General features: G+C 71.6%; 50 protein-coding genes and 1 pseudogene (1 of these 51 only partly in view). 31 read left to right on the forward strand and 20 right to left on the reverse strand.

The window, feature by feature from the left end; translation table 11 throughout:
- Positions 1-125 precede the first annotated feature (125 nt).
- Both ETD83_RS04900 and ETD83_RS04905 read right to left on the reverse strand, forming a co-directional pair.
- Positions 126-1,172 carry a peptidoglycan-binding protein gene (locus ETD83_RS04900; RefSeq protein ID WP_230420683.1) on the reverse strand — a complete coding sequence of 349 codons (1,047 nt, stop codon included), beginning with the start codon at positions 1,170-1,172 and terminating at the stop codon, positions 126-128.
- Positions 1,169-1,687: a hypothetical protein gene (locus ETD83_RS04905; protein WP_138643837.1), complete on the reverse strand. Its 519-nt coding sequence runs from the start codon at positions 1,685-1,687 to the stop codon at positions 1,169-1,171. Before ETD83_RS04905 ends, ETD83_RS04900 begins: the two co-directional genes overlap by 4 nt.
- Before the next feature lie 255 nt (positions 1,688-1,942).
- Between ETD83_RS04905 and ETD83_RS04910 the strand changes: the two genes are divergently transcribed.
- The 3 genes from ETD83_RS04910 to ETD83_RS04920 all read left to right on the forward strand — a co-directional run bounded on the left by ETD83_RS04910 (position 1,943) and on the right by ETD83_RS04920 (position 4,866).
- Positions 1,943-2,818 carry an SMP-30/gluconolactonase/LRE family protein gene (locus ETD83_RS04910; protein ID WP_230420684.1) on the forward strand — a complete coding sequence of 292 codons (876 nt, stop codon included), beginning with the start codon at positions 1,943-1,945 and terminating at the stop codon, positions 2,816-2,818.
- A 138-nt stretch (positions 2,819-2,956) separates the two neighbouring features.
- Positions 2,957-3,619, forward strand: coding sequence for a response regulator transcription factor (locus ETD83_RS04915; protein ID WP_138643839.1), 663 nt, complete (start codon positions 2,957-2,959; stop codon positions 3,617-3,619).
- Entirely contained in the window at positions 3,616-4,866 is a 1,251-nt protein-coding gene (locus tag ETD83_RS04920) for a sensor histidine kinase (protein ID WP_230420685.1), read from the forward strand. The genes ETD83_RS04915 and ETD83_RS04920 overlap by 4 nt, the downstream gene beginning before the upstream one ends.
- Here the strand turns inward: ETD83_RS04920 and ETD83_RS04925 are convergent.
- Positions 4,863-6,602: an AMP-binding protein gene (locus ETD83_RS04925; RefSeq protein WP_230420686.1), complete on the reverse strand. Its 1,740-nt coding sequence runs from the start codon at positions 6,600-6,602 to the stop codon at positions 4,863-4,865. The two genes, ETD83_RS04920 and ETD83_RS04925, sit on opposite strands and share 4 nt — an antisense overlap.
- 176 nt (positions 6,603-6,778) lie before the next feature.
- Here ETD83_RS04925 and ETD83_RS04930 point away from each other — a divergent pair, with 176 nt between their 5' ends.
- From ETD83_RS04930 to ETD83_RS04940, 3 genes are all read left to right on the forward strand, one after another.
- Complete coding sequence (locus tag ETD83_RS04930) at positions 6,779-7,957, forward strand: thiolase family protein (protein ID WP_230420692.1); 1,179 nt, start codon at positions 6,779-6,781, stop codon at positions 7,955-7,957.
- Positions 7,954-10,047: a 3-hydroxyacyl-CoA dehydrogenase NAD-binding domain-containing protein gene (locus ETD83_RS04935; protein ID WP_138643841.1), complete on the forward strand. Its 2,094-nt coding sequence runs from the start codon at positions 7,954-7,956 to the stop codon at positions 10,045-10,047. Before ETD83_RS04930 ends, ETD83_RS04935 begins: the two co-directional genes overlap by 4 nt.
- Before the next feature lie 261 nt (positions 10,048-10,308).
- A complete protein-coding gene (locus ETD83_RS04940; RefSeq protein WP_230420687.1) occupies positions 10,309-10,830 on the forward strand; it encodes a hypothetical protein in 522 nt (173 codons plus the stop codon).
- A gap of 102 nt (positions 10,831-10,932) precedes the next feature.
- On the opposite strand, the gene ETD83_RS04945 is transcribed toward ETD83_RS04940, so the two are convergent.
- On the reverse strand, positions 10,933-11,748 hold the full coding sequence (locus ETD83_RS04945; RefSeq protein ID WP_205717501.1) for a hypothetical protein: 816 nt from the start codon (positions 11,746-11,748) through the stop codon (positions 10,933-10,935).
- An 82-nt stretch (positions 11,749-11,830) separates the two neighbouring features.
- On the reverse strand, positions 11,831-12,823 hold the full coding sequence (locus ETD83_RS04950) for an RICIN domain-containing protein (RefSeq protein WP_138643843.1): 993 nt from the start codon (positions 12,821-12,823) through the stop codon (positions 11,831-11,833).
- Between the two features lie 406 nt (positions 12,824-13,229).
- On the opposite strand from ETD83_RS04950, the gene ETD83_RS04955 reads away from it, so the two are divergent.
- The 4 genes and pseudogenes from ETD83_RS04955 to ETD83_RS04970 all read left to right on the forward strand — a co-directional run.
- Complete coding sequence (locus tag ETD83_RS04955; protein WP_138643844.1) at positions 13,230-14,714, forward strand: amino acid permease; 1,485 nt, start codon at positions 13,230-13,232, stop codon at positions 14,712-14,714.
- Positions 14,715-14,774: 60 nt separating this feature from the next.
- Positions 14,775-16,136, forward strand: a complete 1,362-nt coding sequence (locus ETD83_RS04960; protein WP_138643845.1) for an FAD-dependent oxidoreductase — start codon at positions 14,775-14,777, stop codon at positions 16,134-16,136.
- 71 nt (positions 16,137-16,207) lie between these two features.
- The gene (locus ETD83_RS04965) at positions 16,208-16,573 is read left to right on the forward strand and encodes a hypothetical protein (RefSeq protein ID WP_131965692.1); all 366 of its coding nucleotides are present in this window, start codon (positions 16,208-16,210) and stop codon (positions 16,571-16,573) included.
- A gap of 63 nt (positions 16,574-16,636) precedes the next feature.
- Positions 16,637-17,761 (forward strand): annotated as a pseudogene (locus tag ETD83_RS04970) (IS701 family transposase); the annotation flags it as partial.
- A gap of 184 nt (positions 17,762-17,945) precedes the next feature.
- On the opposite strand, the gene dxs reads toward ETD83_RS04970, so the two are convergent.
- On the reverse strand, positions 17,946-19,883 hold the full coding sequence (gene dxs, locus ETD83_RS04975; RefSeq protein WP_138643847.1) for a 1-deoxy-D-xylulose-5-phosphate synthase: 1,938 nt from the start codon (positions 19,881-19,883) through the stop codon (positions 17,946-17,948).
- Between the two features lie 150 nt (positions 19,884-20,033).
- Between dxs and idi the strand changes: the two genes are divergently transcribed.
- The 5 genes from idi to ETD83_RS05000 all read left to right on the forward strand — a co-directional run bounded on the left by idi (position 20,034) and on the right by ETD83_RS05000 (position 24,476).
- The gene (gene idi / locus ETD83_RS04980) at positions 20,034-20,612 is read left to right on the forward strand and encodes an isopentenyl-diphosphate Delta-isomerase (RefSeq protein ID WP_138643848.1); all 579 of its coding nucleotides are present in this window, start codon (positions 20,034-20,036) and stop codon (positions 20,610-20,612) included.
- A 134-nt stretch (positions 20,613-20,746) separates the two neighbouring features.
- Entirely contained in the window at positions 20,747-22,051 is a 1,305-nt protein-coding gene (locus ETD83_RS04985) for an ABC transporter substrate-binding protein (RefSeq protein ID WP_230420688.1), read from the forward strand.
- Positions 22,052-22,055: 4 nt separating this feature from the next.
- Positions 22,056-22,949: a carbohydrate ABC transporter permease gene (locus tag ETD83_RS04990; RefSeq protein ID WP_230420689.1), complete on the forward strand. Its 894-nt coding sequence runs from the start codon at positions 22,056-22,058 to the stop codon at positions 22,947-22,949.
- Entirely contained in the window at positions 22,946-23,788 is an 843-nt protein-coding gene (locus tag ETD83_RS04995; RefSeq protein WP_407921471.1) for a carbohydrate ABC transporter permease, read from the forward strand. The genes ETD83_RS04990 and ETD83_RS04995 overlap by 4 nt, the downstream gene beginning before the upstream one ends.
- 247 nt (positions 23,789-24,035) lie before the next feature.
- Entirely contained in the window at positions 24,036-24,476 is a 441-nt protein-coding gene (locus tag ETD83_RS05000) for an ASCH domain-containing protein (RefSeq protein WP_138643850.1), read from the forward strand.
- A gap of 4 nt (positions 24,477-24,480) precedes the next feature.
- On the opposite strand, the gene mug is transcribed toward ETD83_RS05000, so the two are convergent.
- The gene (mug, locus tag ETD83_RS05005) at positions 24,481-25,044 is read right to left on the reverse strand and encodes a G/U mismatch-specific DNA glycosylase (protein WP_138643851.1); all 564 of its coding nucleotides are present in this window, start codon (positions 25,042-25,044) and stop codon (positions 24,481-24,483) included.
- Between the two features lie 163 nt (positions 25,045-25,207).
- Between mug and ETD83_RS05010 the strand changes: the two genes are divergently transcribed.
- Entirely contained in the window at positions 25,208-25,834 is a 627-nt protein-coding gene (locus tag ETD83_RS05010) for a Uma2 family endonuclease (RefSeq protein ID WP_171064019.1), read from the forward strand.
- Between the two features lie 22 nt (positions 25,835-25,856).
- Here ETD83_RS05010 and ETD83_RS05015 read toward each other — a convergent pair whose 3' ends face one another.
- Positions 25,857-26,795, reverse strand: a complete 939-nt coding sequence (locus ETD83_RS05015) for an aldo/keto reductase (RefSeq protein ID WP_138643853.1) — start codon at positions 26,793-26,795, stop codon at positions 25,857-25,859.
- A gap of 72 nt (positions 26,796-26,867) precedes the next feature.
- On the opposite strand from ETD83_RS05015, the gene ETD83_RS05020 reads away from it, so the two are divergent.
- Positions 26,868-27,488, forward strand: coding sequence for a LysE family translocator (locus ETD83_RS05020; RefSeq protein WP_138643854.1), 621 nt, complete (start codon positions 26,868-26,870; stop codon positions 27,486-27,488).
- Positions 27,489-27,531: 43 nt separating this feature from the next.
- Here the strand turns inward: ETD83_RS05020 and acnA are convergent, their stop codons facing one another.
- Together acnA and ETD83_RS05030 are read right to left on the reverse strand one after the other, a co-directional pair.
- On the reverse strand, positions 27,532-30,297 hold the full coding sequence (acnA, locus tag ETD83_RS05025) for an aconitate hydratase AcnA (protein ID WP_138643855.1): 2,766 nt from the start codon (positions 30,295-30,297) through the stop codon (positions 27,532-27,534).
- A 212-nt stretch (positions 30,298-30,509) separates the two neighbouring features.
- Entirely contained in the window at positions 30,510-31,847 is a 1,338-nt protein-coding gene (locus tag ETD83_RS05030) for an HNH endonuclease signature motif containing protein (RefSeq protein ID WP_138643856.1), read from the reverse strand.
- 393 nt (positions 31,848-32,240) lie between these two features.
- Between ETD83_RS05030 and ETD83_RS05035 the strand changes: the two genes are divergently transcribed.
- The 3 genes from ETD83_RS05035 to ETD83_RS05045 all read left to right on the forward strand — a co-directional run bounded on the left by ETD83_RS05035 (position 32,241) and on the right by ETD83_RS05045 (position 34,052).
- Positions 32,241-32,726, forward strand: coding sequence for a PPOX class F420-dependent oxidoreductase (locus ETD83_RS05035; RefSeq protein WP_138643857.1), 486 nt, complete (start codon positions 32,241-32,243; stop codon positions 32,724-32,726).
- A 63-nt stretch (positions 32,727-32,789) separates the two neighbouring features.
- Positions 32,790-33,095, forward strand: coding sequence for a DUF1905 domain-containing protein (locus tag ETD83_RS05040; protein ID WP_138643858.1), 306 nt, complete (start codon positions 32,790-32,792; stop codon positions 33,093-33,095).
- A gap of 21 nt (positions 33,096-33,116) precedes the next feature.
- Entirely contained in the window at positions 33,117-34,052 is a 936-nt protein-coding gene (locus tag ETD83_RS05045) for an aminoglycoside phosphotransferase family protein (RefSeq protein WP_138643859.1), read from the forward strand.
- 5 nt (positions 34,053-34,057) lie between these two features.
- On the opposite strand, the gene ETD83_RS05050 is transcribed toward ETD83_RS05045, so the two are convergent.
- Together ETD83_RS05050 and ETD83_RS05055 are read right to left on the reverse strand one after the other, a co-directional pair.
- Positions 34,058-35,509, reverse strand: a complete 1,452-nt coding sequence (locus ETD83_RS05050; protein ID WP_138643860.1) for a carotenoid oxygenase family protein — start codon at positions 35,507-35,509, stop codon at positions 34,058-34,060.
- A 38-nt stretch (positions 35,510-35,547) separates the two neighbouring features.
- On the reverse strand, positions 35,548-36,180 hold the full coding sequence (locus ETD83_RS05055; RefSeq protein ID WP_138643861.1) for a TetR/AcrR family transcriptional regulator: 633 nt from the start codon (positions 36,178-36,180) through the stop codon (positions 35,548-35,550).
- 178 nt (positions 36,181-36,358) lie between these two features.
- On the opposite strand from ETD83_RS05055, the gene hpnC reads away from it, so the two are divergent.
- From hpnC to hpnH, 6 genes are read left to right on the forward strand one after another with little or no spacing between them, the layout of a single operon-like run.
- Complete coding sequence (hpnC, locus tag ETD83_RS05060; RefSeq protein ID WP_230420690.1) at positions 36,359-37,288, forward strand: squalene synthase HpnC; 930 nt, start codon at positions 36,359-36,361, stop codon at positions 37,286-37,288.
- Positions 37,285-38,202: a phytoene/squalene synthase family protein gene (locus ETD83_RS05065; RefSeq protein WP_138643862.1), complete on the forward strand. Its 918-nt coding sequence runs from the start codon at positions 37,285-37,287 to the stop codon at positions 38,200-38,202. Before hpnC ends, ETD83_RS05065 begins: the two co-directional genes overlap by 4 nt.
- Entirely contained in the window at positions 38,199-39,542 is a 1,344-nt protein-coding gene (gene hpnE / locus ETD83_RS05070) for a hydroxysqualene dehydroxylase HpnE (RefSeq protein WP_138643863.1), read from the forward strand. The genes ETD83_RS05065 and hpnE overlap by 4 nt, the downstream gene beginning before the upstream one ends.
- Positions 39,539-40,549: a polyprenyl synthetase family protein gene (locus tag ETD83_RS05075; protein WP_138643864.1), complete on the forward strand. Its 1,011-nt coding sequence runs from the start codon at positions 39,539-39,541 to the stop codon at positions 40,547-40,549. Before hpnE ends, ETD83_RS05075 begins: the two co-directional genes overlap by 4 nt.
- A complete protein-coding gene (shc, locus tag ETD83_RS05080; RefSeq protein ID WP_138643865.1) occupies positions 40,549-42,420 on the forward strand; it encodes a squalene--hopene cyclase in 1,872 nt (623 codons plus the stop codon). The genes ETD83_RS05075 and shc overlap by 1 nt, the downstream gene beginning before the upstream one ends.
- Before the next feature lie 2 nt (positions 42,421-42,422).
- A complete protein-coding gene (hpnH, locus tag ETD83_RS05085) occupies positions 42,423-43,427 on the forward strand; it encodes an adenosyl-hopene transferase HpnH (protein WP_138643866.1) in 1,005 nt (334 codons plus the stop codon).
- Here the strand turns inward: hpnH and ETD83_RS05090 are convergent, their stop codons facing one another.
- Positions 43,428-45,410, reverse strand: a complete 1,983-nt coding sequence (locus ETD83_RS05090) for a bifunctional phosphatase PAP2/O-acyltransferase family protein (RefSeq protein WP_171064021.1) — start codon at positions 45,408-45,410, stop codon at positions 43,428-43,430.
- 146 nt (positions 45,411-45,556) lie between these two features.
- Between ETD83_RS05090 and ETD83_RS05095 the strand changes: the two genes are divergently transcribed.
- Together ETD83_RS05095 and ETD83_RS05100 are read left to right on the forward strand one after the other, a co-directional pair.
- The gene (locus ETD83_RS05095) at positions 45,557-46,219 is read left to right on the forward strand and encodes a PadR family transcriptional regulator (RefSeq protein ID WP_138643868.1); all 663 of its coding nucleotides are present in this window, start codon (positions 45,557-45,559) and stop codon (positions 46,217-46,219) included.
- Between the two features lies 1 nt (position 46,220).
- Entirely contained in the window at positions 46,221-46,709 is a 489-nt protein-coding gene (locus ETD83_RS05100) for a DUF1707 SHOCT-like domain-containing protein (protein WP_138643869.1), read from the forward strand.
- An 8-nt stretch (positions 46,710-46,717) separates the two neighbouring features.
- Here ETD83_RS05100 and ETD83_RS05105 read toward each other — a convergent pair whose 3' ends face one another.
- Together ETD83_RS05105 and ETD83_RS05110 are read right to left on the reverse strand one after the other, a co-directional pair.
- Positions 46,718-47,362 carry a response regulator gene (locus ETD83_RS05105; RefSeq protein ID WP_138643870.1) on the reverse strand — a complete coding sequence of 215 codons (645 nt, stop codon included), beginning with the start codon at positions 47,360-47,362 and terminating at the stop codon, positions 46,718-46,720.
- On the reverse strand, positions 47,359-48,651 hold the full coding sequence (locus ETD83_RS05110; protein ID WP_230420694.1) for a sensor histidine kinase: 1,293 nt from the start codon (positions 48,649-48,651) through the stop codon (positions 47,359-47,361). The genes ETD83_RS05105 and ETD83_RS05110 overlap by 4 nt, the downstream gene beginning before the upstream one ends.
- Positions 48,652-48,796: 145 nt before the next feature.
- Between ETD83_RS05110 and ETD83_RS05115 the strand changes: the two genes are divergently transcribed.
- Positions 48,797-51,337, forward strand: coding sequence for an ABC transporter permease (locus ETD83_RS05115; RefSeq protein ID WP_171064022.1), 2,541 nt, complete (start codon positions 48,797-48,799; stop codon positions 51,335-51,337).
- A 13-nt stretch (positions 51,338-51,350) separates the two neighbouring features.
- On the opposite strand, the gene ETD83_RS05120 is transcribed toward ETD83_RS05115, so the two are convergent.
- On the reverse strand, positions 51,351-52,277 hold the full coding sequence (locus tag ETD83_RS05120) for a LysR family transcriptional regulator (RefSeq protein WP_230420691.1): 927 nt from the start codon (positions 52,275-52,277) through the stop codon (positions 51,351-51,353).
- Between the two features lie 73 nt (positions 52,278-52,350).
- Between ETD83_RS05120 and ETD83_RS42245 the strand changes: the two genes are divergently transcribed.
- The gene (locus tag ETD83_RS42245) at positions 52,351-52,524 is read left to right on the forward strand and encodes a hypothetical protein (protein ID WP_171064023.1); all 174 of its coding nucleotides are present in this window, start codon (positions 52,351-52,353) and stop codon (positions 52,522-52,524) included.
- On the opposite strand, the gene ETD83_RS05125 is transcribed toward ETD83_RS42245, so the two are convergent.
- The 4 genes from ETD83_RS05125 to edd are packed head-to-tail and all read right to left on the reverse strand — an operon-like array spanning position 52,505 to position 56,360.
- Positions 52,505-52,894 (reverse strand): PPOX class F420-dependent oxidoreductase, encoded by a 390-nt coding sequence (locus tag ETD83_RS05125; protein ID WP_138643872.1) that lies wholly within the window; start codon positions 52,892-52,894, stop codon positions 52,505-52,507. The two genes, ETD83_RS42245 and ETD83_RS05125, sit on opposite strands and share 20 nt — an antisense overlap.
- Positions 52,895-52,930: 36 nt before the next feature.
- On the reverse strand, positions 52,931-53,557 hold the full coding sequence (eda, locus tag ETD83_RS05130; protein WP_138643873.1) for a bifunctional 4-hydroxy-2-oxoglutarate aldolase/2-dehydro-3-deoxy-phosphogluconate aldolase: 627 nt from the start codon (positions 53,555-53,557) through the stop codon (positions 52,931-52,933).
- A complete protein-coding gene (gene glk, locus ETD83_RS05135) occupies positions 53,554-54,552 on the reverse strand; it encodes a glucokinase (RefSeq protein ID WP_138643874.1) in 999 nt (332 codons plus the stop codon). Before glk ends, eda begins: the two co-directional genes overlap by 4 nt.
- Positions 54,549-56,360, reverse strand: coding sequence for a phosphogluconate dehydratase (gene edd / locus ETD83_RS05140; protein WP_138643875.1), 1,812 nt, complete (start codon positions 56,358-56,360; stop codon positions 54,549-54,551). The genes glk and edd overlap by 4 nt, the downstream gene beginning before the upstream one ends.
- Positions 56,361-56,510: 150 nt before the next feature.
- On the opposite strand from edd, the gene ETD83_RS05145 reads away from it, so the two are divergent.
- On the forward strand, positions 56,511-56,673 hold part of the coding region annotated (locus ETD83_RS05145; RefSeq protein ID WP_138643876.1) for a winged helix-turn-helix transcriptional regulator (this coding region is incomplete at its 3' end). Its footprint extends 178 nt past the window's final position; 163 of 341 annotated nt are visible.

Here is a 56,673-nt window from a genome sequence, read left to right on the forward strand (position 1 = left end):
CCCGGACCCCGAGGGCCCGACGATCGCGGCCAGCTCCCCCGCCTCGATCACCAGGTCCACGCCCCGCAGCGCCGCGACGCCGCCCCCGTACTCCTTGGCCACCCCGGCCAGCTCCACGATGTTCGTCATTCGGCGGGCACCCCGACCCGCACGCCTTCGGCGATCCCGGCCCCGGCGACCTCGACCCGCCCGCCGCCGAACGCCCCGATGTCCACGGCGACAAGGCGCCTGCGCCCACCGTCCACGACCTCGACGCCGAAGCCGCCCTCGCGCAGCGCCAGCAGCGCCTCCACCGGCACCGACAGGACGCCCTTCCGCCGCTCGCTCTCCAGCTCGACGCTGACGGGGGCCTCGTCGAACCGTCCCGTCCCGGCGCCGCCGAGGGAGATGTCGACGCCGATCGTGGTCTTCTTCTCCTGCCCCTCCCCCGTGCTCTCCGCGACCTCGCTGACGCCGCTGATCGTCCCCTCGACCTTCTTGCCGCCCGGCAATTCCACGGAGACCCTGGCGCCTTTCCGTGCGAGGTCCTGCTTGTCGGCAGCCAAATCAACATGGACGACCCGCCGAGTGCCGGCCACGGTCAGAACGGGCTGCCCCTTGGCCGTCTGCTTTCCCTCCGGCGCCTTGAGCTCCCTTATCTGCACGGGCCCGTCCAGGAAGACGACCTGCGCGCCGTCGACCATTCCGCTCTGCGCAAGGCCGCGATCGCCCTGCCATTCCTTGACGGCGATTTCAGTGGCCTCGGTGAACTCCTCGTCCACGGTCATCCCTCGGTACCCGAGTGCCCGCAGATTCTGTTCGAGCTGCCGCACGTCCTTTCCCGAGTCGCCGTTCTTGAGCACCCGGTGCATGGGACTGCCGCCGTACATGAGCGTCACAGGATCACCCGCGACTTTCAGAAGCGTCCCGCCCCGCTTGACCGTTGCCCCCTGCTTCGGAGCCCACGTCACCACACCGGACGCGCCCGCCCACACCTCCCGGATGTCGTCGTGGGTGAGCTTCCCGTCGACCGTCTCGGTGTCCACGAGATCACCTCGGCCGACCGCGGCGGTCCGCAGCTTCGCCGTGTTCCCGGCCTTCGCCTCACCGCCGTCGACCGTCCAGGCCAGCGCGCCTCCCCCGCCGACCACCACCACGACGGCCACACCGCCCGCGACCGCTCCGCGCCTCACTTCCGAGCTCCCGGCAGGCTGCCCCTGCACGCCGCGCGCGCCTTCTCGACCGCGTCCATGCCGGCGCCCGCCGACGGAATCGTGATCTGCCCGTCCGGCCCCGGATCGGGAATGTCCACACCGTGCTCGCGCATGCACTGCGCGAACTTGGCGTACTGGTCGCGGGTCTTCGGGTCTTTGAGATCGGGGAGTTTCCCCCCGGCCTTCAGCCACGACTTGCACTTCTCCAGCGCGGCCTCAAGCTTCTTCCGGTCGGTCCCCTTGCCCAGCCGCATCGCCTTCTGGTCGACGCTGCCCGGGTCGGGGACGTCCACCCCGTTCTCCCGCATGCACTGCGCGAACCTGAGCTGCGCGTCCTCCGGCGAAAGCGACGCCCCGGACGGGGGCGACGCCGACGCCTTGGCCGCCGCCGACCCGCCGACACTCGCCACCCCGCTCCCCTCGTCACTCCCGCACCCGGCGACCCCGAACACGACCGACACAGCGATGACCACGGCGCACATCCGACCCCTCATGACGTCCTCTCCACCGAGGCCGCACACCCCGGACGAAGCGCCATAACACCCCCCAAGGGGTTAAACCCGCATTAGCGGTTTGGGGGACTTGGGGGCGGGGCGTATTGGCTGAGCGTGCCGATAATGCGTGCCATGACGGCGCTGAGCAGGCATTTGATGTGGTCATGGAGGGGGGCGCGGGTAATGGGTCTGGCTCGGTTGGGCTGGGTGCGGGACGTTGATGCCATGTGGTCTCGAATTCTCAGCACTGCACTGATGGTCGGGCTTCTGGTTCCCGTCGGGGCGTCCGCCCGGGGGGACGCCGCGGCGCCGCCCGATCGAATCGCGTTGCCCGCCGGGTTCCAGCCCGAGGGGATCGCGGCCGGGCCCGGGAAGGTGGCGTTCCTCGGCTCGCGGGCCACGGGGGCGATCTACCGGGCCGATCTGCGCACCGGAGAGGGAGAGGTGATCAACCCGGGGCCGGGCACGCCCTCGCTCGGCATGAAGACCCAGGGGCACCGGTTGTACGTGGCCGGCGGGCGGGGCGGGGACGCGCGCATCGTGGACACCCGGACCGGCGCCGTCCTGCGGTCGTTCAAGCTCACGACGAAGACGGCGTTCGTCAACGACGTCACCGTCGGCGCGGACGGGGCCTACCTCACGGACTCGACCAATCCCCAGCTCTACCGGATCCCGCTCGACGAGGACGACGCCGCGGACGTGAAGACCATTCCGCTGAGCGGCGACCTCGTCTACCAGCAGGGCTTCAACGCCAACGGGATCGCCGCGCTCCCGGACGGGAAGTCGCTGATCCTCATCCAGTCCAACACCGGAAAGCTGTTCAAGGTCGACTCGCAGACCGGCGTCGCGAAGGTCATCGACCTCGGTGGCGAGATCCTGACCGCGGGGGACGGGATCCTGCTCGACGGCCGGACCCTGTACGCCGTGCAGAACGCGCTCAACACCGTGGCCGTCATCGAGCTGACCGAGGACGCCACCGCGGGAAAGATCGTCAAGAAGCTGACCGACCCGCGGTTCGACGTCCCCACGACCGTGGCGAAGTCCGGGCAGACGCTGTACCTCCCGAACGCGCGGTTCAGCACTCCGCCGACCCCGGACACCCCGTACGACATCATCGCCGTCCAGTCGTGAGGCGATGATCCGTGCACGGGCCGGGTCTCTGACCATTGTCCGGCGTCCCCGGGGCGGCGCCGGCGGCGGGCGACCGCCGCCGGGGTCGCCGCCGGTTCCTTATCGGCGTTTAACCTCCCGCCGGTCATGCTCGGCGGCATGCGTGTTCTGATCGTCGAGGACGAGCGGGTGCTCGCGGACGCGATCGCCGAAGGGCTCCGCGAAGAGGCGATGGCCGTCGACGTGGTGTACGACGGCGACGACGCGCTGGAGCGGGCGTCCTACAACGAGTACGACGTGGTGGTCCTCGACCGCGACCTGCCGACCGTCAGCGGCGACGACGTGTGCCGCGGCCTGGTGGAGCGGCGGAGCCCCGTCCGGATCCTGATGCTGACCGCGGCCGGCGACGTCGACGACCGGGTGGACGGGCTGTCCCTCGGCGCCGACGACTACCTCCCGAAACCGTTCGTGTTCGGCGAGCTGGTGGCGCGGGTGCGGGCGCTGGCGCGCAGGTCCGGGCCGCCGGTGCCGCCGGTGCTGGAGCGGCGCGGCATCCGGCTCGACCCCCACCGGCGGAAGGTGGCGCGGGAGGGCCGGGAGCTGCGGCTGACGAAGAAGGAGTTCGCCGTGCTGGAGGAGCTGATGCGGGCGGAGGGCGGCGTGGTCAGCGCGGAGCGGCTGCTGGAGCGCGCGTGGGACGAGAACATCGACCCGTTCAGCAACATCGTCCGGGTCACGATGGCGACGCTGCGCCGCAAGCTCGGCCAGCCGCCGGTGATCGAGACGGTGACGGGCTCCGGGTACCGGCTGGAGACCCGGTGAGGACCGCGCTGCCGGTGCCCCGGCTGAGCGTCCGGACGCGGCTGACGCTGGTGTACGGGTCGCTGTACCTCGTCAGCTCGGCGGTCCTGGTCGCGGTGACGTACCTGCTGACCGTCCACACCATGGACCAGCGCCTCAACTTGGCCGGCTCCGATGTCAGCCCGGCGGCCTTCACGCGGCTGCGCGACCTGGCGTCCCAGGGCGACGTCACCGCGCTGGTGGAGCTGAAGGCGGAGGCGAACCGGCAGGTCGCCGAGCAGAAGCGCGACGTGCTGGAGCAGCTGCTGCAGAGCTCGCTGATCACGATGCTGGTGCTCGGCGTCCTCGCCGTGGTGATCGGGTACGTGGTGGCGGGGCGGATGCTGCGCCCGCTGCACGCGGTCACCGCGACGGCGCGGCGGCTGTCGGAGAGCAACCTGCACGAGCGGATCCCGCTGGACGGCCCACAGGACGAGATCAAGGACCTGGCGGACACGTTCAACCGGATGCTGGACCGACTGAACCGCGCGTTCGACGTCCAGCGCCGCTTCGTCGCGAACGCCTCGCACGAGCTGCGCACGCCGCTGACCATCAACCGGACGGTCCTGGAGGTCGCCCTCGCCAGCCGGAAGAGCCCGCCGGAGACGAAGGCGCTCGCGGACGTGCTGCTCGGCAACACGGCCCGGCACGAGCGGCTCATCGAGGGGCTGCTGACGCTCGCCCGGTCCGAACGGCACCTGGCCGCCCGGACCGCGACGCCGCTGCCGGACGTGGTGCACGGCGCGCTCGGCCATCTCGACGACCTGGCCGGCGAGACGGGCGTGGACGTGGAGGCGCGGCTCTCGCCCGCCGTCGTGACCGGCGATCCCGTCCTGCTGGAGCGCTGCGCGGTGAACCTGCTGGAGAACGCGGTGAAGTACAACGTGAAGGACGGGCGGGTGTGGGTCCGCACCGGGGTGCGGGACGGCGCGGCGTTCCTGCAGGTCGTCAACACGGGGCGGCCCGTCCCGTCGTACGAGGTCGAGGCGATCTTCGAGCCGTTCCGGCGGCTGCGGCCCGACCGCAGCGCCGCGCGCGACCGGAACGCCGCACGCGAGCGGACGGGGTCGGCGGACGGCACGGGACTCGGCCTGTCGATCGTCCGGGCGGTGGTCGACGCGCACGGCGGCACGATCGAGACGGTCCCCCGGGACGGCGGCGGGCTGTCGATCACCGTGCGGCTGCCCGTCTCCGAACAGCCTGTCCTCGCACCTGCCGCGGTCCCCTAGCTCGCCGGTTCGGCGGCGGGCGGCCGCCGCTGCGGGCTCGGCCGCGGGCCCGGGCTCGGCCATTCGACGCGTCCCTCCGGCGCGGGACGGCCGGGACGCGCCGCCAGCCAGCGGTGCACGACCTTGCCGGTCGCGTTGCGGGGCAGCTCGGCGATGAAGTGCACGTCGCGGGGCACCGCGTACCGGGCGACATGGGCGCGCACGTGCTCGCGGACGGCGTCCGCCTCCAGCCGCGCGCCAGGCCGCAGGACGATGTACGCCGCGAGCCGCTGCCCCCACTCGTCGTCGGGGACGCCAACGACGGCGGCCTCGTGGATCTCCGGGATCCGCAGCAGCGCGTCCTCCACGTCGCGAGGGACGACGTTCTCGCCGCCCGACACGACCATGCCGTCGCCGCGCCCGTCCACGAACAGGAGCCCGCGGTGGTCGATGTGCCCGAGGTCGCCGGTGGCGAGGAGCCCGTCGCGGACCTCCATCGGCTCGCCGCCGGTGTACCCCTCGAACAGCAGCTCGTTCGCGGCGAAGATCTGCCCGATGGCGGCGCGGCCGAGCCTGCCGCCCTGCGCGTCGAGGATCGCCAGCGCGGTGTTGCGGGGCGGCCGCCCGGCGGTGCGCGGGTCGAGCCGCAGGTCGCGCGGGGTGGCGATGGACACCCAGGACGCCTCCGTCGAGCCGTACACGTTGTAGAGCCGGTCGCCGAACTCGTCCATGACGCGGGTGGCGAGGTCGCCGGGCAGCGCGGCGCCGCTGAGCGCGACGATCCGCAGCGAGGACGTGTCGTAGAGCGCGCGGACCTCGGGCGCGAGGTCCAGGATCCGCTGGAACATCACCGGGACGGCGAACACGGTCGTCTCGCGGTGGGAGGCGACGGCCCGCAGCGTCCGCTCGGGGTCGAACCTGCGGTGCAGGACGACCGGCGCCCGCAGCGCCCACGCCATCTGCAGCGCGGCGTACCCCCAGGTGTGGAACAGCGGCGCCTCGATGATCATCGTCTGGCGGGCGCGGAGCGGGATCCGGGACGTCATCGAGGCGAGCGGCCACGGCCCGGGGCGGGGCGGGCGGCGGGCGCCCTTCGGGCGTCCGGTGGTGCCGGAGCTGAGCATGATGGTGCGGCTCTGGATCTGCGGCGGCCTCGCGGCGGCACTGGACGCCGGGACGGACCGGACGATGTCGTCCAGCACGGGTCCGCGCCCCGGGCCGGGGGCCCGGTCGGACCACAGCACGGTCCGGCGCAGCGCGATGGGGACGCCGGCGAGCAGCGGCGCGAACTCGGCGTCGGCGACGATCAGGTCGGGCCGCAGCTCGCCGAGCACGGCGCGCATCTGGCCGGTGCCGAAGCCGGTGTTGAGCAGGACGACCTCGGCGCCGCGACGGCTGCACGCGACGAGCGTCTCGACCGTCCCGCGGTGGTTGCGGCAGAGCACCCCGACGCGCGGGCGCGGGCCGCTCAGCGGCAGCCCGGCGGCGAGCCGCGCGGCGCGCTCGTCCAGCTCGGCGAACGTGACGGCGCCCTCGTCGTCGATCAGTGCGAGCCTGGCCGGGGAGCGGGCGGCGGACGCGGCGACCAGCCCGGCGAGGGTGGTGCCCCAGCGCCGCAGCGCGCCGAGCTGCCGGCCGATCCGGCGGGGGCCGCCGGAGAACAGCAGCCCGGTCTTCAGCAGGAGGGCGGCGAGGTCGCGGATGTGCCCGATCCGCCGGCGCATCCCCGGCCGGTAAGCGGGCCTCGCGTGCGTCACCGCGGCCTCCTCCTCCGGCGACTGCCAGCCACGTTATCCAGGGGTTCACCTGCCGGACAAGGCCGGGTGCGGGGCGATCCCGGCGTCAGTGGTTACTGACGAGTAGCATGGCGGTCAGGAGCACACCGGACCCATCGCAGGGAGGACGACCCGTGCCTCGCACCGCACGCGACGTCGTGTTCGTCGACGGCGTACGCACACCGTTCGGCAAGGCGGGCCCCAAGGGCCTGTACGCGGAGACACGCGCCGACGACATGGTCGTCCGCGCGATCCGCGAGCTGCTGCGCCGCAACCCGTCCCTGCCGCCCGAGCGGGTGGACGAGGTCGCCGTCGCAGCCACCACCCAGACCGGCGACCAGGGCCTCACCATCGGGCGGTCCGCCGCCGTGCTGGCCGGGCTGCCGAAGAGCGTCCCCGGCTACGCGATCGACCGGATGTGCGCGGGCGCGATGACGGCGGTGACCACGACCGGCGCCGGCATCGCGTTCGGCTCGTACGACGTCGTCATCGCGGGCGGCGTCGAGCACATGGGACGGCACCCGATGGGCGAGGGCGTCGACCCGAACCCGCGGTTCCTCGCCGAGAGGCTCGTCGACCCGTCCGCCCTCGTGATGGGCTCGACCGCGGAGAACCTGCACGACCGGTTCCCCGGCATCACCAGGGAGCGCGCGGACGCCTACGCCGTCCGGAGCCAGCGGAAGGTCGCCGCCGCCTACGCCGCCGGGAAGATCCAGCCCGACCTCGTCCCGACCGCGATCCGCTCCGCGGAGAAGGGCTGGGGGCTCGCGACGGAGGACGAGCCGCCGCGCCCCGGCACCACGCCGGACGACCTGGCCGGGCTGAAGACGCCGTTCCGCGTGCACGGCAACGTCACGGCCGGCAACGCCGCCGGGCTCAACGACGGCGCCACCGCCTGCCTGCTGGCCGCCGAGGACGTCGCCCGCGAGCTCGGCCTCACCCCGAGGATGCGCCTCGCCGACTTCGCGTTCGCCGGTGTGGAGCCGGAGGTGATGGGCGTCGGGCCCGTCCCCGCCACCGAGAGGCTCCTCGCCCGCAACGCCCTGACCATGGACGACATCGGCCTCATCGAGATCAACGAGGCGTTCGCGGTGCAGGTGCTGGCGTTCCTGGAGCACTTCAAGATCGCCGACGACGACGCGCGGGTGAACCCGTGGGGCGGCGCGATCGCCCTCGGGCACCCGCTCGCCTCGTCCGGCGTCCGGCTGATGAACCAGCTGGCCCGCCTGTTCGAGGAACGTCCGGACGTCCGGTTCGGACTGACCACGATGTGTGTGGGCATGGGCATGGGCGGAACGGTCCTCTGGGAGAACGTGAACTGGGAGGGGTCCAAGTGAGCGACGCAGCCGTTGGAGAACTCTTCGCGGACGAAGTCGTCACGCACGCTGTCGTCCGCGACGTGGCGCTGCCCAACGAGGCGGGCACGCTAGCGCTCATCACGCTCGACAACGGGCACGACCACACCAAGCCCAACACGTTCGGGCCGAACAGCCTCGCCGAACTGGACGCCGCCCTCGACACGATCGCCGTCCGCGACGACATCGCGGCCGTCGGCGTCACCGGCAAGCCGTTCATCTTCGCCGTCGGCGCCGACCTCAACGGCGTCCCGCTGATCCAGAGGCGGGAGGACGCGGTGGCCATCGCCAGGCTGGGGCACGACGTGTTCCGGCGGCTCGGCGAGCTGCACGTCCCGTCGTTCGCCTACTACAACGGCGCGGCGATGGGCGGCGGCGTCGAGATCGGCCTGCACTGCTCGTACCGGACGATCTCGTCCGGCGTCCCGGCGTTCGCGCTGCCCGAGACGTTCCTCGGCCTCGTGCCCGGCTGGGGCGGGACGTACCTGCTCCCGAACCTGATCGGCGCGGAGAAGGCGCTCAAGGTCGTCATCGAGAACCCGCTGTCCCAGAACCGGATGCTGAAGGGCCCGCAGGCGTACGAGCTGGGCATCGCGGACGCGATCTTCGAGCCGGCCGACTTCCTGGAGGAGTCGCTCGCCTGGACGGCCCGCGTCCTGAACGGCGAGATCACCGTCCGCCGGGCCGAGGTCGACACGGGCAAGGCGTGGGACGACGCCGTCGCCATGGCCCGCTGGAACGTGGACGGCAAGCTCCACGGCGCGGCCCCGTCCTATCCGAAGGCGCTCGACCTCGTCGCCGCCGCGAAGGACCGCACCCGCGACGAGGGCTTCGCCGCCGAGGACGAGGCACTCGCCGACCTCATCATGAGCGACGAGCTGCGCGCCGGGCTGTACGCGTTCGACCTCACGCAGAAGCGCGCGAAGAAGCCCGCCGGGGCGCCCGACGCCTCGCTCGCCCGGCCGGTCACCAAGGTCGGCGTCGTCGGCGCGGGCCTGATGGCGTCCCAGCTCGCGCTGCTGTTCGCGCGCCGCATGGAGGTCCCGGTCGTGCTGACCGACCTCGACCAGGAGCGGCTCGACAAGGGCGTCGGCTACGCACGCGGCGAGATCGACAAGCTGCTCGCCAAGGGCCGCGTGTCCCCGGACAAGGCGAACCGGCTCAAGTCGCTGATCACCGGCTCGCTCGGCAAGGACGCCTTCGCGGACGCCGACTTCGTCATCGAGGCCGTCTTCGAGGAGATGTCGGTCAAGCGGAAGGTGTTCGCGGAGGTCGAGGAGCACGTGTCCGCCGAGTGCGTCCTCGCGACCAACACCTCGTCGCTGTCGGTCAGCGAGATGGCGGCCGGGCTCGAGCACCCGGAGCGCGTGGTCGGCTTCCACTTCTTCAACCCGGTCGCGGTGCTGCCGCTGCTGGAGATCGTCCGGGGTGAGGCGACGGACGACGCCGCGCTCGCCACCGCGTTCGCGGCCGGCAAGGCGCTGAAGAAGTCGTGCGTGCTGGTCAAGGACGCCCCGGCGTTCGTGGTCAACCGCGTCCTGCTGCGGCTGCTCGCCGAGATCGTCCGGGCGGTGGACGAGGGCACGCCCATCGAGACCGCCGAGCGCGCCGCGCAGCCGCTCGGCCTGCCGATGCCGCCGTTCGTGCTGATGGGGCTCGTCGGCCCGGCGATCGCGCTGCACGTGAACGAGACCCTGCACGCCGCGTTCCCGGACCGGTTCCCGCTGTCGGACAACCTGGCGAAGCTGGTCGCGTCCGGCAAGCCCGGCGTGTACCTGCCCGACTTCTCCCTCGACCCCGAGGCCGTGGAGATCTTCGGCGGCGGGGACCGCCCGTCCACGCAGGAGCAGGTCCTCGACCGGGCGCTGGCCGCGCTCGCCGACGAGATCCGCATCATGCTGGACGAGGGCGTCGTCGCGGCCCCGCAGGACATCGACCTCTGCATGATCCTCGGTGCGGGCTGGCCGTTCCATCTCGGCGGCATCACCCCGTACCTGGACAGGTCCGGCGTCTCCGAGAAGGCGACGGGACGCCGCTTCCTGGCCCCGGGGGTCGCCTCCCTAAACGGCTAGCCCGCGGCGCACGAAGGCGGGGCACAGCGCACTCACCGGAAGAGGCGCTCCGGGCACGCTCCGGAGCGCCTCTTTCGCGTTCCGCGTCGACGGGGCCGTTCAAGACCGTCCCGAACGGCCGCTGACCTGCACGGACGAACCCGAACGAACTCGATCGGCGCACCCGGTTGCCGGGACGGCGGCGGGGCTGGAGTGTCGGTTGCGCCATCCAGACCGGCCCGGTCCTCGACGAGACGACCGGCCACCACCACAGGAGATTCCATGAGTCCCAGGCTCGCCCGCCGTGCCGTGCTGTTCGCGTCCGGTCTCGCCACCGCCGGCGCCATGACGCTGACCGGCCTGCCGGCCGCCTCCGCCGCCGCGCCCTCCCCGTCGCCAGGAGCCGCGTCCCAGCTCAGCGCGGGGACGGCGACCGCCGCCGCACGCCCGGCCATCAAGTGCCTGCTCCGGGTGCACTTACCGCACTACTCGCACCACTCCGACGCGCAGGACAAGCACCGCGTCAACGTGACCGCCGACGTCAAGTGCAACCGGAAGGTCGCGGCGCTGAAGATCAAGGTCCGGCTCTACAAGAACGGCCGGGTCTACAAGACCACCGGGTGGCGCTCGAACGTCGCCAAGTCCAAGATCGCGCACAACGCGGCCCGCCGGTGCGTCAAGAACCAGAAGTACCAGGGCGAGGCATGGGCGGTCGTGAAGTTCCCGCCCGGATACCGGCCGCCGGTGCTGAACGGCCACGTCAAGAGCAGGGTCGTGGTGATCCGCAAGTGCAAGCGCTCCTGACGGAGGCGCCACGCTCGGCCGGCCCCGCCGCCCCTCGTCCCACCGGCATCGAGCCGGCGGGACCGGGCGGCGGGGCCCGTCCCCGTCCGGCGCGGCCCGGCGTCAGCGTGCGGAAGGCCCGTTGATCTGGTCGCTGTCCTCGTCGATCGGGTCGGTCGGCTCCACCCGGACCGACTCCAGGACCGGGTCGCCGAGCAGGTCGCCGATCAGCCGGGGCGGGCCGCCGACATAGGTCGAGTCGAAGTCGATGTCGGTCGCGACGCACCACGAGCGGTCGGCGGGCCAGAACAGGTTGGGCGACTGCGGGCAGAAGAACCCGGCCGTGCGCTCCCCCAGTTCCGTGGCGGCGTCGAGCGGCCCCTCGAACAGCACGTAGTCGCGCCAGGGCAGCCGGACCCGCGGCATGTCGTCGAACGCGGGCGCCACCGCCGCCTCCGCCTCCTGACCCGGCCGCTGCGGCCCTGACGCGTCCGGCATGGCCTCCAGCAGGACCATCGAGGACGTGGTGTCCGCGATCCAGGCCCAGCCGTCCCACAGGCAGAACCAGCACCGTTCCGCGGTGCCGGTATGGCGGGCCAGCACCGCGCACAGGGCGCTCAGCATCGGCTGGGGCAGCTCGCCGCGCTCGGGCGGTTCGTCCCATGGCGGAGGGCCGTCCCCCGCCCCGGACGCCGGACGGGCCAGCGCCTTGAACTGGACGCGCGGATGCATCGAGCGCCCCGTCCACCTGGCCACCTCATGCCAGGGAACCGGCTCCCCCCGGGGCGAGTCGGCGGGATGCAGGATGCGTGCGTAGGCGTCGAAACGGCCGGGCAGCAAGGCTCGGACGTCGGCGTCGAAATCGCCCATCTCTTCCTCCAGCCAGGAAGCGGGCGATGTGTCGGTCACCAGGCGGAGCCGGGAAGGAACGTCGGTCACGCGGGTCACCCCCATGAAAGTCCTGCGGCCCGGCATGTGCGCGCGAGCCTCGGCGTCGGCAGGCCGAGCCTCGGGAGGCGGCCTACCCGGGACCTGTGCTCTCCCCCCTCCACGTGGGGCTCAGCGGTTCGGTGAGGTAGAACTCCTGCGTTCCCCGCCGGACCTCGCGCGGCCGGTTCCCGCCCGGTGCCGGACGGCCCACCTGCACATTCTTACCCGGGTCCGCGACGGCGGCGAGCTTCAATTGCGCGGACAGCAGTTCCCCGCCGTCGGCGAGGGTCCGCACGAGAATCTTCTGACTCAGATTCGAGCGAAGGCACGGCCGGAGGCCGACATTGTCGCCGGCGGTCAACGTGTCCACGGTCAGGCAGAAATCCGCATTCCCGATTTCGACCTTGACCTCATAGGCGTCCTCCGCGGAACGTTGAAAGTGAAAATACTGGCGATGGTGATCCTGGCAATTCTGCTGGGCCAGGTCACCGGCGCCCCTGCCGCGGGCCACGATCGCCATGCATCGCTGCCCCGGAACGATGTGTATCTGGTACCAGCCGTCGGCCGGCCCCGAGGCGGAGACGAGTGCCGGAACCGCCGCTCGCGGGGGCCTAGGCGCCCGCGCCTTCGCGGCGGCCCCGTCCTCCTGGACGAAGGCGTCGTGCCCGGTGGTCAGCAGCGCGACCAGACCGAGCAGAAGGACCTTGACCGGACTGCCGCGACCGCGCCGCGCCGCCTGACGCGCCCGCGCAGCGGCCGAGACGGCCGGGACAGCGCCCGTGAAAGCGCCCATGGGCGGCCACGTCGCGGCCTCCTCGGACGGAAACCGGCGCCCCGTCTCCGCCACGGCCAGGCGGCGGCGCGTGTCGGTCCAGCGCCGGACCATGTCCTCACCGCCGCCGCAGGCCCGCACGAAGGCCACGAGCATGGGCTCGGACGGGAGGGACGCGCGGCTCAGCGCGGTGGCCAGGCTGCTCGGCGGGAGCCGGTCCCCGAGCGCGGCCGAGCGCTTCTCCAATTGCCGGTAAGAGAGCCCGGACCACGCCTTCAACTTCCGGGCGACTTCGACGAACTCCGCAGTCATGCGCACATTGCATGGATCCGGAGGCGATCCGGCCATGACATCACCCCGTAAAGAGTCCCCGTTCAGTCGAGCAGCCTACCATTCATGATCTGCCGCACCCACTCGAATATCCGGCCCGATGCCCTCGAATGGTGCCGCTCACCGGCGAAAGGTCACCGACCGGGTTCGACTCGGCACTGACCTGATCCGGACAGTTATTGAAAAGTGCATAATCAGAACCGCCCCGGCGCGGAACGGAGACCGAAAGGCGGGCCGGGCGGGGGCCCGGGCGCCGCCGCGTCGATCATGGCGGCGCTTCCCGTCCAACCCGACACCGCCCCATACATCGCGACATAAGGCGCCCGCGATCGGGCATAGGGCTGACGGCCGTGACGATCAAGCAACCGGGCCGGAAAGGGCGGGGAGGATGACTCTGCTGCGCACGAAGTCGGTCGAACAGTCGATACGCGACACCGAGGAACCCGGGCACCGGCTCCGGCGCGCCCTGTCGGCGCTGGACCTGACCGTGTTCGGCGTCGGCGTGATCATCGGGACGGGCATCTTCGTGCTGACCGGCCAGGTCGCCCGGGAGAAGGCCGGGCCCGCGGTCGCGCTGTCGTTCATCCTCGCCGCCGTGGTGTGCGGGCTCGCGGCGCTGTGCTACGCCGAGTTCGCCTCGACCGTCCCGGTGGCCGGCTCGGCGTACACCTTCTCCTACGCCACGCTCGGCGAGTTCCCGGCGTGGATCATCGGCTGGGACCTCATCCTGGAGATGGGGCTGGCCGCGGCGGTCGTCTCGGTCGGCTGGTCCGGCTACTTCGCCGCGCTGCTGGACGACGTCGGCGTGACGATACCGGCGTCCATCTCCGCACCGCCGGGCGACGGCGGGACGGTCAACGTCCCGGCGATCGGGCTCGTACTGGCGGTGACGGCGCTGCTCGTGTTCGGCATCAAGATCTCCTCGCGGGTCAACGCGGTTGTCGTGGCCATCAAGGTGTTCGTGGTGCTGCTGGTGATCGTCGCCGGGCTGTTCTTCGTCAAGGGCGCCAACTACGACCCGTTCATCCCGCCGTCGAAGCCGACCGAGGAGGCGGGCGGCCTCGCCGCGCCGCTCATGCAGGTGCTGTTCGGGATCACGCCCGCGACCTACGGCTGGCTCGGGATCTTCTCCGCCGTCGCGCTCGTGTTCTTCGCCTACATCGGCTTCGACATCGTCGCCACCGCCGCCGAGGAGGCCCGCCGCCCGCAGCGGGACCTGCCGATCGGGCTCATCGGCTCCCTCGCGATCACCGCCGTCCTGTACGCGGCCGTGTCGATCGTCGTCGTGGGCATGCAGCACTACTCGGAACTGAGCACCGAGGCGCCGCTCGCGGACGCGTTCAAGGCGAACGGGCATCCCGCGTACGCCACGATCATCGACGTCGGCGCCGTCGCCGGGCTCATCACCGTCGTGATGATCCTGCTGCTCGGGATGAGCCGGATCCTCTTCGCGATGGGCCGGGACAAGCTCCTGCCCGCCTGGCTGTCGGCCGTCCACCCGCGGTTCGGCACCCCGTACCGCTCCACGATCATCATGGGCGTGATCGCCGCGGTGCTCGCCGGGTTCATCCCGCTCGCCGAGCTCGCGGAGCTGGTCAACATCGGCACGCTGTTCGCGTTCCTCGTCGTGTCGGTCGCCGTCGTCATCCTGCGCCGCACCCGCCCGGAGCTGCCGCGCGCGTTCCGGACGCCGTGGGTGCCGGTCATCCCGATCCTGTCCGTGCTGGCCTGCCTGTTCGTGATGATCAACCTGCCGGTGGAGACATGGCTGCGGTTCCTGGCGTGGCTCGCCATCGGCATCGTCGTCTACGCCCTGTACGGCTACCGGAACAGCCGGGTGCAGCGGTCCAGCGAACCGGCCGCGAAACGCTGACTCGCTCCGTGGCCGGGGTCACGGTGTCGTTTTCCGCGCCGGCTGGGCAGAATGGCGCGCATGGCTCATCCTGTGGTCGTCGCGGTGATCGGCTCAGGCCCGGCGGGGATCTACGCCGCCGAGGCGCTCGTCAAGCAGACGGACGGGGACGTCCGGGTGGACGTGTTCGACCGGCTGCCGTCGCCGTACGGGCTGGTCCGCTACGGCGTCGCGCCGGACCACAAGTCGATCAAGTCGATCGCCCGGTACCTGCAGAAGGTGCTGGAGACCCCGGGCGTCCGGTTCTTCGGCTGCGTGGAGCTGGGCCGCGACCTCAGCCGCGCCGACCTGCTGGACTGCTACGACGCCGTGATCTACTCCACCGGCGCGATGGTCGACCGGCACATGCGCGTCCCGGGTGAGGACCTGCCCGGCAGCATCGCCGCGACCGACTTCGTCAACTGGTACTGCGGGCACCCCGACGCCGCCGACCACGAGTTCGACCTGTCCGTCGAGGAGGTCGCGGTGATCGGCGTCGGGAACGTGGCCGTCGACGTCGTCCGGATCCTCGCCAAGACGGCGGACGAGCTGCGCGAGACCGACGTCCCCGAGCAGGTCATCGAGGCGCTGTCGCGCAGCCGGGTCAAGCGCGTCCACATGATCGGGCGGCGCGGCCCGGCGCAGGCGAAGTTCACCACCAAGGAGGCCCGGGAGCTGGGCGAGCTGCCGAACGCGGGCATCCACGTCAGCCCCGAGGACATGGACCTCGACCCGGCGAGCGCCGAGCTGGCCGAGAGCGACCGGCACGTCCGCGGCAACGTCAAGGTCCTGAACACCTGGACCGGCGAGCCGCCCGCCGACCGCCTCCGCCGGATCGACGTGCGGTTCTGGCGCGCCCCCGCCGAGATCGTCGGCACCGACCGCGTGGAGGGGCTCCGGCTGGAGAAGACCCGCCTGGACGACACGGGCCGCGTCACCGGCACCGGCGAGTTCGAGACGCTGCCCGTCGGGATGGTGCTGCGGTCGGTCGGCTACCAGAGCGTCCCGCTGGACGGCGTCCCGTTCGACGAGCGCACCTCCACGGTCCCGAACGACGGCGGCCGCGTCCTCGGCCCGGACGGGAGCCCGATGCCGCGCGAGTACGTCGCCGGCTGGATCAAGCGCGGGCCGACCGGCGTCGTCGGGACCAACAAGTCCGACGCCGCCGAGACCGTCCGCAACCTCCTGGAGGACGTGCTGGGCGACGGCTCCGGGTCGCGGACGCCGCCGAAGCTCACCATCGAGGAGCTGCTGGAGTCGCGGGGCCTCCGCGTCGTCACCTACGACGACTGGCTCCATCTCGACGCCGCGGAGATCGCCCTCGCCCGCGCGCTCGACCGGGGCGAACGCGTCAAGCTCGCCCGCTGGGAGGCGATGACGTCCGCGTGCCGCGGAAGGGAATAATTCACCTTCCGGGTAATATCTCGCCGGGAAGGTAGTGACGGATATGTCACGCTACCGCTACGGTGCGGCCTGTGACCGGCGGTCCAGAACTGTACGGGTTCCCCCCACCCGAGACGGTGCCCGACCTCAGGTGGCTCGGCCCCGACTACGTTTCCGTACTCGTGTACGACCTGACGCAGGGGCTCCTGCGCCAGGATCCGCGCACGTCCGTCATGGGCGTGCGGTGCGAGGGCGAGCCCCGGCTCGACCCCTCGGTCGACACGTCCGGCGTCATCCGCGCCCATGACGCCTGCTTCCCGCTCCAGGTCTTCGTCCGGGACGGGGCCGGACGCCCGTGGCGGCTGCGCGGGAGATGGACGTACTCGGGCCGCGAGCTGGGCACGTCCGCGGCGTCCATCACCCACTTCTGGCAGCTGCTGTCGGCCGAGGGGGTCTAGTACTGCAACGACACTTCGTAACCTCGTCGGTGGCGCATCGTTGATCGTTGTGTGCAGGCAGAGATGACTGACGGGTGGTCAGGAGCGTTTGATGAGTTCGTGGCTCGGTTCGCGGGCCGGTTCGGGCGGGTGGAGTCCCGGCGGCGGATGGTGTCCTACCTGCGGGGACTGCTCGGCGAGAGCGAGCGGAAGAACGGCTGGACTTTGGCCGAGGCCGCCGGGGACGTCGGCCCTCAGGGCATGCAGCGGCTGCTGAACCACTACCTGTGGGATGCCGATGCCGTGCGTGACGACGTCCGTGACGCAGTGGTGGAGCATCTCGGGGATCCCGAGCGGGGAATTCTCATTCTCGACGAGACAGGGTTCCTGAAAAAGGGCGTCCGGTCTGCGGGTGTGGCCCGGCAGTACTCTGGAACCGCCGGCCGGATCGAGAACTCCCAGATCGGGGTTTTCCTGGCCTATGGATCGGGCAAGGGCCGGGCGCTGATCGACCGCGAACTGTATCTGCCGAAAGACTGGACATCGGATCGTGAACGCTGCCGATCGGCCGGCATCGGCGAAGATGTCGAGTTCGCCACAAAACCGGACCTGGGCCTGCGTATGCTCAAACGTGCGGTGGCCTCCGGGTTGCCGTTCGGCTGGGTGACCGCTGACGAGCTCTACGGGCAGGTGAGTCGCATCCGGCTGTGGCTGGAAGAACATGACATCCCTCACGTCCTGGCGGTCCCGAAATCGCAGATGGTCATGACCATGGAGTTCTTCGAGCAGGCCAAGGCCCAGGAACTGGTTGGTCAATTACCCGACTCCGCCTGGACGTCTGTGAGCTGCGGTAACGGTGCTCATGGCCCGCGCGAGTACCACTGGGCCACCGCTGCGATTCGGCCCTGGCGGCGTGCGGGCTGGGACCACTGGCTCCTCGCACGACGCTGCCTCGCCGACAGCACGGACATCGCGTATTACATCTGCTTCTGCCCGGCCGGGACTTCCCTTGAGGAACTGGTGTCCGTCGCAGGATCCCGCTGGATGGTCGAGGAATGCTTTCAAACCGCGAAGAACGAGACTGGGCTCGACCACTATCAAGTCCGCAGCTACACAGCTTGGTACCGGCACATAACTCTCTCTATGGCAGCCCTGGCCTTTCTCGCCGCGCTGCGCGAGAAGGCAAAAAGGGGGGTCTCGACACCGGTAGCGAACGGTCCCTCATACCCGTGACCATGAACGAGGCGCGGCGACTCTTCAACCGCATCGCCTCTCCGATTCGCCATGCTGTCCAGCACGTCATCGCCTGGTCGCTATGGCGCAGAAGAAGCCAAGCCCGAGCCCTCATCAGCCACTACAGATGCAGAGGGTATTACGAAGTGTCGTTGCAGTACTAGTCGCGGTCGGACGTCTCCTGGTCGGACGCGGCGTGCGCGTCGGACTCGGGCGAGGTGATCCGCGCGATGTGCTCGGTGATGTCACGGGCGAGGGCCTGCGGGGTCAGGCCGATGTCGGCGAGGATCTCGCCGCGGGCGGCGTGGTCGAGGAACTCCTGCGGGATGCCGAACGTGCGGATCGGGGCGTCGACGCCCTCGTCGCGCAGCAGCCGGGCGACGGCGTCGCCGACGGCGCCGGTGCGGCCGTTGTCCTCCGCGACGGCGACGAGCGCGTGCTCGCGGGCGATGCCGGCGAGCGCCGGGTCGAGCGGCTTCACCCACCGGGGGTCGACGACCGTGACGCCGATGCCCTGCGCGGCGACCAGCTCGGCGGCCTCGACCGCGGGCGTCGCCATCGACCCGGCCGCGACCAGCAGGACGCGGGTGCCGTTGGAGCCGTCGTGGCGGGCGAGGACGTCCATGTCGCCCGCCTTGCCGACGGCCTCGATGTCGGCGGCGGCGGAGCCCTTCGGGTAGCGGATCGCGGTCGGGCCGTCCGACACGGCGACGCATTCGCGCAGCAGCTCGCGCAGCCGGGCCCCGTCGCGCGGGACGGCGATCCGCATGCCGGGGACGAGCTGCAGGATCGACAGGTCCCACATGCCGTTGTGACTGGGGCCGTCGTCGCCGGTCACGCCAGAGCGGTCGAGGGCGAACGTGACGGGCTGCCCGTGCAGCGCCGTGTCCATCAGGACCTGGTCGAACGCGCGGTTGAGGAACGTCGCGTACACCGCCACGACCGGGTGCAGCCCGCCCATCGCGAGCCCGGTGGCGGACGTGACGGCGTGCTGCTCGGCGATGCCGACGTCGAAGATGCGGTCGGGGAACGCCTCGGCGAACGGCGCGAGCCCGACCGGGTGGAGCATCGCGGCCGTGATGCCGACCACGTCGCGGCGCTCGCGGCCGATCGCGACCATCTCCTCGCCGAAGATCTTCGTCCAGGCGGGGCCGCCCGACTTGCGGACGAACTGCCCGGTGGCGGGGTCGAACGCGCCGCCGCCGTGCATGCAGTCTTCCTCGTCGTTCTCGGCCGGGGCGTAGCCGCGTCCCTTGGTGGTGATGCAGTGCACGATGACGGGACGGCCGAACCCGCGGGCCCGGCGCAGCGCGCGCTCCACGGCGTCCTCGTCGTGGCCGTCGATCGGGCCGACGTACTTGATGCCGAGGTCCTCGAACATGGCCTGCGGCTGGAGGACGTCCTTGATGCCCTTCTTGATGCCGTGCAGCGCCTCGTAGGCGACGTTGCCGACGACCGGCGCGCGCGGCACGGTCTTCTTGATGAGGCTGAGCGCGTTCTCGTAGCCCTGGGTGACGCGCAGGTCGGCCAGGTGGGAGGCGAGCCCGCCGATCGTCGGCGAGTACGAGCGGCCGTTGTCGTTGACGACGATGATGACGGGACGGTCGGCCCCGGCGGCGATGTTGTTGAGCGCCTCCCAGCACATGCCGCCCGTCAGCGCGCCGTCGCCGACGACCGCGACCACGGCGCGGTCGTCCTCGCCGCGGAGCTGGAACGCCTTGGCGAACCCGTCGGCGTACGACAGGGCGGGCGAGGCGTGCGAGTTCTCGATGATGTCGTGCTCGGACTCGGCGCGGCTCGGGTAGCCCGACAGGCCGCCGCGCTTGCGCAGCCGCTCGAAGTCGTGCCGCCCGGTCAGCATCTTGTGCACGTACGCCTGGTGGCCCGTGTCGAACAGGAGCTTGTCGTGCGGTGAGTCGAAGACCCGGTGCAGCGCGATCGTCAGCTCGACCGCGCCGAGGTTCGGGCCGAGGTGGCCGCCGGTCTTGGAGACCGCCTGGACGAGGAACTCGCGGATCTCCTCCGCGAGCCGGGGCAGTTGAGCGGCGTCCAGTCGTTTGAGGTCGGCGGGACCTGTGATCGACTCCAGCAGGCTCACTCGTGTCAACTCCTCCGTGGGGGATCGGGTCTCCCCTGGCTCGGGCCGTTCCGAGTTTAATCCCGGTTCGCCCGCGACGCGCCGGAGGCCGGCTGCCCCCGGGGTGTGAAACGGCTGACCCCGGCGGCGCGCATGGGGTAGGACTGGAGCATGGGCGTCGAAGAGATTGTGCTGCTCAACGCGGACGACGAGGCCGTCGGAACGGCTCCGAAGGGCGCGAGCCACCATAGGGACACGCCGTACCACCTGGCCTTTTCCTGCTACGTGGTGGACACGGAGGGTCGCGTCCTGATCACTCAGCGCGCCCTCGGCAAGCGGACGTTCCCGGGCGTGTGGACGGGAAGCTGCTGCGGTCACCCCGGTCCGGGCGAGAAGCTGCGCGACGCCGTGCTCCGGCGGCTGCGCGACGAGCTGGGCATTCCGGACGCGGAGCTCATGTCCGTCCTCCCCCGGTTCCAGTACCGGGCCGTCGCGGCGGACGGGACCGTCGAGAACGAGCGCTGCCCGGTCGTGCGCGCGACCGTCCCGGCGAACAGGACAGTCCACCGCAATCCCGACGAGGTCGAGCGGGCGGAATGGTGGACGTGGGACCAGTGCCTGGAGCTGACCGGTCGGCCCGAGTCGTCGCCGTGGTACCGCCTCCAGCTCGCCGAGCTCGCGCCTCTCGGCGCGCCCCTGGACTGGCCGGACGCGGGCCCCGGCGACCTGCCGCCCGCCATCGCCTGGTAGCTCCCGCGCCTCCCGCGCTCCATGGCGGAGCGTGGCGCTCGCATCACCGCTAGATCACTTTTCCGTCCCCGGTGTTGACCCGCGCGGGCGTCCGAACGGACGCTTGCTTTTCCGGGGAACGGAGGAATCGGACGATGCGACGACGTGCTCCCAGGAACCGCCGGGCGGTCTTCGCGGCCGTGGCGATGGCCGGCGCGCTGGCCCTGACGGCCTGCGGCGCGAACGAGGACGAGGGCTCGAACGACAAGTCCCAGGTCGAGGTCTTCTCCTGGTGGACCGGTCCGGGCGAGGCCGACGGGCTGAAGGCCATGCAGGCCGACTTCGAGAAGAAGAACCCGGGCACCAAGTTCGTCAACGCGGCCATCGCGGGCGGGTCGGGCACGCAGGCGAAGGCCGTACTGGCGAGCCGGCTGCAGAACCGCAAGCCGCCGGACTCGTTCCAGGGCCACGCGGGCGCGGAGCTGCTCGACTACATCAAGGCCGGGCAGATCGAGCCGCTGGACGACTTCTACCAGCAGAACAACCTGACGTCGGTGTATCCGCAGCAGCTCATCGACCAGATCACCTACCAGGGCAAGATCTACTCGGTGCCGGTGAACATCCACCGGTCCAACGTCCTCTGGTACAACCCGGGCATCCTCAAGGACGCCGGGATCTCCGCGCCGCCGGCGTCGATCGCGGAGTTCATCACCGCGCTGAAGGCCGTCAAGGAGAAGACGAAGAAGGTCCCGCTGTCGCTCGGCGCGCAGTGGACGGCCGACCACCTGCTGGAGAACGTCCTGCTCGGCGATCTCGGCACCGACGCCTACAACGCGCTGTGGAAGCCGGGCGCCGACTGGAGCACCCCGGCCGTCACCAAGGCGCTGAACGACTTCGCCGAGATCATGAGGTACACGACGCTGGAGGCCGCGTCCACGGACTGGCAGGGCGCCGCGAAGGCCGTCGTGGACGGCAAGGCCGCATTCAACATCATGGGCGACTGGGCGTACGGCTACTTCGTCGGAAGCGCGCCGAACGGCCTCGGCAAGAAGCTCGACACCGATTTCAAATATGCGGCCGCGCCGGGTACCGAGGGCACTTACATGTGGCTGTCGGACAGCTTCACCCTCCCCAAGAGCGCGCCGCACCGGGCCGGGGCCCTCGCGTGGCTGAAGGAGGTGTCCAGCAAGGAGGGGCAGGACCTGTTCAACCCGAAGAAGGGCTCCATCCCCGCCCGCAAGGACGCCGACAAGAGCCTCTACACGGGCTACCTGAAGGACGCGTTCGAACAGTGGAACAGCCCGAACATCAAGCTGGCGGGCTCGTTCTGGCACGGCGTGAACGCCAACAACAAATGGCACACCGACATCGACACCGCGGTGGGTCTCTTCCTCCAGAACAAGGACGCGGCCAAACTGCAGCAGGCACTGGTGAGCGCGGCCAAGAACAGCGGCCTGTGAACCGGTGAAGTTCCGCCGTAGCAGGAAGTGGCTGCCCGGTCTGCTGCTGCTCTCGCCGTCCATCGTCGCGATCGGCCTGTTCGTCTACGGGCTCATCTTCTGGAACACGCGGGTCGCGCTGAGCGGAAAGCACGACGAGGTCAGCGAGTACGGGTTCGACAAGGGGAAGAACTTCGTCGACCTGTGGGACCAGCCGAGCTGGCCGGGCGCCGTCCAGAACGCCCTGGTGTTCACGGCCGTGTTCGTCGTCGGCGCCCTGGTGCTCGGCGCGTTCCTTGCGTTCCTGATGGACAAGGGGATCCGCGGCGAGGCGTCGTTCCGCGTCATCTACCTGTTCCCGATGGCGGTGTCGTTCATCGCCAGCGGCGTGGTGTGGCGCTGGCTGATGAACCCGGCGCCGCCGGAGCGCGCGGTCGGGTTCAACCAGCTGTTCGACAAGCTCCACCTGGGGGCGCTGGCGAACAGCTGGTGGCAGGACCCGACCTGGGGCATGGCGGCGATGGCCCTCCCCGCCATCTGGCAGATGTCCGGATATGTCATGGCTTTGTATCTGGCGGGCTTCCGAAGTGTGCCGGAGGAGCTGCGGGAGGCGGCGCGGGTGGACGGCGCGTCCGAGTGGAAGGTGTACCGGTACGTCGTGTTCCCGCAGCTCCGCCCGATCACGCTGTCCGCACTGATCATCCTCGGGCACATCTCGCTCAAGGTGTTCGACCTGATCATGGCGATCGCGGGCAAGCAGATCGTCACCTATGTCCCGGCCGTCGCCACCTTCGTCGAGATCTTCGACCGGCACGACCCGGCCAACGGCGCCACGATCGCCACGTACCTGCTGGTGGCGGTCGCCGTCCTGGTGATCCCCTACCTGGTGTGGTCGGTGCGCGGGGAGCGGTCCCGGTGACCGCCCCGGTGCCCACCGCGGGCCGTCCCGTGCAGGCGGTGAAGCTGGCCGTCCTGCTCGCCTTCGTCCTGCTGTTCCTGATCCCCGTCTACGTCCTCGTCGTCACGAGCTTCAAGCCGCTGGACGAGGCGGACCCGAGCAGCGCGTGGAGCCTGCCGCGCCACTGGAGCACGTCCGGCTGGAGCGCGGCGTGGGACGAGCTGCGCCCCGGCCTGGAGAACAGCGTCAAGATCGCCGTCTCGGGTTCGCTGATCTCCGCCGTGCTCGGCTCGCTGAACGGCTACGTCCTGTCGAAATGGCGGTTCCCCGGCTCCGACGTGGTCTTCACGCTGTTCCTGTTCGGCATGTTCATCCCCTACCAGGCGGTGATGATCCCGCTGGCCGGGCTGCTCACGGACATGGAGCTGTCCGGGACGATCCGCGGCCTGATCCTGGCCCACGTCGTGTACGGCATCCCGATCTGCACGCTCATCTTCCGGAACTATTACGTCACCGTCCCCGACGAGCTGATCGAGGCGGCCCGCGTGGACGGCGCCGGAATGCTCCGCACCTACTGGTCCATCATGCTGCCCGTCTCCGGCCCGGCCTTCGCGGTCACGCTGATCTGGCAGTTCACCTCGATGTGGAACGACTTCCTTTTCGCCGTCTTCCTGGGCGCGCCCGACAGCTGGCCGGTCACGGTGATGCTGAACAACACGGCGGGTTCGGGGGCGGTGGCCGTCCAGTACAACCAGCAGATGGCCTCGGCGCTGCTGGCGTCGCTGCCGACCGTCCTCGTCTACCTGCTTCTCGGACGGTTCTTCATGCGCGGCCTAATGGCGGGAGCACTGAAGGGATGAGCCACTCCCGACCGTCAACCTGGCAACAACCTCACGCGTCACATGGATGACCAGAGGAAATCGGATGGGAATCGATCGGCTTTCCGATCGCCCCATACCAGGACGGCGACCCGCTCGCCTCGTCCATTGGCAATTCCGCCGGGATGCGCCTAACCTCTCGGGCATCACTGCGCGGTGCGCCGGCGTCTCGCCGGGCCTCGGGGGATCCCGTGGCGGTGAAGGGACGGGAGAACATGGAGGAGACCGCGTGCAGGCGATCAGTGTTCAGCAGCCCTGGGCCTTCACGATCGCGCGCGGCGGCAAGACCGTCTCGAACCAGGGCCTGCCGACCGCCTACCGAGGCCCGCTGCTGATCCACGCCTCGATGCGCGTCGACCTGAAGGCCTGCGACTCCCCGCTCATCCAGGCCGCCGGCTGGGACCCCCGCGACCCCCTCGCCACCATCGGCGCCGTCATCGCGATGGCCGACCTCGACGAGGTCTGCTCGGCCACCGTCACGGGCGGCTCCTGCGACTGCGGCCCCTGGTCGGAGCCGGGGACGCACCACTGGCGCCTCGCGGGCGTCCGGGCCCTCCCCCGCCCGATCGTGGCCCTGGGCCGGCCGGGCCTCTGGGAGCCGAAGCCCACCCTCATCCAGACGGTCACCACCATGGTCACCACGGCGGCCGCTCTCGACCCCACGTCCTGAGCCCTCACGTCGCCCTGAGCGCTTCGGCGGCCTCACGCAGGCGGGCGAATTCGGCGACGATCCGGTCAAGCGGCCACGAGGCGTTCAGCCCGCTCGGATTGGGCAGGACCCACACCTTCGCGGCACCGAACCCATCGTCCTGCGGACCGATCTGAGCCCGCGGCCGCCCAAAAGCGGTGCGATAAGCGGTGACCCCGGCGACAGCGAGGTAGGACGGCCGGTAACGCTCGACGAGCTCGGCAAGCCGCCGTCCGCCCTCCCGAAGCTCGACATCGCTCAACTCGTCGGCACGAGCCGTCGTCCGATGCGCCAGATTGGTGATCCCGAGCCCATAGGAGGGCAGAAGCCCCTGCTCGGACGGATCCAGAAGCCGATCGGTGAACCCCGACCGATACAGCGCGGGCCAGAACCGGTTCCCAGGCCGCGCGAAGTGAAAACCGGTCGCCCCGGAGTAGAGCCCAGGGTTGATACCGCTGAAAAGCACTCGCAACGACCCGCCGTCCGCAGGCAGAACGTCAGCGATGACCCGATCGCGAGCAGCCTCCAGCTCACCCTTCGTAGGACGCATCACCCCAGATTACGGACGACCACCGTCATCAGCAGGCCCACCACCGCGCATCCACCGAGCTCCGCTCCATACAGTCATCGGATCGCTACTCTAGGTCGTGAACGTCGGGCGGGTAATGTTGTCCCCACATCGATCTGTCGTGCCATCCGATGGGAGCAGGGCCGTGAGCGTCGCGCATGACCATGGCGGTTTTGGTCCGTACACAGCCGAAGATCTGCACGCCCGAGAGGACGAAGGCCGAGGCCTTGAACTCGAGGACGGGTGGCTGATCGAGATGTCTCCAAGCGCGCCCCACAACTGGGTGGCCATGCAGCTCGGGGAGCTGCTGAAGACGGCCGGGGCAGAAGCCGACGTGTTCGTCGCCGTCGGCGGCGAATGGGAGATCAGCACTCCGGCCGGTATCCGGAAGCCCGATCTCTTCATGGTGCCGAAGGGTGTGGCGCACGCCTCGATCGTGAACCGCAGTCCGGTCATCATCCCCGGCGGTGAGCTGCTTCTGGTCGTCGAGGTCATATCACCGGGCGGTGCGAGCGAACGCACCGACCGCGTACGGAAGCTCCGGGAATACGCCGTGCTCGGCATCCCCCAATACTGGATGGTCGAGTTCACGCCTCGGCCCAGGGTGCACGTCTTCACGCTCGGCGGCGATGATCCCGCGTGTCCGCCCGCAGGGGCCTCCGGTTACCGCCTGGACCGCACGATCGAAGGCGGGCAGCCCGTCGACGCGAAGATCGAGGCGGCCAGGCCGTTCACGGTCCGGTTCGACCCACGGAAGCTCATCGAGTTCTAGATCAGGTTGCGGGCGATGAGGGTCAGGCGGAGGCGTCGGTGAGGCGCTGGAGCTGGTCGCCGGTCAGGACCGTGTCGTCCACGTCGACGAGCGGCGGGAGCTGCTCGAGGGTGCGGGCGCTGGCGATGGGGGCGGCGACGGTCGGCTGTGCGGCGAGCCACGCCAGCGCGATGGTCGCGACGGCCTTGTCCTGTTCCTCGGCGACGATGTCGAGGGCGGCGAGGACCTTGCGGCCGCGTTCGGTGTCGAGGTGCTTGGCCGCGCCTCCGGCCCGGACGCTGTCGACGTTGGCTCCGGGACGGTACTTGCCCGTCAGGAAGCCGGAGGCGAGGCCGTAGTACGGGACGGCGGCCAGCCCGTGGCGTTCGGCGATGGCGCGGCGCTCGCCCTCGTAGGTGTCGCGGGAGACGAGGTTGTAGTGCGGCTGGATGGCGACGTAGCGGGCGGTTCCCTCGCGTTCGCTGAACTCCAGGGACGCCTCCAGCCGGTCGAGCTCGATGTTGGACACCGCGATCTGCCGGATCTTGCCCGCGGTGACGAGCTCGTCCAGCGTCGTCATGATCTCTTCGACGGGGACGGACGGGTCGTCGAAGTGCGTGTAGTAGAGGTCGATGCGGTCGGTGCGGAGCCGTGTGAGCGAGGCGTCCACGGCGGCTCTCATCGTCGGCGCGGACAGGCCCTGGTGGTCGGGGTGGCGGCCGCCCTTGGACGCGATCACGAGGTCGTCGCGGTTGCGGCGGGCCGTCGTCCAGTCGCCGATGATGGTCTCGGACTCGCCGCCGCGGTTTCCGTCGACCCACGCCGAGTACTGGTCGGCGGTGTCGAGGAAGGTGCCGCCGGCCCCGGCGTAGGCGTCCAGGATCTCGAAGGAGCGGTCCCGGTCGGCGGTCCAGCCGAAGACATTGCCGCCGAGCGCGAGCGGGAAGACGTCCAGGTCGCCGATCTTCTTCGTGTCAGCCATGGTCCGATCCAATCAAATTCCCGTCGGCCCGTTCCCGCAGCGCCCCGGAACATGCCTGGCAGAATGGAACGCATGCTCACGGCTTGCCTCGCTTTCGCCGCGGTGGCCGCCCTTGTGACGATCACCCCCGGCGTGGACACGATGCTCGTCCTGCGCACGACCGTGACCAGTGGACGGCGAACGGGCTATCTCGCCGGTGCCGGGGTGGCGTCGGGCCTGCTGTGCTGGGCGGCGGCGAGCGCCGCCGGGCTGACCGCGCTGCTGGCGGCGTCCCAGATCGCATTCGACGTGCTGCGCGTCGCGGGCGCGTGCTACCTGCTGTGGCTGGGCGGGCAGGCGCTGTGGAAGGCCCGCCGGAAGACGCGGGATTCGGAGGAGGCGCCGGACGCGAGCGTCTCCGGTCTCACCGCGCTGCGCACGGGCCTGACGAGCAACCTGCTGAACCCCAAGGTCGGGGTCTTCTACATGAGCATGCTTCCGCAGTTCATCCCGCATGGCGCGCCGATGTTCGGGACGAGCATGCTCTTCGGCGTCATCCACGTCGCCGAGGTGCTGGTGTGGCTGGGGTTCGTCGTCGTCGCGGCGAGCGCGGCACGGCGCGTCCTGTCGCGTCCGGCGGTGAAGCGCCGCCTGCAGCAGGTCACGGGCGTGGCGTTCATCGGCTTCGGCGTCCGCCTGGCGGTGGAACGCTGAAACGGGCCGCCCCTTCAGGAGCGGCCCGCTTCGCTGGTGCGGCCTACTTGCGGATGAGGTTGCGCAGGACGTACTGGAGGATGCCGCCGTTGCGGTAGTAGTCCGCCTCACCGGGGGTGTCGATGCGGACGGTCGCGGTGAACTCCTTGCCGTCCGCCTTGACGGTGACCTCGTCGGGGACGCCGCCCTCGTTCATGGCGGTGACGCCGGTGATGTCGAACGTCTCGGTGCCGGTGAGGCCCAGGGACGCGGCGGAGTCGCCGTCCTTGAACTGGAGCGGCAGGACGCCGAGGCCGATGAGGTTGGAGCGGTGGATGCGCTCGTACGACTCGGCGATGACGGCGCGGACGCCGAGCAGCGCGGTGCCCTTCGCGGCCCAGTCGCGCGACGACCCGGAGCCGTACTCCTTGCCGGCGATGACGACGAGCGGGGTGTCCTGCGCGGCGTAGTTCTGCGCGGCGTCGTAGATGAACGCCTGGGGGGCGCCGTCCTGGGTGAAGTCGCGGGTGTAGCCGCCTTCGACGTCGTCCAGGAGCTGGTTGCGGAGCCGGATGTTGGCGAACGTCCCGCGGATCATGACCTCGTGGTTGCCGCGGCGCGAGCCGTAGGAGTTGAAGTCCTTGACGGCGACGCCGTTGTCCTGGAGGTACTGCGCGGCGGGCGTGCCGGCCTTGATGGACCCGGCCGGGGAGATGTGGTCGGTGGTGACCGAGTCGCCGAGCTTCGCCAGGACCCGCGCGCCGTGGATGTCGGTGACGGGCTCCGGCTCGGCGTTCATGCCGTCGAAGTACGGGGCCTTGCGGACGTAGGTGGACGACGGGTCCCACTCGAAGAGGTCGCCGGACGGGATGTCCAGGGCGGCCCAGCGCTGGTCGCCCTTGAAGACGTCGGCGTAGCTCTGCGTGAACATCTCCTGCCCGATGGACGACTCGACGATCGCGGCGACCTCCTCCGGCGCGGGCCAGATGTCGCGCAGGTGGACGGGCCCGTCGGTGCCGTCGGCGATCGGGTCGTTGAGGATGTCGATGTCCATCGTCCCGGCCAGGGCGTAGGCGATGACCAGCGGCGGGGACGCCAGGTAGTTCATCTTCACGTCGGGGCTGATGCGGCCCTCGAAGTTGCGGTTGCCGGACAGGACCGCCGTGACCGCGAGGTCGTTGTCGTTGACGGCCTTGGAGATCTCCGGCTGCAGCGGCCCGGTGTTGCCGATGCAGGTGGTGCAGCCGTACCCGACCAGGTTGAAACCGATCTTGTCGAGGTACGGGGTGAGCCCCGCGCGCTCCAGGTAGTCGGTGACGACCTGCGACCCGGGCGCGAGCGAGGTCTTGACCCACGGCTTGCGGGTCAGGCCCTTCTCCACCGCGTTCTTGGCGAGCAGCGCGGCACCGATCATCACGTACGGGTTGGACGTGTTGGTGCAGGACGTGATGGCGGCGACGGCGACATGCCCGTGGTCGAGCTCGAACGCCGTGCCGTCGTCCAGCGTGACGGGCACCCGGTTGTGGGGCCGGAAGGAGCCGTTGGGGTCGACGTGCCGCGGCTTGTCGCCGCTCGTGTCGTGGCTGATCGCCGGGGAGTCGGAGGCGGGGAAGGACTCGTTGGACGCCTCGTCCGCCGCGCCCTGGACGCTCGCGACGTAGTTCTGCACGTCCCGGCGCCAGGTCTGCTTGGCGGCCGAGAGGGAGATCCGGTCCTGCGGGCGCTTCGGCCCGGCCAGGGACGGGACGACCGTCGCGAGGTCGAGCTCCATGTACTCGGAGAACTCGGGCTCCACCGACGGGTCGAGCCACAGCCCCTGCGCCTTCGCGTACGCCTCGACGAGCGCGATCTGCTCCTCGCTCCGTCCGGTCAGCCGCAGGTAGCTCAGCGTCTCGTCGTCGATCGGGAAGATCGCGCAGGTGGACCCGAACTCGGGGCTCATGTTGCCGATCGTGGCACGGTTCGCCAGCGGCAGCGCGTGCACGCCCTCGCCGTAGAACTCGACGAACTTGCCGACGACGCCGTGCTCCCGCAGCATCTCGGTGACGGTCAGCACCAGGTCGGTCGCGGTCGTCCCGGCGGGCAGCTCACCGCTCAGCTTGAAGCCCACGACGCGCGGGATGAGCATCGAGATCGGCTGCCCGAGCATCGCGGCCTCCGCCTCGATGCCGCCGACGCCCCACCCGAGCACGCCGATGCCGTTCTCCATCGTGGTGTGCGAGTCGGTGCCGACGCAGGTGTCGGGGTAGGCGACGCCGTCGCGGTCGAACACCACGCGGGCGAGGTGCTCGATGTTCACCTGGTGGACGATGCCGGTGCCGGGCGGGACGACCTTGAACTCGTCGAACGCCGTCTGCCCCCACCGCAGGAACTGGTACCGCTCCCGGTTGCGCTCGTACTCGCGCTGCACGTTGCGCTCGAACGCGTCCGGCGAGCCGAAGTAGTCGACGATGACGGAGTGGTCGATGACCATCTCGGCGGGCGCCAACGGATTGATCTTGCTCGCGTCCCCGCCCAGCTCCCGGACGGCCTCGCGCATCGTGGCGAGGTCCACCACGCACGGCACGCCGGTGAAGTCCTGCATGATCACGCGGGCCGGGGTGAACTGGATCTCCTTGCTCGGCTGGGCCTGCGCGTCCCACTGCGCGAGCGCGCGGATGTGGTCGGCCGTGACGTTCGCGCCGTCCTCGGTGCGCAGCAGGTTCTCCAGCAGCACCTTGAGGCTGTACGGGAGACGAGCCGAGCCCTCGACGGCGTCCAGCCGATAGATGTCATACGACCTGTCGCCCACCTGCAGCTTGTCACGGCTGCCGAAGCTGTTCGCGGACACGGACTCCTCCTCCGTCACCACCGCGCGTCCGGTCCGGGACATGAGCGCGCGGGCATGTATCGATCTTCAGCGGTTCAGTGCTCGCCTACCTTGATCCTGCCTTAGTCGGGCTTCCGACCGGGAATCAGGGCCGCCCAACTTCCGCCACTTTTCTCTTGATGTCAAGCTAACTTCAATTTATCTCGACATCAAGCTTCTTGCACCCCCGGCCCTCACTGCCGGTCGGAGCGGACGATGTACCAGGCACCGGACGGCGTCACCCAGAGGAGGAGCCCGGGCCACGGCTGATGGAGGTGCCAACCGGGGCTCTGTTTGAGCCGGTGGTGCCGCCTGCAGAGCGGGGCGAGGTTGCAGCGGCAGGTGATCCCGGGCCGCCAGGGCACGGTGTGGTCCAGGTCGCACCGGTGGGAGGGCTGGTTGCAGGTCGGAAACACACAGGTGGGAAAGCGGGCCTGGACTTCGCGGCGCAGCGCGGCCGGGGGCCGGTAGCCGGGCTGACGGTCGTGGCCGTGGCAGGCCGCGTCCCGAGCCGAGGCGAGTTCCTCACGAACACGCTGAGCGGCGGCGGCGATGGCGTCCGGCAACTCCGCCGGACGAACACGTCCGCGCACGTGCCCAAGCCGCCGGTCAATCACGGCGGCCAGGCCAGAGACGGCGTTGCCCGTGGGTAGATCGGGCTCGTGCGGGGGCCGGGGCGGGTCACTGGCGGGATCGGCCAGAAGGGTACGGATCGCGTCGGGGAGCTGGTGACCGTGGAGGAGTTGGGTAGCCAGATCAACGCGGATGCAGTGCAGAGGCCGAGGGTCACCATCACACTTCAGTCCCTGCGCCGCAGCGGTGATCTTGTTGTAGATGGCATGAGCGTCCTCGGAGGGCAGGTCACACAGGACCAGATCAGCAGTGCCAGCAGGGGTGTCGAACAATTCCAGCCTGCGGCTGCGGACCGCCTGGCGTTTGCGCTCTTCGACGGCTTCGAGCGCGAGCCGCTGGGCTATGCGCTTGATGCGGCGGCGTAGCTGCCCGGTGGTCTGCTCGGACGCCTTCGCCAGCGCCGCAGCCTCGACCCCACCGACGACCTGACAGGGCAGGCCGTCAGTGGTGTCGACGATGACACGGGCCTTGGCCAGGTCGATCCGTCCGGCTTCCAGAGCATCGCCAGTAGCGGCCAGCGGCCCGGACAAAGTCTCGGCCAGGTGCACCAGAGTGGCGGCGGTGTTCCCGGTAACCGTCAGCGCAGCGGCGACTTCCTCGGTGACCGACTCCCGCGCGGACAGGACCCGATAGTCGGGGGCACCCGCGTCCTCACGCCGCTGGGCAAGTTCAGCGATGGCGGCCAGTTCCCGAGCCTGAGCCCACGAGGTCTGCCGCCGAGCGGCGGCAGCGACCTGCAAGAGTTCATCATCGGTGAGATCAGCGAGCCGCTCCTTCCCACCCGACAGACAGATGGCAAGCTGCGGACCAGGCGGAAACCATTCCCGGTCACCCCACTCACGCTGATCCGCAATTCTAGAGACAATCTCAACGGGCACCGCCACAAACTTCACCCCCATCCCAAGAATTCACAACCTCCGATACCTCAATTATATGCCCCCTGACCAGCAACAACGGTGGACAATTCAGACACGCCACAGTTTTATCACCGCATTTTCCCTGGCCCCCTCACCCCAGCCGACGGCTTTTCGCGCGTAGCGCCGAACAACCGAACCCCGCACCCAACCAGCAGACGAACACCCAACCCCAACCCAACAACAGCAACCAACGTGACAGCAACCGTCGCAACGAGAAACGAGCGCTCACACCTTCGGAAGGCACCTCAGCCGTCCACCACAGCAACCGCACTTACACCAGAAGAAAAGAAAGCCCAGGCACGCGCCGGCAGAAAGAAGCGCACCAACCCCGCACCAACACAGACCCGCCCTAAGCAGCACCCGTAAGGTAAGCGCATGATCCGCAAGTGGGACGTCGTGTACTGGCTATGCAAACGCGCGCTCCACCCATCAGCCCGCCGAACGACATCGACTCCACCAAACAGGGCCTCGCGCCGCCTCCGCGGGCATGGCACCGCCCTAGTGGTGACATTCCGCGCCAACGGCGAAGCGGTGCCGACGCCCCTCTCCTGCGCCCTGGCGAACGGACGCCTCTACGCCAGCACCGCAGCGGACTCCGGAAAGGTGAAACGCATCCGCCGGAACCCACGCGTCCTCGTAACGCCGAGCACGGTCAGAGGCAAACCTCTAGGTCCGAAGGCCGAAGCGACCGCCCGGGTCCTGGAGTCCCACGAGGCCGAGCAAGCCGAGCGAATCCTGGACGGACGGTTCGGCGCACTCCTGCGGCTGTACCGCAAGGCGGTCGGTGCGAGGACAACAGACACCGCCTACCTGGAGATCACTCCAACGAGACCCACCGAACCGGACGACGACGACCGATGAGTTTCGAGCTCCCAGGAGGTCTCCCCTAAGAACCGCTCAACCAGCCCCGGGGAGGGACCTCAGATGACACCAACGACCAACACCAACACCAAGCAGCACACGCTCGACAAGCAGTTCAAGGCGTCCCTGCAGAAGAGCCCCGCCAAGGGCGGCTGGACATACGTCATCTGGCCCGAGTCGGCCGAGTTCTTCGGGACGCGCGGCCTGGTCAAAGTCAAGGGGACCATTGACGGGCACCCGTTCCAGGGGTCGTTCATGGCGCTCGGCGACGGCAACCACAAGCTGGCGGTCAAGGCGGAACTCCGCCAAGCACTGGGCAAGGACGTCGGCGACGAGGTCACCGTCCACCTGGATGAACGCCTCGGCTAACCCAATGGCAGGGTTGGTCTCATGCCCTCCACCCTGCCTCCGCCCGCACTCGTCCGCAACGCCCTGGAAGTCTGGGGCGCTGGCGGCCGACGATGGCTGGACGACCTGCCCACGATCATTGACGCCGTGGCTCGCGACTGGCGGCTGCGCGTAGGACGTCCGTTCGAGCTGAGCTACCACTGGGTGGCCGAGGCAACGCGGGAGGACGACGGCTCGGCGGTGGTGCTCAAACTCGGACCACCGCAGCCGGGCCATCTCGACATCGAGGCGGCGGCGCTCACCTTCTACGACGGTCGGGGCGCCGTCCGCCTGCTCGAACACGACCCGGAGCGCGGCGCGCTCCTGCTGGAACGCGCCACGCCCGGAACCTTGGCGCGCGCCCTGGTCCCGGGCAAGGACGAGGAGGCGACGGCCGACGTGATCGCCGTCATAAAGCGGCTGCATCGCACACCTCCGCCGGACTGCCCGCTACCGGACCTGTCCAGTGCGGGCACCTCGTTCACCGACCACCTGCGGCGCTTCCCGGGAGACGACCCGCTCCCCCGCCACCTGGTCGAGCGCGCGGGAAGCCTCTTTAACGAACTCTGCTCGGACAACACCGATCGGGTCGTCCTGCATGGCGACCTCCACCACGACAATGTCCTGCGGGCGACCCGCGAGCCGTGGCTGGCGATCGACCCGCACGGCTATGTCGGCGACCGCGGCTACGAAGCGGGAGCGCTGCTCTACAACCCCGACCCGGACGACCGCGACGAAGCCCTGCTCAAGCTGGTCCCGGCCCGCGTAGAGCAGCTTGCGGACGGCATGGCCCTCCCCCGCGAACGGGTGGAGGCGTGGGGCTTCGTCACAGCCGTCCTCTCCGAGGTCTGGACGGCCGAGTCCTGGACACCGGCCAACCGAACCCAGACCACCCGAGCCTTGGACGTAGCAACACACCTGCTCCCCCACCTGCCGTAGCGAGATCAGGCGGCATCAGGAGCCCAGGTCCCGTGGAACCCGAGCGGCACGCGGACCGGAAGATGGACGGTGGCGACGGGCTCCCCGGCGAAGTCCTGCGAGGCGATGATGACCAGATCGGTGCCCTGCCGCTCAGGGTCGAAGGTCAGGGCCATCAAATAGCCATCATCCTCAGCGGAGAAAGAACCGGACGGCACGAAGACCGCCTCCCCCACACCGGACCCGGCCGGGAAGAGCCGGGTCTCTGACGACCCGTCCACGTAGTCGTGCTTCATCAGGGCTTCGCCCGCCTGGTTCTGGACGACGGCCTCCGCGGTCACCGTGTACCCGTACCGGTGTGGCCGCGTGAGGAGCCGCTCGTCCACCCGAGGGAACTCCTGGGCGCGGTCGTCGACCGTCTCCTGGCGGACGCTCCCTCTCACGGGATCGATCGTCCAGCGGTCCAGGGTCGGCGGCGGGTTGCCCTCCAGCCGCCCGCCGTGCATGAAGCTGGGGAAGGAGACGAGGTCCACGACCACACGATCACCATCATCGTAGGAGCCGGAGCCGGAGCCGGAGCCGGAGTCGTAGGCGTTGAGCGTGTGGAAGACCCAGCAGGGCGGAATGTCGATCCACCGGATGTCTTCGGCGCCACCATCGCGCGACATCAAGCCGACCCGGGCGGGATGCTTGGGGTTCCACGCGTACGGCAGGGACAGCCCCTCCTCGGCCAACCGCATGGAGAACGTGATGGGCAGGTCGTAGATGACGACGTACTTCTGCGTCAGCGCGAAGTCATGCACCATCGGGGAGTCTGCGACGGGGATCTCCACCGACCGGACGATCCGCCCGTCCGTGCTCAGGACGGTGTATTCCAGGTGCTCCCAGCCGAAGAAGTATCCGATGGCGTGGAGTTCGCCGGTGTCGGGGTCCTTCTTGGTGTGCGCCGTGTAGCCGCCCTTGAGGGTGCCGCCGAAGTCGCAGGGGCCGAGCGTGCGGAGTTCGTGGTCGAGCCGGTAGGGCCTCGACCCGCCCTCTATGAGCGCGTACGTCTCTCCGGCGTGTTCGATGACATGGGTGTTGGGCGATTGGTCGAACCCTTCGACGAGAGGCCCCCCGGCCCACGGTTCGCCGAGCCGTTCCACAACGTCCCGTGAGCGGACCCAGCGGTTGCGGTACCACTCGGCGCGGCCGTCGCGGAGCCGGATTCCGTGGACCATCCCGTCGCCGGTGAACCAGTGGTAGGACGCGTCTTCGTCCGGGCCGTCCGGGCCGTCCGGGCCGTCCGGGCCGACCGGGCCGTCCGGGCCGACCGGGCCGTCCGGGCCGACCGGGCCGAGCGGGTTCGGGCCGATGCGCAGGTAGCGGCCGCGCAGGCCGGACGGGATGCGTCCGGTGACGGGCAGGTCGTGGGCGGTGACCTCCTCGGTGACGGGCGCGAGGAGCCCCTGCAAGTAGGGATTCTTGAAGGTCGTCATGGTGACCTCACTTCGGAACTACTGGGAACTACTCGGAACTACTTGGGTGACGATGCGTCGACGAAGAAGCCGGACGACACGCCGCGCATGAAGGCGTCGAGGACGGCCTCGGCGTCGTCCAGATGGCCGCCGAGTTCGAGGCTGACGAAGCCGTGGATTCCGGACCAGAACGACGCCGCCACGTGGCCCGGGTCGGCGTCGATGAGGAGGCCGGCGGCGGCGCAGGCGGCCACGGCGTTCTCCAGGACCGCGTAGGCGGAGGCGGCCTTGTCCATGGCCTCCTCGCCGGGCTGGAACCCGGGGACGGTCTCGCCGAACATCAGCCCGTAGTAGTTGCGTTCGGCGAGCGCGTTGGCCCGGTAGGCGCGGCCGAGTTCCCGCACGTAGTCGCGCGGGTCAGGGTGGGGCGGGACGGCGGCCAGCCGCTCGCGGAACCGTTCGAAGCCCTCGATGTAGAGCGCCTCGGTGAGGCCGGTCTTGCCGCCGAACATCCGGTACAGGACGGTGGTCGAGCAGCCGGCCTCCGCGGCGATGCGGCGGAGCGCGAGGGCCTGCGACCCCTCGGCGGCCAGCAGGCGGCTGGCGGCGTCGAGGAGCGTTGTCCGGATCGCCCGGTCGCCCTGCCTCTGGGCCAGCGCGTACGCGCTGGGAGCTGCGGTTCCTTCGCTCATCGACCCTCGCAGTAACAACGTTTTCAAGCAATAACATTGTTATCGCACACCCCCGCTGGAAGGTCAACCTTCGGAGGGCCGGTGACTGTGGAACGGTTGCGCCCGGCCGCGCAGCGTTTCAAAAACTCCATACCTTGGCCAGAGTTTCTCTAGTGCCGGTCCGGTCGATCTCATAAAGGTGATCATTGAATCGCCCAGGAGCCACGACGGCCGGAGCGACGACGGCCGGGGCCGCGACGGCCGGAGCCGTGACGGCTGGAGCTTCGACGAGCACGATCGCACGCTGGACCGGCTCGCCGCGCGGGAGAACTTCCCGGTCGCGACGCGGCTGCTGCCCGCCCGGCACCGCGCCGGGCTGCTGGCCGTCTACGGTTTCGCGCGGCTCGTCGACGACGTCGGCGACGAGGCGCCGCGGGAGCAGCGGGCCAAGCTGCTCGGTCTCGTGGACGACGACCTCGACCGCGTGTTCGCCGGACGGACGCCGAACCTGCCGCAGTTACGGAGGCTGGCCCCGGCCGTCCACGCGCACCGGCTCCCGGAGGAGCCGTTCCGCGATCTCGTCCGGGCGAACCGGCGGGACCAGGCCGTCCACCGGTACGAGACGTTCGGCGAGCTGACGGAGTACTGCGCCCTGTCGGCCGCGCCGGTGGGACGGATCGTCCTGCGCCTGTTCCGGGCGCACAGGCCCGGGCTGGTGGCGGCGTCGGACGACGTCTGCACAGCGCTGCAGATCATCGAGCACTGCCAGGACGCCGGGGAGGACTACCGGGCCGGGCGGATCTACCTGCCCGGCGAGGACCTCCGCCGGTTCGGCTGCGCGGAGGACGACCTCGCCCGCCCGGTGACGCCGACGCGGCTGCGCGGTGTCCTCGCGCTGGAGGCCGCCCGCGCCCGCGACCTGCTGGACGGCGGCGCCGCGCCGCTGCTGGCGGGCCTGACGGGCTGGGCGCGGGTCGCCGTGGCGGGCTACGTGGCGGGCGGACGTGCCGCGCTCACCGCGCTGGAGCGCGGCCGTTACGACGTGCTCGCGCGGCGCCTGCGCCCGCGGCGGCCCACGTTGCTGACCGGATGGGCACGAGCCCTCGGAACGGAAAGGGGGAGGCGATGACGGTTTCGGAGACGTGCGAGCGTTCCGGCCAGGTCGTCGAGGCGTATCGGCACTGCGAGCGGGTGGTGCGCGAGGAGGCCCGCAACTTCTCCTACGGGATCCGGCTGATGCCGGTCCCGAAGCGGCGGGCGATGAGCGCGATCTACGCGTTCGCGCGCGGCATCGACGACATCGGGGACGGCCCCGACCCGGCGTGCGTGCGTCTCGACCTGCTCGACCGGTCGCGGCGGCGCCTGGCGACGGTGCAGGACGTGCTGCGCCGGCGGGCGGACGTCCAGGCCCTGGAGGGCCATCCGGTGCTGACGGCGCTGGTGGACGCGGCGGGCCGCTACCCGATCCCGCTGGACGCGTTCGCCGAGCTGATCGACGGCTGCGAGGACGACGTCCGCGGCGCCGACTACAAGACGTTCGACGACCTGCTGCGCTACTGCCAGCGGGTGGCGGGGACGGTCGGCCGGCTGTCGCTCGGGGTGTTCGGCGGGGAGGGCCGCCTGCGCGCCGAAGGACTGGCCGACTCGCTCGGCGTCGCGCTGCAGCTCACGAACATCCTCCGCGACCTGCGCGAAGACCGCATCGCGGGCCGGATCTACATCCCCACCGAAGACCTGGAGCGCTTCGGCTGCACCCTCAACCTGGACGACGCCGGCAAGTTCGTCGACCCGCCGTGGCGGCTGAACGAGCTGGTCGGCTTCCAGGCGGAGCGGGCACGCGCCTGGTACGCCGAGGGCCTGCGGCTGCTGCCGCTGCTGGACCGCCGCAGCGCCGCGTGCACGGCCGCGATGGCGGGCATTTATCGCCGCCTCCTGGAGAACATCGCGGCGCGCCCGTCGCAAGCGCTCAGCACACGCGTGTCCCTGCCGACGTGGCAGAAGGCGGTCGTGGCGGCCCGTGCCCTCTCGGGGGTGGAGCGATGAGCGTGGTCATCGTGGGCGGCGGGCTCGCGGGCATCAGCGCCGCGATCGCGCTGCAGGAGTCGGGCGTCCCGGTGACGCTCGTGGAGTCCAGGCCGTGGCTGGGCGGCGCCACGCATTCGTTCGGACGCGGCGACCTGTGCGTCGACAACGGCCAGCACGTCTTCCTACGGTGCTGCTCGGCGTATCAGGGGCTGCTGCGCAGGCTGCGCGCCGAGCACCTGGTGGACGTGCAGGATCGCTTCGACGTCCCCGTCCTCCGACCAGGGGCACGACCAGCCAGGCTGAGGCGCTCGAACCTGCCGAGCCCGCTGCATCTGCTGCCCGCGCTGGCCGGATACGCGCCGCTCCCCGCCATGGACCGGCTCCGCGCGATCCGCGCGGCGGCGGGGATCCGGAGGCTCGACCCGGCCGACCCGGCGCTCGACGCCGTGCCGGCCGGGTCGTGGCTGGCGGAGCACGGGCAGCGGCCGTGGGCGCGGCAGGCGCTGTGGGGCCTGTTCCTGACGTCCGCGCTGAACGCCGAGGTGGACGACGCCGCGATGGGCCTGTCGGCGATGGTGTGCCGCCGGGCGCTGTTCGGGCGCGCGGACGCGGCCGACATCGGGCTGCCGCTCGTCCCGCTGGAGGAGCTGCACGGCGGCCCGGCGCTGCGGCGGATCGCGGAGATGGGCGGGACGGTCCGGCTCAAGGCGAAGGTGGAGGCGGTCACCACGGACCCGAAGGTGGTCGTGGACGGCGTCCCGGTGGCCGCCGACGCGGTGATCATGGCGGTGCCGCACGAGGCGGCGGCGCGGCTGCTGCCCGCGCAGGCGCTGCCGGACCCGCTGCGCTGGCACGAGCTGGACGCCAGCCCGATCGTGAACGTCCACGTCGTCTACGACCGGAAGGTGCTGGATCGCCCGTTCGCCGCCGCGGTCGGCTCGCCCGTCCAGTGGGTGTTCGACCGGACGGCGGTGAGCGGCCTGCGCCGCGGCCAGTACCTGGCGATCTCGCTGTCGGCCGCGGACCGCTGGATCGACATGCCGACCGCCGAGCTGCGCGCCCGGTTCGTGCCCGAGCTGCGGCGGCTGCTGCCGGCCGCGCGGGGCGCCGTCGTCCGGGACCTGTTCGTGACGCGCGAGCGGCGGGCGACGTTCCGGCAGTGTCCCGGCAGCGCGTCCGTCCGGCCCTCCGCGGCGACGCGGGCGCCGGGCCTGTTCCTTGCCGGGGCGTGGACCGACACGGGCTGGCCGGACACGATGGAGGGCGCGGTGCGGAGCGGTCTCACCGCCGCCCGCCTGGTCCGCCGCCACCTGGAACGCCCCCAAGACCGCCACATGGAGGGGGTGAGGAGCCGGTGACGACCGTTCCGGTCTCCTTGACCGATGTCCGCGAGCTGGTCGACGGGGCGCTGCGCGCCGCGGTCGGACGGCTCGATCCGCGCACCTACCGTGTCGCGGCCTACCACCTGGGCTGGACGGACGAAGAGGGCCGTCCGCGCAAGACCCCGGCCGGGAAAGCGCTCCGGCCGGCGCTCGCGCTGCTCTCCGCTCGCGCGGGCCTGGCTCCGCCAGAGAGCGCTCTACCGGGAGCGGTCGCGGTCGAACTGACCCATGCGTTCTCGCTTCTGCACGACGACATCATGGACGGCGACCGGACCCGCAGGCACCGTCCAGCAGCGTGGACGGTCTTCGGCGAAGCGTCAGCGATCCTGGCCGGTGACGCGCTCCTCGCGCTCGCCGTCGAGGTTCTGCTGGAGGCACCCGGGCAGGGGTCCGCGCGGGCGGCGCGCGCGCTGACCGCCACCACTCGCCGGCTCATCACCGGCCAGGCCCTCGACATGGACTTCGAGACCCGCAGGCAGATCAGCGTGGACGAGTGCCTGGCGATGGCGTCCGACAAGACCGCCGCGCTGCTGGCGTGCTCCTGCTCGATCGGGGCCGTCCTGGACGGGGCGCCGGAATCGCTGTCGGACGCGCTGGACGCGTTCGGCGCCGACCTCGGCATCGCGTTCCAGCTCGTGGACGATCTGCTCGGCATCTGGGGCGACCCGGCGACGACCGGCAAGCCCGCGCTGTCGGACCTGCGGTCCCGCAAGATGTCGCTGCCGATCGTCGCCGCGCTGAACGCCGACAGGCCGGAGGCCGCGCTGCTGGCCGAGCTGTACGCCCGCCCGGACCTCGCCGAGGACGACCTGGAGCAGGTCGCCGCGCTGGTGGAGGCGGCGGGCGGGCGCGCGTGGGCCGAGATGGAGGCGGAGAGCCGCATCCAGCGCGCCGCCGAGCACCTGGTCTCCGCGCGGCTGCCCGAGCCCGTCCGCGCCGAGTTCCTGCACATCGCCGACTTCGTCACTCGCAGGGATCATTGATGACAGCGGTGGAAAAGACGACCGGAACCCGGACGGCCGCCGACGCGGTGGAGGCCGCGAGCGAGCATCTGCTCCTGCTCCAGTCGCCGGAGGGCTGGTGGAAGGGCGAGCTGCAGACGAACGTCACGATGGACGCCGAGGACCTGCTCCTCCGCGAGTTCCTCGGCATCCGCGACGACGGCGACACCCGCGAGGCGGCCCGCTGGATCAGGTCGCAGCAGGCCGCGGACGGCACGTGGGCGAACTTCCACGACGGGCCGCCCGAGCTGTCCACGACCGTCGAGGCGTACGTGGCGCTGCGGCTCGCCGGGGATCTGCCCGGCGCCGACCACATGGCCCGCGCCGCCGCCTACATCCGCGGCCAGGGCGGCATTCCGGCGACGCGCGTGTTCACGCGTTTCTGGCTGGCGATGTTCGGCCGGTGGCCGTGGGACGAGCTGCCGGTGGTGCCGCCGGAGCTGATGTTCCTGCCGCGCTGGTTCCCGCTGAACGTCTACGACTTCGCGTGCTGGGCGCGGCAGACGATCGTCCCGCTGACGGTGGTGGCGGCGGTGCGCCCCGTCCGGCCGCTGCCGTTCACGCTGGACGAGCTGTACCCGGACTACGACGTCCCGCGTCAGGCCAAGAGGCGGACGGGCTGGGACGCGGCGTTCCAGGCGCTCGACAAGGCCCTCCACCTCTACGAACGCCGCCCGGCGAAGGCCGTGAGAAGGGCCGCGCTGCGCAGGGCGGCCGACTGGATCATCGCACGGCAGGAGCGCGACGGTTCGTGGGGCGGGATCCAGCCACCGTGGGTGTACTCCCTCCTAGCGCTGCACCTCCTCGGCTACGGCCTCGACCACCCCGTCATCCAGCGGGGCCTGGACGGCCTCGAACGCTTCACGATCCGCGACGACAAGGGACGGCGGCTCGAAGCGTGCCAGTCGCCCGTCTGGGACACCGTCCTCGCCATGAACGCGCTCGCCGACGCGGGCCTCCCCACCGGCCATCACGCCCTGGAACGGGCCGCCGAATGGGTGGTCCGCGAGGAGGTCAGGGGCCCCGGCGACTGGTCGGTGCGGCGCCCCGAGCTGCCCCCGGGAGGCTGGGCGTTCGAGTTCGACAACGACTGCTATCCCGACGTCGACGACACGGCGGAGGTGGTCATCGCGCTGAACCGCGTCCAGCATCCGCCGGCCGAGCCGGCGATCGAGCGGGGCGTCCGGTGGATGGCCGGGATGGTCTCGCGGGACGGCGGGTTCGGCGCGTTCGACGCCGACAACACCCGGACGCTGTGCCGCAGGCTGCCGTTCTGCGACTTCGGCGAGGTGATCGACCCGCCGTCCGCGGACGTCACCGCGCACGTGGTGGAGGCGATGGCGCACCGCGGCATGGCCGACTCGCTGCTGGTCAAGAGGGCCGTCGTCTGGCTGCTGAAGGCGCAGGAGCCGGACGGCTCGTGGTTCGGCCGCTGGGGCGCCAACCACGTGTACGGGACGGGCAGCGTCGTGCCCGCGCTGATCGCGGCGGGCGTGCGCCCCGAGAAGCCCGTGATCAGGGACGCGGTCGGCTGGCTGGAGCGCCACCAGCGCGACGACGGCGGCTGGGGCGAGGACCTGCGCTCCTACCGCGACCGGTCATGGGTCGGGCACGGGGCCTCGACCGCGTCGCAGACGGCGTGGGCGCTGCTCGCGCTGCTCGCCGCCGGTGAGCGCGGCGAGTCCGTGGAACGCGGCGTGCGCTGGCTGGTCGAGCGGCAGCGCCCGGACGGCACCTGGGACGAGGACCACTTCACCGGCACCGGCTTCCCCGGCGACTTCTACATCAACTACCACCTGTACCGCCTGGTGTTCCCCCTCAGCGCGCTGGGCCGCTACCTGAAGGGTTCGTAGACATGGCGATGCCACTGCGCCAGAGCCTGCGCATCGGCGGATACGTCCTGCGCAACAAGCTCCGCGGCCGGACGCGGTTCCCGCTGATCGTCGAGCTGGAGCCGCTGTACGCGTGCAACCTGGCGTGCGCGGGCTGCGGGAAGATCCAGCACCCGGCGGACGTGCTGAAGCAGCGGATGCCGGTCGAGCAGGCGGTCGCGGCGATCCGCGAGTGCGGGGCGCCGATGGTGTCGATCGCGGGCGGCGAGCCGCTGATGCACCCGCAGATCGGGGAGCTGGTCGCCGAGCTGGTCAGGATGAAGCGGTACGTGTTCCTGTGCACGAACGCGGCGCTGATCCCGAAGAAGATCGACCGGTTCGAGCCGTCCCGCTACTTCGCGTGGGCGGTGCACATCGACGGGCTGCGGGAGCGGCACGACGCGTCCGTCTGCAAGGAGGGCGTGTTCGACCAGGCGGTGGACGCGATCAGGCTCTGCCAGGAGCGCGGGTTCCGGGTCACCACGAACACGACGGTCTTCAACACCGACACCCCGCAGACGGTGATCGACGTCCTCGACTACCTCAACGACGACCTGCGCGTCGACCAGATGATGATCTCGCCCGCGTACGCGTACGAGAAGGCGCCCGACCAGGAGCACTTCCTCGGCGTGGAGGAGACGCGGGAGCTGTTCCGCAAGGCGTTCGCGGGCGGCCGGCGCCGCCGCTGGCGGTTCAACCACTCGCCGCTGTTCCTCGACTTCCTCGAGGGGAAGGCCGACTTCCCGTGCACGGCGTGGGCGATCCCGTCGTACTCGCTGAAGGGCTGGCAGCGGCCCTGCTACCTGATGGACGACGGCTACACCGCCACCTACCAGGAGCTTCTCGACACGACCGACTGGGACGCCTACGGGCGGGGGCGCGACGACCGCTGCGCGAACTGCATGGCGCACTGCGGCTACGAGCCGACCGCCGTGTTCGCGACGATGGGCTCCCTCAAGGAGTCGCTGCGCGCCGTGCGGAGCATCTGATCACTCTGGGCCGTCGCGGAGTTCCTCGATGACGTCGCGGACGGCGTCCATCAGCACGTCGGCGTCGTCCGCGAGGCCGGGGTCGAGCGAGAGGCCGAAGCACAGCTCGCGGTCGACGCCGAGCCCGGCGATCGCGAACGCCGTGCCGGGCGCGATCGGGACGATCGGGTACACGGCGGTGAGCGGGGCGCCCGCGAGCCGCAGCGTCTTGTCGGGGCCGGGAAGGCTCGACACGGTGCCCTGGAGGAAGCGGCCGCTGTAGGCCATCCGCGCGAACCGGGCGTGCAGCGGCGCGGGCATGAGGCGTCCGGCCTGCCACATCACGGTCCACGCGGCCTGCGCCCGCGTGCCGGACCGCAGCACCCGGCTCCGCTTGGAGATCAGCGCGAGCCGGTCGGTCTCGGACATCTTCCCGATCGGCAGGTCCACCATGACGGCGGTGGTGTGGTTGCCGACCATCGCGCTGCCGGGCGGCCGCATCATCAGCGGGACGGCGACGCGGCAGGTGCCGGGGCGCCCGTCCTCCTCGCTGACGACGCGGTTCAGCGCGCCCGCGACCGCGCACAGCACGACGTCGGTGACCCGCGCGCCGTAACGGCGCCCCACGTCCCGGACGGTCGCGAGCGGCAGGTGCATGGTGCTGAACCGCCGTTCGGACGTCCCAGCGGCGGGCAGCCGGTCGGGGGGCGCGACGTCCACCGCGAGCTGGCCAAGCCCGATCACGGTGGCGAGCGCCTTGCGGAACGGGCGGCGCGGGACGCGGCCGGTGAACGGCTCGGGCGGCGGGTCCATCAGGTAGACGGCCTGCGCCACGATGCCGACGCCGTCGGCGACCACGTGATGCATCAGGTAGACGACCGCCGTGCGGCCCGGTTCGGCGCCCTTCAGCGCGACCATGCGCCAGGGCGGCCGGTCGAGCGGCAGCGCCTGCGACTGGAGCTCGGCGACCGCGGCGCGCAGGCCGGGCATTCCGTCGACGCGCCGTTCGGTGACGTGCCAGTCCCAGTCGACGCGCCGGTTGTCGCGCCAGACGGGACGGCGCCAGCGGCCCCGCCGGACGAGCCGCTGCCGGAACCGGGGCAGCCCGCCGAGCCGCTCGCCGATCACGCGGACGAGGTCGTCGCGGCCGACGTCCTTCCGGGAGGTGTCCAGCATGATCACGCCGCCGGCCTGCTGCGGCGCCTCGGGCGTCTCCACCGCGAGGAAGAACGCGTCGGGGCCCTCGGCCCGCACGGGCGCCGGGCGGGCGATGCGCTCGGCGACGAACACGGCGGCGAACACGTACGGGACGGCGATGACCGCGTCGAGGATGTAGTGGTTCGCGGTGGCCAGGATGACGTACAGGGTGACGAGGACGTGCACGGCGTTCAGGACCTGCACCCAGCGCTTGGCGTTCACGCGGGCCAGCTCGACGCCGACCCACAGCGTCCAGCCCATGTGCAGGGACGGCACGGCGGCGAACTTGTCGGCGTGCTCGACCAGCGGCGACCCCCACGACCCCCAGGTGCGGCCCTGCATGACGGTGTCGATGAACCCGAGGTCGGGCATGAGCCGCGGCGGCATGACGGGATACAGCGCGAACGTCGCGAGGCCGCCGAGGTTGAGCAGGATGAAGGCGTTGCGGGCCGTCCGGTACCGCTCGGGATGCCGGATGAACAGCCAGACCAGCAGGGCCAGCGCGCTCGCGATATAGGTGATCGCGTACTCGTAGTTCGCCAGCACCCGCAGGACGGACTGGTTCGCGAGCCAGCCGTTGAGGCCGAGCTCGACGTCGAGGTGCAGCGCCTTCTCCAGATTGAAGATCGCCTCGCCGTGCGCGCGGGCGGTGGCCGTCCTGCCCCCCTCGGGGAGCCGTGTGACCAGGGCGTACAGCGCGAAGAGCAGCAGCCCGACCAGCAGCTCCCGGCGGACGCGCAGGCTGGGACCCTGCGCGTCCGGCGTGAACACCGCGTCCCTCGCGGTCACCGCTTCTTGTGTGCCCATCGTCCCCCTCATACGCCTGTTACCCACGTTTCCCGGCGATCAGACGACTTCGGGTCCGGGAACCATCTGGCGCAGCCGGACGTCTTCGATATATCGTTGTCGTATCGCGAGAGGTCATAGAGATCTCTCAGAAGGTGGTGCAGAACATGGGTCACATGCATGGCCGGGGCCCCTGGGGCGACTTTCCGTTCGGCGCCCTGTTCGGCGGCGGGCACGGCCACGGCCCCTTCCCGGGCCCGTGGGGCGGGCCCCGCCCGCCCTGGGCGCGGGGGCGCGGCGGGCCGTGGGGCCGGGGCGCCAAGGCGCGCAAGGGGAACGTCCGCGCGGCGATCCTCGTGCTGCTCGCCGAGGAGCCCCGCAACGGCTACCAGATCATCCAGGAGATCAACGAGCGCAGCGAGGGCGCGTGGAAGCCGTCCCCCGGCGCTGTCTACCCGGCGCTCCAGCAACTCGCGGACGAGGGCCTGATCGCGGGCGAGGAGGCCGGCGGGCGGCGGTCGTTCCACCTGACCGACGAGGGCCGCGCCTACGTCGAGGAGCACGCCGACCGGCTGGCCGAGCCGTGGGCCGAGATGACGCCCGAGTTCGGCGAGGGCGTCCCCGAGCTGTTCAAGCAGGCCGCGCAGACGGGCGCCGCGGTGATGCAGATCGTCCACTCCGGCTCGCCGGAGCAGGTCGAGCGGGCCAGGGACGTCCTGTCGGACACGCGGCGCGACCTCTACCGCATCCTGGCCGACGAAGACACCGACACCGGCGGAGACGGCCGCGACGACGACGCCGGGCCGACCGCCACGAGCACCGGGGAGTGACATGGGACGCCAGGATGAGATCCGCGTCGGCGACGCGGAGCGCGACGCGGTCATGCTCGCCCTGCACGACCATTTCGCCGCCGGACGCCTCGACCGCGGTGAGCTGGACGAGCGCCTCGACACCGTGCTGTCCGCCAAGACGCGCGGCGACCTGCGCGCGCTCGTCCGGGACCTGCCGGCCCCGACCGGGCTGGCCGAGCCGGAGAAGGCGGTGAAGGACGACGTCCCCTGGCAGCAGGGGGCGGCCGTCATGTTCGGCGGGCCGGGGCATCCGATGTCGCGGCACCACCACCACATGCGGCGCCATCACCACCGCCACGGGCCGCACTTCAAGGCGTTCCCGCTGATGCTCGCGGTGTTCCTGGTGCTGGCGTTCACGGTCGGGCCCGGCGCGGGTCTCCTCGCCGTCCTGCAGATCGCGCTGGCCGTCTGGGTCATCCGCGCCGTCGTGCTGGCGGTCGGGGTCCGCCGGTCCCGCACCCGCGCCTGACGGCGGGCTCAGCGCAGGCCCGCGTCGCGGGCGACGAGCCCCGCCTGGGTCCGGTTGGCGCAGCCCAGCTTGTCGAGCAGCCGGGAGACGTGGCCCTTCACGGTGGCCTCGCTGAGGTGGAGGCGTCCCGCGATCTGCGCGTTGGACAGGCCCTCGCCGAGGCAGGCCAGCACCTGCGTCTCCCGTCCGGTGAGGCCGCCGACGAGGGCCCGGGTCCGGTCGCGGTCGGACGCGCGGGCGTCCGCCGTGCCGAGCAGCCGCATGGTCGCGGCGGCCGACATCACGGTGTGCCCGTCGGCGGCGACCCGGACGAGCTTCACCAGGTCCTCCGGCGGCGTCGACTTCAGCAGGAAGCCCGCCGCGCCCGCCCGCAGCGCCCGGATCACGTACTCGTCGGCGTCGAACGTCGTCAGCGCGACCACGGCGGGCGGGGAGCGCAGCGCGGCGATCCGCTCGATCGCGGCGAGGCCGTCCACGCCCGGCATCCGCAGGTCCATGAGCACCACGTGCGGCCGGTACCGGACGACGGCCTCCACCCCGGCGGCCCCGTCGTGCGCCTCCCCGACCACCTCGACGTCGTCGGCCGCGCCGAGGATGGTGCGCAGGTGCGCGCACACCATCGGCTCGTCGTCCACCAGCAGGACCGTGATCACGGCTTGGCCACCGGGACGTAGGCGGGCAGGGACGCCTCGACGCTGAAGCCGTCCAGGTGCGGGCCGGCGGTGAACGTCCCGCCGATCAGCTCGACGCGTTCGCGCAGCCCGGCGAGGCCCATCCCGGACCCGCTGGCCGCCAGGTCCGCGTCGGGTTCGCGCGACGCGGCCGCGTTGCGGACGGTCAGCGTCACCCCGTCGGTGCGGTAGCGGACGTCCACGTGGACGGCGGCGCCCGGCGCGTGCTTGCGCGCGTTGGTCAGCGCCTCCTGGACGACCCGGTACGCGGTGCGTCCCACGGCGGGCGACGCGGGCGGCGGGTCGCCGTGCTCGGCCAGCTCGACCGGGACGCCGACCGCCGCCGACTCGGCGACCAGCACGGACAGGTCGGGCAGCGGACCGGAGTCGGCCGGGGGCGCCGCCGGCTGGTCGCGGCGCAGCAGGCCGATGACGTCGCGGAGCTCTTCGAGGGCCAGGCAGCCGGTGCCGCGCAGCTCCTCGGCGGCCTCGCGGGTCGGCTCGTCCGGCGCCCGGACGCGCAGCGCCCCCGCCTGCAGCACCATCAGCGTCACGCGGTGCGCGACGACGTCGTGCATCTCGGCGGCGAGCCGGGCGCGCTCCTCCGCGCGGGCCCGCTCGGCCAGCAGGTGCCGCTCGCGCTCGGCCCGCTCCGCGCGCTCGGTGAGCGCCTGGACCGCGCGGCGGCGGGCGGCCGCGTACATGCCGATCAGCGCCGCGACCGCCACGGCGAACACGCTGCGGAACTCGAGGGCCGCGATGCTGTCGGTCTCCTGCGCCGAGAACTGCCGCATGGCCGAGCCGGGCAGCACATCGCCGAGGGCGCCGACGGGAACGAGCAGCGCGGCGACGGGGAGCGCGCGGATCCAGACCGGGCGGGCGCCGTCGCGCGGGAACGCCATCGCCGCGTACGCGGCGAGCGGCGCGGTCGGCGTCCACCACACCGGCGGCCGGAGGGTGTGGTCGGCGTTCACCTGCAGGAGCGTCCCGGGCGCGGCCTGCTCGACGGCCCACACCAGGGCGGCGAGCGCGGCGGTGATCCACGCGACCGTCATCGGGGCGCGGCGCCGGAACGCCAGCGCCAGCGCGGGAACCAGGAACAGTGCGGCGGTCGCGCCGCCGTGCGGGCGGACGATCGTCCCGCCGTCCCCGCCCAGGCTCAGCGCCGCGCCGACCGCGACGACGAGAGCGTCGGCGGTCAGGTCACGGGACCGTCCGGGCGGGAGGAGCCGCGCGAGCGCGGGACGCGGCCCCGCCGGCAGGAAAGGCATGCGCACAGGAACACGGTACGCACCCGACGCGGCGTGCGACCCCTACGAAAGTCGCGTCCCGGAGGCTGTTCGCGGTCCGTTCGTAGGCGCGGACGCGACGATTCGCGCTGCCGGGAGGCGGCCCGTCCGGGCTGGAATCGGGCCCATGATGTACAAGCTCGTGCTCCGCGGCCTCGCCGCGCACCGTGCCCGCCTGCTGCTGTCGACGGTCGCGGTGGTGGCCGGTGTCGCGTTCGTCGCCGGAACGCTGATCTTCTCCGCCACGCTGGACCGCTCGTTCGACCGGGCCTTCGACGACCTGGGGCGGGGCACGGACGTCGTCGTCCGGACGGACCGGGCGTTCGAGGCGGGGCTCGGCGAGCGGGCTGCGGAGCGTCCCGTCCCCCGGTCGGTGCTGGCGGCCGTCCAAGGCGTGGACGGGGTGGAGAAGGCGCACGGCGTCGTCACCGGGTTCGCCGCCGTCGTCGACCGGCGCGGCACGATCGCCGGGGCGGAGCCGCAGCAAGGTGTGGCGTGGGACGGCGACCCCGACCTGTCGCTCCCCCGCCTCACGTCCGGGACGCCGCCCGCCGCGCCGGACGAGGTCGCCGTCGACGTCACGACCGCCGCCGGCGCCGGGTACCGCGTCGGCGACCGGGTCACGGTGGCGCTGACGTCGGGAACGCGCGCGTTCCGGCTGACGGGCCTGTTCGAGGTGGGCGACTCGGCGCTGAGCGGCCAGCTCTCGATGACGGCGTTCGCGCCGGAGACCGCGCAGCGCCTGCTGTCCGACCATCCCGGGACGTATGCGCGGATCGTCGTGCACGGGGACGACGGCGTCCCGCAGGAACGGCTCCGGGACGCGGTCGCGGCGGCTCTCCCGCCCGGTGTGGAGGCGATCACCGGGCGGGAGGCCGTCGACGAGCAGGCCGCGTCGTTCACGGAGATCCTCAAGATCCTGCGGACGTTCCTGCTGGTCTTCGCCGTGATCGCGGTGTTCGTCGGCTCCTTCATCATCTTCAACACGTTCGCGATGCTGGTGAGCGGGCGGGTGCGGGAGCTGGCGCTGCTGCGCGCGGTCGGGGCCTCGCGCGGGCAGGTGACGCGGTCGGTGCTCGGCGAGGCGGCCGGGGTCGGGCTCGCGGGCTCCACGCTGGGCCTGGCGGCGGGCGCGGCCGTCGCGGCCGGGCTGGCGCGGCTGATGACCGTCGTCACGGGCGGCGAGGAGCTGCCGTTCGGGACGCTGACCGTCCCGGCCTCGGCGGTGATCGCGTCCTACGGGGTGGGGACGGCCGTCACGCTGGCCGCCGCGTTCGTCCCGGCGCGGCGCGCGGCGCGGATCCCGCCGGTCGCCGCGCTCCGCGAGGGGAAGGCGGCGCCGCGCCCGCTGCGGGGACGGGCGGTGTGCGGCGGTGTCGCGCTCGCGGCGGGCGGCGGCCTGGTCGCGGCCGGTCTCGCGGCGGACGGGTCGACGGCGCTGACGCTCGCCGGGGCGGGCGCGATGGCGCTGTTCGCGGGGGTGGTCGTGGTGTCGCCGGTTCTCGTCCGTCCGGTGATCCGGGTGCTGGCCCGGCCCCTCGTCCGTGGCGGGACCGCGGGCCGGATGGGCGGGCGGAACGCGCTGCGCGACCCCCGGCAGACGGCGGCGACCGCGTCCGCGCTGATGATCGGGCTGGCGCTGATCGCGACGGTGTCGGTGATCGTCCAGTCGATGGCGTCGTCGGTGGACCGCCAGCTCGACGCGGGCCTCACCGCCGACTACCAGGTCACCGGGCGCAGCCAGATCACGCCGGTCGCGGCGGAGGCGGCGGGCGCGGTGGCGGGCGTGGACGGCGTGCGGTCGGCGATCCCGATCCGGACGGCGCGCTTCGAGCTGGACGGCTCCGTCCGGACGGCGGCGGCGGGCCCGCCGGGCGAACTGCTCGGCCATTTCCGCCTGCCGCTCCAGGAGGGGACGCCGTCCCCGCGCGGGGACGCGCTGCTGGTCGGCCGCAGCGTCGCGACGTCGCAGGGCTGGACGGTCGGCACCACGATCAAGGGCCGCTACCAGGACGGGACGCGCCGGACGTTCCGCGTCGCGGGGATCTACGCCGACCGGCCGTCGGTGACCCCGTCCGCCCCGTCCATGATCATCGACTGGGCGGGCTACCGGGCCCGCGATCCCGGCGCGCCCATCGACCGCATCGAAGTCGACGTCGCGAACACGGCCAGGGGCGCGCTGGAGGCGGCGCTCGCCCCGTGGCCCAACCTGGAGCTGAAGGACCGCGCCCAGGTGAAGGACGACGCCGCCGGGGACATCGGCCTGTTCCTCAACCTCGTCCTCGGCCTGCTGGTGCTGTCGGTCCTGGTGGCGGCGCTCGGCATCGTGAACACGCTCGCGCTCGCCGTCACCGAGCGGACGCGGGAGATCGGCATGCTCCGCGCCGTCGGGATGCAGCGCCGCCAGGTCCGCCGGATGATCCGGTACGAGGCGGTCGTGGTGTCGCTGTTCGGCGCGGCGGCCGGGGTCGGGACGGGCGTCGTCCTCGGGGTCGTGCTGCAGCGCGTGATGGCGGACGGGGACGGCGGCATGGAGGTCCTCGCCGTCCCGTACGGGCGGCTGGCGGTGTGCGTCGCGGCGGCCGCAGTGATCGGCGTCGTCGCCGCCGTATGGCCCGCGCGCCGCGCCGCCCGCATGAACATCCTGGAGGCGATCGCCACCGAATAGGCCGGGCGGCGGGTCAGGCGGCCATCCGGGTGCAGCGGTCGGGGACGGCGTCGTGCAGCGCGCCCAGGGCCCGGACGATCAGCGGGTGGTTCCGGCTCCCCCGCCGCACGCACGTCAGCACGCGCCGCTTCGGGACGCCGTCGCCGGTCAGCGGAATCCGGACGACCGGCTGGTCGGACGGCCCGCCCGCCAGCCGCGGCACGAGCGACACCCCGAGCCCGTTGGCGACCAGCGCCCAGATCACCGACCAGGTGGTGGCGTTGTGCGCGATCCGGGGCGTGAACCCGGCGGCGGCGCAGTACGTCATGACCTGCTGGTGGTGGGCGCAGCCGTCCGGCTGGACGCTGATCCACGCCTCGTCCGCCGCGTCCTCCAGGGAGACGCCGGTGCGGAGGGCGAGGGGGTGGCCGCCGGGGACGATCAGGTCGAGGGCCTCCTCCAGCAGCGGCTCCCGGTCGAAGCGCGGGTCGCCGGGCGGCGGCGCGTCCGGGGTGGGCTCGATGACGGCGATGTCGGTCTCGTCGGCGGCGAGCAGGCCCATGGCCTCGTCGGTGTCGCATTCGCGGATCTCGACGGCGAGGCCCGGGTCGTCCCGCCGCAGCGCGCCCGCGGCCGGGGCGATCAGCCCGCCGACCGCCGTCGTGAACCCGCACATGCGCAGCGGTCCCGTGACCCCGGCGCGATGCGACTCCAGGTCGGCGAGGGTCTCCTCCCACTTGGCGAGCAGCCCGTCGGCGTGCCCGATCAGCAGGTGCGCGGCCGGGGTCAGCTTCACCTTGCGGCCCTGCGGCTCCAGCAGCGGCACCTTGAGCTCCCGCGCCAGCTCGCGCAGGTGGTGCGAGACCGCCGACGGGGTGAGGTGCATCGCCTCCGCCGCCGACGTGACCGTCCCGAACTGGTGGACGAGCCGGAGCATGTGCAGCCGCCGCAGATCAATCATGAAACCATTTTGCATGATCCAGTGCGGAAATCTGAAATGGACGGAAACGTTCGCCCGGTTGCAGACTGGCGTCATGGATCAGCGGAACACGACCCTCTCCAGGCATCTGACCAGCGACGGCATCGTGGTCTGGACCCGCTGCGCGTGCGGCCGGCTCCGGATGGACCTCGTGCCCCTCGGCGGCGGGCGGGGCCTCGTCGCCGGTCCCTGCCCGCACTGCGCACGCGTCAGCGATCTTCCAGGGTGACCTCGTAGTGGAGCGTCCGGTAGTGCTTCATCCGGTGGAACAGCGGCACCGCGAACCCCTGCAGGAAGGGGTGCTTGCGGGCCAGCAGCCTGCGGATCGGCCGCGCCTCCTCCACCGTCAGCAGCCGGGCGCGGCCGTGCACCGCCGGGCCGGTGACCTTCCCCTTGCTGGTGCTCGGCGCGATCTCCACTTCGGGGTTGCGGGCCAGCCGCTTGGCCTTGAACGCCTTGTCGTAGGTGCGGAAGTAGGCGTGGTCGCCGCGCACGACGACGCTGACCGGCGTCCCGACCGGTGTCCCGTCCTTGCGGTAGGAGGTCAGCTGGACGGTCCGCTGCTTCTTCAGACTCTCAAGAGTCGGTGCTTCGTTCATGCCCATGAGACGGGGCCGCGGTGTCCGGATGTGACATCAGCCGGGGCGGAGCGCCGACGCGTCGGCGGCGAGCGTCCGGACGCGGTCCCAGTCGCCGTCGCGGACGGCGTCCGCGGGCGTGAGCCAGGACCCGCCGACGCAGCCGACGTTCTCCAGCGCGAGGTACTCGGCGGCGTTGCCCGGCCCGACGCCGCCGGTCGGGCAGAACCGGATCTGCGGCAGCGGCCCGTACAGCGACCTGAGACACGCGATCCCGCCCGCGGCCTCGGCGGGGAAGAACTTCATCGCCGTGACGCCGTCCTCCAGCAGCGCGATCGCCTCGGATGCGGTCGCGACGCCCGGCAGGAACGGCAGCCCGGACGCGACCATCGCCGCCTGGAGCCGGGGCGTGCAGCCGGGGCTGACCAGGAACCGGGCCCCGGCCGCGGCGGACCGCTCGGCGTCCTCCGGCCGGACGACCGTCCCCGCGCCGACGACCGCGTCCGGGACCTCGGCGGCGATCCGCGTGATCGCCGCCAGGGCGGCCGGGGTGCGCAGCGTCACCTCGATCACCGGGAGCCCGCCGCCGACCAGGGCGCGGGCCAGCGGGACGGCCGCGTCGGCGTCGTCCAGCACCACGACGGGGATGACGGGCGCGAGGTCGAACAGATCTGCGGCGATCATGCGGTCTCCAGCGGTTCCTTGTCGGGCAGGCTCTGCACAAGCCGCGTCGTGGCGCCGGTCAGGGCCGGGCCGGGGTGGACGATCAGCGCGGTGGGAATGCCGCGCAGGTAGTCCTCGACGGGAGGCTTCCCCTCGAAGCGGGCCCGGAACGCGCTGTCGCGGAGCACGTCCGCGATGCGCGGCAGGATCCCTCCGCCGAGGTAGACGCCGCCGCGCGCGCCGAGCGTCAGGGCGACGTTCCCGGCGAGCGACCCGAGCAGCGCGCAGAACATCCGCAGGGCCTCGTCGCAGCGGGGGTCGTCGCGGCGCTCGGTGATCTCCTCGGCGGTGAGCGTCCCGGCGGGTTCGCCGTCGATCTCCGCCAGGTACCGGTGGATGCGGACCAGGCCGCCGCCGGACAGCAGGTACTCGGCGTTCGCGGTGCCGCGTTCGGCGCGCAGCAGCCGCGCGACCTCGATCTCGCGGCCGGTCGCGGCCGGGACGTCGACCTGGCCGCCCTCGCCGGGCAGCGGCACCCAGCCGGACGGCGTCGGGACGAGCCCGGCCACGCCGAGCCCAGTGCCCGGCCCGACCACCGCGAGCGGCGCGCCGGTCTCCGCGGACTCCACGTCGCCGATCGGGACGAGGTCGTCCTCGCGGAGGCGCGGCAGGGCGAGGGCGAGGGCCTCGAAGTCGTTGATGACGTCCAGACGGGGCACGCCGAGGTGGGCGCGGACCGCCTCGGAGGTGCCCGTCCATCCCGCGTTCGTCAGGTGGTACGCCCCGCCCGTGACCGGCCCGGCCACCGCCAGGCACGCGGCGGACGGCCCGACGTCCGGCGCGTACCGGGCGAGGTAGGCGGCGGCCGCCTCGGCGAGACCGGCGTGGTCGCGGGTGGGCAGGGACCTCACGCGGGACGGGACGCCGTCCGGGCCGTCCACCAGCGCGAACCGGGCGTTCGTGCCACCGATGTCCCCGACCAGCCACGGGCCCTCGCCCGTGCCGACGGCGGTCACGCGAAGACTCCGGCGCCCTGCTCGGCCGGGCGGACGGCGGCGCGGAACGCCCCGAACAGCTCGCGGCCCGTCCCCCAGGTCTCATCGGGCGGCCCGGCGGCGGGCTCGCGGGCCTCGAACTCGTCGTCGGGGACGAGGACCTCCAGCGCCCCGCCGTCCGCGTCGAGCCGGACGACGTCGCCGTCGCGGACGCGGGCGAGCGGCCCGCCCGCCGCCGCCTCCGGCGACACGTGGATCGCGGCGGGCACCGCCCCGGAGGCCCCCGACATGCGTCCGTCCGTGACGAGCGCGACGCGGTGCCCCCGGTCCTGCAGGACGGACAGCGGCGGGGTCAGCCGGTGCAGCTCGGGCATCCCGTTGGCGCGCGGCCCCTGGTTGCGGACGACCGCGACCACGTCCCGGTCGAGCTCCCCGGCGGCGAACGCGTCCTGGAGCCGCTCCTGCGAGTCGAACACGCGGGCCGGGGCCTCGATCGTGCGGTTCTCGGGGCGCACCGCGGACACCTTGACCACCGCCCGGCCCAGGTTGCCGCGCACGGTGTGCAGGCCGCCGTGCGCGTCGAACGGCTCGGCGACGGGTCGCAGCACGTCCGTGTCGCCCGACGCGAGCGCCGCGTCCCGCCATTCGACCTTGCCGTCGGCGAGCTCGGGCGCCTTCCGGTACGCGGCGAGGGTGTCGCCGCCGACCGTCCTCGCGTCCTCGTGGAGGAGCCCGGCGTCGATCAGCTCCCCGATGAGGAACGCGGTGCCGCCCGCCGCGTGGAAGTGGTTCACATCGGCGGTCCCGTTCGGGTAGAGGCGGGTGAGCAGCGGCGTGACCTTGGACAGCTCGTCGAAGTCGTCCCAGGTCAGCTCGATGCCCGCCGCCGCGGCCATCGCGACCAGGTGGAGGGTGTGGTTGGTGGAGCCGCCCGTGGCGAGCAGCGCGACGACCCCGTTGACGAAGGCGCGCTCGTCCAGCAGCTCGCCGATCGGGAGGTAGCCGCCGGTCAGGCCGGTGAGCCGCAGGACGCGCCGTCCCGCCGCCTCGGTCAGGGCGTCCCGCAGCTTCGTGCCCGGCGGGACGAAGCTCGCCCCCGGCAGGTGCAGGCCCATGACCTCCATCAGGAGCTGGTTGGAGTTGGCCGTCCCGTAGAAGGTGCAGGTGCCGGGCGAGTGGTAGGACGCGGCCTCGGCGGCGAGGAGCTGCTCGCGCCCTGCCTCCCCGGCCGCGAACCGCTTGCGGACCTTCGCCTTCTCCGCGTTCGGCAGCCCGGACGCCATCGGCCCGGCGGGCACCAGGATCACCGGCAGATGCCCGAACGACAGCGCCCCGATCACCAGCCCCGGGACGATCTTGTCGCACACGCCGAGCAGCAGCGCGCCGTCGAACATGTCGTGCGACAGCGCGACCGCCGTGGCCATCGCCACCACGTCCCGGCTGAACAGCGACAGCTCCATCCCGGCGCGGCCCTGCGTGATGCCGTCGCACATCGCGGGCACACCGCCCGCGAACTGCGCCGTCCCGCCCGCCGCGCGGATCGCGGACTTGAGCAGGTCGGGGTAGTCCTTCAGCGGCTGGTGCGCGGACAGCATGTCGTTGTACGCCGACACGATCGCGATGTTGGGGGTGACGTCGCCCCTGAGCCACAGCTTGTCCTGGACGCCGCAGGCCGCGAAGCCGTGGGCGAGGTTCGCACAGCCCATGCCGCCGCGCACCGGCCCCTCCGTCCGGGCGTCCCGGACACGGCGCAGGTAGGCGGCGCGCGGTCCGGCGCTCCGCTCGGCGACGCGCCGGGTCACTTCCGCCAGCACGGGATGTACGGCCATAGGACGCTCCAGCTCCAGGGGGATCTCCAGGGAGTTCAAGCTACCGAGACATACGTAAGCCACACAACCCGACTTATGAACATCTAGATGCAAAAGTCTGGATCTTGCACTAACTGGACGTACCAAAGGGGCGCGTGCTTGACTGGCCGGATGCCGCGCCCCGTGACCCGCCCGTCCACCAGCGGGGACGTGCTCCGCCTGATCCGGGAGGACGGCGTCGCCACCCGCGCCGGCCTGGGCCGCATCACCGGGCTGTCCCGTCCCGCCGTGGCGGCCCGCGTCGCCGCGCTGATCTCCCGCGGCCTCGTGGTCG

The organism is Actinomadura soli, assembly GCF_005889715.1.
Taxonomy (GTDB): domain Bacteria; phylum Actinomycetota; class Actinomycetes; order Streptosporangiales; family Streptosporangiaceae; genus Spirillospora; species Spirillospora soli.

What these genes read in the sequence shown, in the direction of transcription:
- hpnH (WP_138643866.1), top strand. Translation starts at nt 42,423, where the DNA reads ATGGCGATGCCACTGCGCCAGAGCCTGCGCATCGGCGGATACGTCCTG.
- ETD83_RS05100 (WP_138643869.1), top strand. Translation starts at nt 46,221, where the DNA reads ATGGGACGCCAGGATGAGATCCGCGTCGGCGACGCGGAGCGCGACGCG.
- ETD83_RS05050 (WP_138643860.1), bottom strand. Translation starts at nt 35,509, where the DNA reads ATGACGACCTTCAAGAATCCCTACTTGCAGGGGCTCCTCGCGCCCGTC.
- ETD83_RS05055 (WP_138643861.1), bottom strand. Translation starts at nt 36,180, where the DNA reads ATGAGCGAAGGAACCGCAGCTCCCAGCGCGTACGCGCTGGCCCAGAGG.
- ETD83_RS05045 (WP_138643859.1), top strand. Translation starts at nt 33,117, where the DNA reads ATGCCCTCCACCCTGCCTCCGCCCGCACTCGTCCGCAACGCCCTGGAA.
- ETD83_RS05090 (WP_171064021.1), bottom strand. Translation starts at nt 45,410, where the DNA reads ATGGGCACACAAGAAGCGGTGACCGCGAGGGACGCGGTGTTCACGCCG.
- ETD83_RS04950 (WP_138643843.1), bottom strand. Translation starts at nt 12,823, where the DNA reads ATGACTGCGGAGTTCGTCGAAGTCGCCCGGAAGTTGAAGGCGTGGTCC.
- ETD83_RS05110 (WP_230420694.1), bottom strand. Translation starts at nt 48,651, where the DNA reads ATGCCTTTCCTGCCGGCGGGGCCGCGTCCCGCGCTCGCGCGGCTCCTC.
- ETD83_RS05015 (WP_138643853.1), bottom strand. Translation starts at nt 26,795, where the DNA reads ATGGCTGACACGAAGAAGATCGGCGACCTGGACGTCTTCCCGCTCGCG.
- mug (WP_138643851.1), bottom strand. Translation starts at nt 25,044, where the DNA reads ATGCGTCCTACGAAGGGTGAGCTGGAGGCTGCTCGCGATCGGGTCATC.
- shc (WP_138643865.1), top strand. Translation starts at nt 40,549, where the DNA reads ATGACAGCGGTGGAAAAGACGACCGGAACCCGGACGGCCGCCGACGCG.
- ETD83_RS05035 (WP_138643857.1), top strand. Translation starts at nt 32,241, where the DNA reads ATGATCCGCAAGTGGGACGTCGTGTACTGGCTATGCAAACGCGCGCTC.
- ETD83_RS05020 (WP_138643854.1), top strand. Translation starts at nt 26,868, where the DNA reads ATGCTCACGGCTTGCCTCGCTTTCGCCGCGGTGGCCGCCCTTGTGACG.
- ETD83_RS05115 (WP_171064022.1), top strand. Translation starts at nt 48,797, where the DNA reads ATGATGTACAAGCTCGTGCTCCGCGGCCTCGCCGCGCACCGTGCCCGC.
- ETD83_RS04960 (WP_138643845.1), top strand. Translation starts at nt 14,775, where the DNA reads ATGGCTCATCCTGTGGTCGTCGCGGTGATCGGCTCAGGCCCGGCGGGG.
- hpnE (WP_138643863.1), top strand. Translation starts at nt 38,199, where the DNA reads ATGAGCGTGGTCATCGTGGGCGGCGGGCTCGCGGGCATCAGCGCCGCG.
- ETD83_RS04915 (WP_138643839.1), top strand. Translation starts at nt 2,957, where the DNA reads ATGCGTGTTCTGATCGTCGAGGACGAGCGGGTGCTCGCGGACGCGATC.
- ETD83_RS05040 (WP_138643858.1), top strand. Translation starts at nt 32,790, where the DNA reads ATGACACCAACGACCAACACCAACACCAAGCAGCACACGCTCGACAAG.
- eda (WP_138643873.1), bottom strand. Translation starts at nt 53,557, where the DNA reads ATGATCGCCGCAGATCTGTTCGACCTCGCGCCCGTCATCCCCGTCGTG.
- ETD83_RS05120 (WP_230420691.1), bottom strand. Translation starts at nt 52,277, where the DNA reads ATGATTGATCTGCGGCGGCTGCACATGCTCCGGCTCGTCCACCAGTTC.
- ETD83_RS05095 (WP_138643868.1), top strand. Translation starts at nt 45,557, where the DNA reads ATGGGTCACATGCATGGCCGGGGCCCCTGGGGCGACTTTCCGTTCGGC.
- ETD83_RS42245 (WP_171064023.1), top strand. Translation starts at nt 52,351, where the DNA reads ATGGATCAGCGGAACACGACCCTCTCCAGGCATCTGACCAGCGACGGC.
- ETD83_RS04905 (WP_138643837.1), bottom strand. Translation starts at nt 1,687, where the DNA reads ATGAGGGGTCGGATGTGCGCCGTGGTCATCGCTGTGTCGGTCGTGTTC.
- ETD83_RS04955 (WP_138643844.1), top strand. Translation starts at nt 13,230, where the DNA reads ATGACTCTGCTGCGCACGAAGTCGGTCGAACAGTCGATACGCGACACC.
- ETD83_RS04985 (WP_230420688.1), top strand. Translation starts at nt 20,747, where the DNA reads ATGCGACGACGTGCTCCCAGGAACCGCCGGGCGGTCTTCGCGGCCGTG.
- ETD83_RS04910 (WP_230420684.1), top strand. Translation starts at nt 1,943, where the DNA reads ATGGTCGGGCTTCTGGTTCCCGTCGGGGCGTCCGCCCGGGGGGACGCC.
- idi (WP_138643848.1), top strand. Translation starts at nt 20,034, where the DNA reads ATGGGCGTCGAAGAGATTGTGCTGCTCAACGCGGACGACGAGGCCGTC.
- edd (WP_138643875.1), bottom strand. Translation starts at nt 56,360, where the DNA reads ATGGCCGTACATCCCGTGCTGGCGGAAGTGACCCGGCGCGTCGCCGAG.
- ETD83_RS05030 (WP_138643856.1), bottom strand. Translation starts at nt 31,847, where the DNA reads ATGGGGGTGAAGTTTGTGGCGGTGCCCGTTGAGATTGTCTCTAGAATT.
- ETD83_RS05065 (WP_138643862.1), top strand. Translation starts at nt 37,285, where the DNA reads ATGACGGTTTCGGAGACGTGCGAGCGTTCCGGCCAGGTCGTCGAGGCG.
- ETD83_RS04940 (WP_230420687.1), top strand. Translation starts at nt 10,309, where the DNA reads ATGAGTCCCAGGCTCGCCCGCCGTGCCGTGCTGTTCGCGTCCGGTCTC.
- ETD83_RS05125 (WP_138643872.1), bottom strand. Translation starts at nt 52,894, where the DNA reads ATGAACGAAGCACCGACTCTTGAGAGTCTGAAGAAGCAGCGGACCGTC.